At 70.5% G+C, this 57,410-nt stretch carries 50 protein-coding genes and 1 tRNA gene (2 of these 51 cut by a window edge); 12 read left to right on the top strand and 39 right to left on the bottom strand.

What is annotated here, in order from left to right; all coding sequences use genetic code 11:
* Nucleotides 1-549: the 3' portion of a cation-translocating P-type ATPase gene (locus tag EFK50_RS11630; protein WP_123227713.1), read on the top strand. The gene continues 591 nt to the left of window position 1, outside the view; only the last 549 of its 1,140 coding nucleotides appear in the window; its start codon lies beyond the left edge, outside the window; it ends in the stop codon at nt 547-549.
* Nucleotides 550-628: 79 nt separating this feature from the next.
* Here EFK50_RS11630 and EFK50_RS11625 read toward each other — a convergent pair whose 3' ends face one another.
* The 9 genes from EFK50_RS11625 to EFK50_RS11585 all read right to left on the bottom strand — a co-directional run bounded on the left by EFK50_RS11625 (nt 629) and on the right by EFK50_RS11585 (nt 8,068).
* Nucleotides 629-1,795, bottom strand: a complete 1,167-nt coding sequence (locus EFK50_RS11625; RefSeq protein WP_123227712.1) for a PrsW family intramembrane metalloprotease — start codon at nt 1,793-1,795, stop codon at nt 629-631.
* Complete coding sequence (locus tag EFK50_RS11620) at nt 1,792-2,442, bottom strand: hypothetical protein (protein WP_123227711.1); 651 nt, start codon at nt 2,440-2,442, stop codon at nt 1,792-1,794. Before EFK50_RS11620 ends, EFK50_RS11625 begins: the two co-directional genes overlap by 4 nt.
* A gap of 241 nt (nt 2,443-2,683) precedes the next feature.
* Nucleotides 2,684-2,759 (bottom strand) — tRNA-Ala (locus EFK50_RS11615).
* A 62-nt stretch (nt 2,760-2,821) separates the two neighbouring features.
* Nucleotides 2,822-3,631, bottom strand: a complete 810-nt coding sequence (sepX, locus tag EFK50_RS11610; RefSeq protein ID WP_148046131.1) for a divisome protein SepX/GlpR — start codon at nt 3,629-3,631, stop codon at nt 2,822-2,824.
* A gap of 60 nt (nt 3,632-3,691) precedes the next feature.
* Complete coding sequence (locus EFK50_RS11605) at nt 3,692-4,297, bottom strand: GNAT family N-acetyltransferase (protein WP_123227709.1); 606 nt, start codon at nt 4,295-4,297, stop codon at nt 3,692-3,694.
* Between the two features lie 22 nt (nt 4,298-4,319).
* Nucleotides 4,320-4,790: a MogA/MoaB family molybdenum cofactor biosynthesis protein gene (locus EFK50_RS11600; RefSeq protein WP_123227708.1), complete on the bottom strand. Its 471-nt coding sequence runs from the start codon at nt 4,788-4,790 to the stop codon at nt 4,320-4,322.
* A complete protein-coding gene (gene moaC, locus EFK50_RS11595; protein WP_123227707.1) occupies nt 4,787-5,272 on the bottom strand; it encodes a cyclic pyranopterin monophosphate synthase MoaC in 486 nt (161 codons plus the stop codon). Before moaC ends, EFK50_RS11600 begins: the two co-directional genes overlap by 4 nt.
* Complete coding sequence (glp, locus tag EFK50_RS11590) at nt 5,272-6,507, bottom strand: molybdotransferase-like divisome protein Glp (protein WP_123227706.1); 1,236 nt, start codon at nt 6,505-6,507, stop codon at nt 5,272-5,274. The genes moaC and glp overlap by 1 nt, the downstream gene beginning before the upstream one ends.
* Nucleotides 6,508-6,685: 178 nt before the next feature.
* On the bottom strand, nt 6,686-8,068 hold the full coding sequence (locus EFK50_RS11585; protein WP_123227705.1) for a UTP--glucose-1-phosphate uridylyltransferase: 1,383 nt from the start codon (nt 8,066-8,068) through the stop codon (nt 6,686-6,688).
* Between the two features lie 26 nt (nt 8,069-8,094).
* Between EFK50_RS11585 and EFK50_RS11580 the strand changes: the two genes are divergently transcribed.
* The 4 genes from EFK50_RS11580 to EFK50_RS11565 all read left to right on the top strand — a co-directional run bounded on the left by EFK50_RS11580 (nt 8,095) and on the right by EFK50_RS11565 (nt 10,168).
* Nucleotides 8,095-8,676, top strand: coding sequence for a 5-formyltetrahydrofolate cyclo-ligase (locus EFK50_RS11580; protein ID WP_123227704.1), 582 nt, complete (start codon nt 8,095-8,097; stop codon nt 8,674-8,676).
* 94 nt (nt 8,677-8,770) lie between these two features.
* Nucleotides 8,771-9,052 carry an FmdB family zinc ribbon protein gene (locus tag EFK50_RS11575; RefSeq protein WP_123227703.1) on the top strand — a complete coding sequence of 94 codons (282 nt, stop codon included), beginning with the start codon at nt 8,771-8,773 and terminating at the stop codon, nt 9,050-9,052.
* 76 nt (nt 9,053-9,128) lie between these two features.
* Nucleotides 9,129-9,773, top strand: a complete 645-nt coding sequence (gene cpaB, locus EFK50_RS11570; RefSeq protein WP_123227702.1) for a Flp pilus assembly protein CpaB — start codon at nt 9,129-9,131, stop codon at nt 9,771-9,773.
* 47 nt (nt 9,774-9,820) lie between these two features.
* Nucleotides 9,821-10,168, top strand: coding sequence for an MscL family protein (locus tag EFK50_RS11565; protein ID WP_123227701.1), 348 nt, complete (start codon nt 9,821-9,823; stop codon nt 10,166-10,168).
* A gap of 123 nt (nt 10,169-10,291) precedes the next feature.
* Here EFK50_RS11565 and EFK50_RS11560 read toward each other — a convergent pair whose 3' ends face one another.
* From EFK50_RS11560 to EFK50_RS11550, 3 genes are all read right to left on the bottom strand, one after another.
* The gene (locus EFK50_RS11560) at nt 10,292-10,471 is read right to left on the bottom strand and encodes a hypothetical protein (protein ID WP_123227700.1); all 180 of its coding nucleotides are present in this window, start codon (nt 10,469-10,471) and stop codon (nt 10,292-10,294) included.
* A complete protein-coding gene (locus tag EFK50_RS11555) occupies nt 10,468-11,382 on the bottom strand; it encodes an NAD-dependent epimerase/dehydratase family protein (protein ID WP_183407781.1) in 915 nt (304 codons plus the stop codon). The genes EFK50_RS11560 and EFK50_RS11555 overlap by 4 nt, the downstream gene beginning before the upstream one ends.
* 98 nt (nt 11,383-11,480) lie before the next feature.
* Nucleotides 11,481-12,647, bottom strand: a complete 1,167-nt coding sequence (locus EFK50_RS11550; RefSeq protein ID WP_183407780.1) for an LCP family protein — start codon at nt 12,645-12,647, stop codon at nt 11,481-11,483.
* Between the two features lie 468 nt (nt 12,648-13,115).
* Between EFK50_RS11550 and EFK50_RS11545 the strand changes: the two genes are divergently transcribed.
* The 3 genes from EFK50_RS11545 to EFK50_RS22200 all read left to right on the top strand — a co-directional run bounded on the left by EFK50_RS11545 (nt 13,116) and on the right by EFK50_RS22200 (nt 14,770).
* A complete protein-coding gene (locus EFK50_RS11545) occupies nt 13,116-13,667 on the top strand; it encodes an RNA polymerase sigma factor (protein WP_123227697.1) in 552 nt (183 codons plus the stop codon).
* A complete protein-coding gene (locus EFK50_RS11540; protein ID WP_123227696.1) occupies nt 13,664-14,431 on the top strand; it encodes a hypothetical protein in 768 nt (255 codons plus the stop codon). The genes EFK50_RS11545 and EFK50_RS11540 overlap by 4 nt, the downstream gene beginning before the upstream one ends.
* A 162-nt stretch (nt 14,432-14,593) precedes the next feature.
* A complete protein-coding gene (locus EFK50_RS22200; protein WP_183407779.1) occupies nt 14,594-14,770 on the top strand; it encodes a hypothetical protein in 177 nt (58 codons plus the stop codon).
* Between the two features lie 58 nt (nt 14,771-14,828).
* Here EFK50_RS22200 and EFK50_RS11535 read toward each other — a convergent pair whose 3' ends face one another.
* The 15 genes from EFK50_RS11535 to EFK50_RS11465 all read right to left on the bottom strand — a co-directional run bounded on the left by EFK50_RS11535 (nt 14,829) and on the right by EFK50_RS11465 (nt 35,780).
* Entirely contained in the window at nt 14,829-15,263 is a 435-nt protein-coding gene (locus EFK50_RS11535; RefSeq protein WP_148046130.1) for a hypothetical protein, read from the bottom strand.
* Nucleotides 15,264-15,340: 77 nt separating this feature from the next.
* Nucleotides 15,341-15,865: an imm11 family protein gene (locus tag EFK50_RS11530; RefSeq protein WP_342772424.1), complete on the bottom strand. Its 525-nt coding sequence runs from the start codon at nt 15,863-15,865 to the stop codon at nt 15,341-15,343.
* Nucleotides 15,866-16,234: 369 nt separating this feature from the next.
* Nucleotides 16,235-16,969 carry a prepilin peptidase gene (locus EFK50_RS11525; protein WP_281274040.1) on the bottom strand — a complete coding sequence of 245 codons (735 nt, stop codon included), beginning with the start codon at nt 16,967-16,969 and terminating at the stop codon, nt 16,235-16,237.
* 53 nt (nt 16,970-17,022) lie between these two features.
* Nucleotides 17,023-19,203: a hypothetical protein gene (locus EFK50_RS11520; protein WP_148046128.1), complete on the bottom strand. Its 2,181-nt coding sequence runs from the start codon at nt 19,201-19,203 to the stop codon at nt 17,023-17,025.
* 35 nt (nt 19,204-19,238) lie between these two features.
* The gene (locus EFK50_RS11515; protein ID WP_123227691.1) at nt 19,239-19,916 is read right to left on the bottom strand and encodes a PulJ/GspJ family protein; all 678 of its coding nucleotides are present in this window, start codon (nt 19,914-19,916) and stop codon (nt 19,239-19,241) included.
* Nucleotides 19,910-20,407: a prepilin-type N-terminal cleavage/methylation domain-containing protein gene (locus EFK50_RS11510; RefSeq protein WP_123227690.1), complete on the bottom strand. Its 498-nt coding sequence runs from the start codon at nt 20,405-20,407 to the stop codon at nt 19,910-19,912. Before EFK50_RS11510 ends, EFK50_RS11515 begins: the two co-directional genes overlap by 7 nt.
* Nucleotides 20,407-21,612, bottom strand: coding sequence for a type II secretion system F family protein (locus EFK50_RS11505; protein WP_123227689.1), 1,206 nt, complete (start codon nt 21,610-21,612; stop codon nt 20,407-20,409). Before EFK50_RS11505 ends, EFK50_RS11510 begins: the two co-directional genes overlap by 1 nt.
* 2 nt (nt 21,613-21,614) lie before the next feature.
* Nucleotides 21,615-23,357, bottom strand: a complete 1,743-nt coding sequence (locus EFK50_RS11500) for a GspE/PulE family protein (protein WP_123227688.1) — start codon at nt 23,355-23,357, stop codon at nt 21,615-21,617.
* A 19-nt stretch (nt 23,358-23,376) separates the two neighbouring features.
* Nucleotides 23,377-24,474 (bottom strand): type IV pilus twitching motility protein PilT, encoded by a 1,098-nt coding sequence (locus EFK50_RS11495; RefSeq protein WP_281274020.1) that lies wholly within the window; start codon nt 24,472-24,474, stop codon nt 23,377-23,379.
* A gap of 80 nt (nt 24,475-24,554) precedes the next feature.
* Nucleotides 24,555-24,911, bottom strand: a complete 357-nt coding sequence (locus EFK50_RS22815) for a type II secretion system protein (protein WP_123227687.1) — start codon at nt 24,909-24,911, stop codon at nt 24,555-24,557.
* A 233-nt stretch (nt 24,912-25,144) separates the two neighbouring features.
* Nucleotides 25,145-26,653: a class F sortase gene (locus EFK50_RS11485; protein WP_123227686.1), complete on the bottom strand. Its 1,509-nt coding sequence runs from the start codon at nt 26,651-26,653 to the stop codon at nt 25,145-25,147.
* Between the two features lie 112 nt (nt 26,654-26,765).
* The gene (locus EFK50_RS11480; RefSeq protein ID WP_123227685.1) at nt 26,766-27,818 is read right to left on the bottom strand and encodes a hypothetical protein; all 1,053 of its coding nucleotides are present in this window, start codon (nt 27,816-27,818) and stop codon (nt 26,766-26,768) included.
* Nucleotides 27,819-28,124: 306 nt separating this feature from the next.
* Nucleotides 28,125-34,472 carry a hypothetical protein gene (locus tag EFK50_RS11475; RefSeq protein ID WP_148046127.1) on the bottom strand — a complete coding sequence of 2,116 codons (6,348 nt, stop codon included), beginning with the start codon at nt 34,470-34,472 and terminating at the stop codon, nt 28,125-28,127.
* A gap of 34 nt (nt 34,473-34,506) precedes the next feature.
* Nucleotides 34,507-35,184: a hypothetical protein gene (locus EFK50_RS11470; protein ID WP_123227683.1), complete on the bottom strand. Its 678-nt coding sequence runs from the start codon at nt 35,182-35,184 to the stop codon at nt 34,507-34,509.
* Nucleotides 35,181-35,780, bottom strand: coding sequence for a GNAT family N-acetyltransferase (locus EFK50_RS11465; protein WP_123228636.1), 600 nt, complete (start codon nt 35,778-35,780; stop codon nt 35,181-35,183). Before EFK50_RS11465 ends, EFK50_RS11470 begins: the two co-directional genes overlap by 4 nt.
* 124 nt (nt 35,781-35,904) lie before the next feature.
* Between EFK50_RS11465 and EFK50_RS11460 the strand changes: the two genes are divergently transcribed.
* Entirely contained in the window at nt 35,905-38,265 is a 2,361-nt protein-coding gene (locus EFK50_RS11460) for an ATP-binding protein (protein ID WP_183407778.1), read from the top strand.
* Here EFK50_RS11460 and EFK50_RS11455 read toward each other — a convergent pair.
* Entirely contained in the window at nt 38,262-40,505 is a 2,244-nt protein-coding gene (locus tag EFK50_RS11455) for an MMPL family transporter (protein WP_123227681.1), read from the bottom strand. The two genes, EFK50_RS11460 and EFK50_RS11455, sit on opposite strands and share 4 nt — an antisense overlap.
* Before the next feature lie 28 nt (nt 40,506-40,533).
* A complete protein-coding gene (locus tag EFK50_RS11450) occupies nt 40,534-41,103 on the bottom strand; it encodes a TetR/AcrR family transcriptional regulator (RefSeq protein ID WP_183407777.1) in 570 nt (189 codons plus the stop codon).
* 328 nt (nt 41,104-41,431) lie between these two features.
* Between EFK50_RS11450 and EFK50_RS11445 the strand changes: the two genes are divergently transcribed.
* On the top strand, nt 41,432-43,645 hold the full coding sequence (locus EFK50_RS11445) for a beta strand repeat-containing protein (protein ID WP_148046126.1): 2,214 nt from the start codon (nt 41,432-41,434) through the stop codon (nt 43,643-43,645).
* A gap of 55 nt (nt 43,646-43,700) precedes the next feature.
* On the opposite strand, the gene EFK50_RS11440 is transcribed toward EFK50_RS11445, so the two are convergent.
* From EFK50_RS11440 to EFK50_RS11425, 4 genes are all read right to left on the bottom strand, one after another.
* A complete protein-coding gene (locus EFK50_RS11440; protein ID WP_123227678.1) occupies nt 43,701-45,140 on the bottom strand; it encodes an MFS transporter in 1,440 nt (479 codons plus the stop codon).
* A 101-nt stretch (nt 45,141-45,241) separates the two neighbouring features.
* On the bottom strand, nt 45,242-47,335 hold the full coding sequence (locus EFK50_RS11435) for a bifunctional polysaccharide deacetylase/glycosyltransferase family 2 protein (RefSeq protein ID WP_123227677.1): 2,094 nt from the start codon (nt 47,333-47,335) through the stop codon (nt 45,242-45,244).
* 7 nt (nt 47,336-47,342) lie between these two features.
* Nucleotides 47,343-47,873, bottom strand: a complete 531-nt coding sequence (locus tag EFK50_RS11430) for a hypothetical protein (RefSeq protein ID WP_123227676.1) — start codon at nt 47,871-47,873, stop codon at nt 47,343-47,345.
* A gap of 32 nt (nt 47,874-47,905) precedes the next feature.
* The gene (locus EFK50_RS11425) at nt 47,906-48,493 is read right to left on the bottom strand and encodes a TetR/AcrR family transcriptional regulator (RefSeq protein ID WP_123227675.1); all 588 of its coding nucleotides are present in this window, start codon (nt 48,491-48,493) and stop codon (nt 47,906-47,908) included.
* 70 nt (nt 48,494-48,563) lie between these two features.
* Here EFK50_RS11425 and EFK50_RS11420 point away from each other — a divergent pair, with 70 nt between their 5' ends.
* Nucleotides 48,564-48,992 (top strand): VOC family protein, encoded by a 429-nt coding sequence (locus tag EFK50_RS11420; RefSeq protein ID WP_123227674.1) that lies wholly within the window; start codon nt 48,564-48,566, stop codon nt 48,990-48,992.
* A gap of 12 nt (nt 48,993-49,004) precedes the next feature.
* Here EFK50_RS11420 and EFK50_RS11415 read toward each other — a convergent pair whose 3' ends face one another.
* From EFK50_RS11415 to EFK50_RS22195, 3 genes are all read right to left on the bottom strand, one after another.
* Nucleotides 49,005-49,850 (bottom strand): 3-hydroxybutyryl-CoA dehydrogenase, encoded by an 846-nt coding sequence (locus EFK50_RS11415; protein ID WP_123227673.1) that lies wholly within the window; start codon nt 49,848-49,850, stop codon nt 49,005-49,007.
* 110 nt (nt 49,851-49,960) lie between these two features.
* Complete coding sequence (locus tag EFK50_RS11410) at nt 49,961-52,771, bottom strand: ATP-binding protein (RefSeq protein ID WP_183407776.1); 2,811 nt, start codon at nt 52,769-52,771, stop codon at nt 49,961-49,963.
* Nucleotides 52,772-52,881: 110 nt separating this feature from the next.
* On the bottom strand, nt 52,882-53,499 hold the full coding sequence (locus EFK50_RS22195; RefSeq protein ID WP_183407775.1) for a TetR/AcrR family transcriptional regulator: 618 nt from the start codon (nt 53,497-53,499) through the stop codon (nt 52,882-52,884).
* 97 nt (nt 53,500-53,596) lie between these two features.
* On the opposite strand from EFK50_RS22195, the gene EFK50_RS11405 reads away from it, so the two are divergent.
* Complete coding sequence (locus EFK50_RS11405; RefSeq protein WP_123227671.1) at nt 53,597-54,607, top strand: hypothetical protein; 1,011 nt, start codon at nt 53,597-53,599, stop codon at nt 54,605-54,607.
* 39 nt (nt 54,608-54,646) lie between these two features.
* On the opposite strand, the gene EFK50_RS11400 is transcribed toward EFK50_RS11405, so the two are convergent.
* The 3 genes from EFK50_RS11400 to EFK50_RS11390 form a co-directional block, all read right to left on the bottom strand.
* The gene (locus EFK50_RS11400; protein ID WP_123227670.1) at nt 54,647-55,549 is read right to left on the bottom strand and encodes a hypothetical protein; all 903 of its coding nucleotides are present in this window, start codon (nt 55,547-55,549) and stop codon (nt 54,647-54,649) included.
* Nucleotides 55,550-55,579: 30 nt separating this feature from the next.
* On the bottom strand, nt 55,580-56,350 hold the full coding sequence (locus EFK50_RS11395; RefSeq protein WP_123227669.1) for an SDR family NAD(P)-dependent oxidoreductase: 771 nt from the start codon (nt 56,348-56,350) through the stop codon (nt 55,580-55,582).
* Nucleotides 56,351-56,423: 73 nt separating this feature from the next.
* On the bottom strand, nt 56,424-57,410 hold the 3' portion of the coding sequence (locus EFK50_RS11390; RefSeq protein ID WP_123227668.1) for an aldehyde dehydrogenase family protein. 498 nt of this gene lie beyond the right edge of the window; the window shows 987 of its 1,485 coding nt (coding positions 499-1,485); its start codon lies off the right edge, out of view — the gene reads right to left on this strand; it ends in the stop codon at nt 56,424-56,426.

Here is a 57,410-nt window from a genome sequence, read left to right as displayed (position 1 = left end):
ATCACGGTCGCCGACGAGGTCCGCACCGATGCCAGTCATCAGCTCGACCTGCTGCGTCGTACCGGCCTGACCCCGGTGCTGGCCGCGCTCCGGACCGAGGCGGAGCTGGAGCGGGTCGCCACCCTGTCGGCCAGTCCCGCCTGGCACGCCGAGACCGACCCGTTGCAGCTCGCCCGCGAACTCACGGTCGGCGGCGAGAGCGTCGGCCTGGTGCACAGCCGGCCGGGCGGTTCGGTCTCGCTGCTCGCCGTCGACAGCGCCGACTACTCCCCGGTTCCCGGCTCGGCCGACTCCGTGGGCATCGACGCACCCGACATCGACGTCGTCGTACGGGCCGTGACGCTGGCCGCCCGTGCCCACCGCGCCCAGCAACGGACCTTGCGGCTGGCCTGGGCGCTCTTCCTGCTACCCCTGCCGTTCGCCGCGCTCGGATTCCTGCCCCCGCTCGTCGCGGTGGCAGTCGCTGCCGTCACCTGGATCGTCGTCGGAAGCAGCTCAGCCGCCGAGTTCTTCAGCCTGCGGATGGGCCAGGGGTCGAACGAGAGCTGATCTACCGCCCCTGGAACGCCAGCGCCCAGGACTGGTGCCGGAACTTCAGCACCCCCAGGAGCGCCGCCGGCCGTCCTGATCAGGTCGCTGAGCTGGTCGCCTCGAACCTGGCCAGCTCCGCCCGAGCGAACGCCGTCCGCTCGGTCTCCTCGCCGCCCGCGCTCCCCAGCGCGTCAGCGAGATCGCGCGCCGCTTCGAGCCGGTGCGCCCGACGGCGCCGGTCGAGCACTCCTCCTGCCCGTCGGAAGGTACGGCGCTGCTTCCACGCTCCGGCCACCGCGGTCAGCTCCTCCTCGGTGATCGTGCCGTTCTCCGCCTCGGGTGCCATCAGGTCGCGCATCGCCGACCGTTCAGGCTCCACGACGACGTGGTAGACGATCACCACGATGATGCCGGCAAGGATGATCTCGCCGGCTAGCAGCACGAAGATGAAGGCGCTGCCGCCGGCGAGAGCGCCGTTGCTGTCCCAGACGCCGTGCAGCACCATAGCGATCGCGCAGAGGATGAGCCCGCGGCCGATCCGGCGACGCTGCGCCACCGTCCCGACCAGGTAGACCACGCCCGCGCCGAAGATCGCGGAGTAGAGGATGTGCGAGGTGAATCCGGTCCCGAGACGGAGCAGGGCGATGTGGATGCTGGAGCCCACCGGGTCCACGCCGAAGTTGGAGGGCGCTGCCTGGAGCGAGTACAGGATGTCCTCGATGATCTCGAAGCCGAGGCCGACGAACGCACCGATCACGAACCCGTCGAACGCGGTCCTGATCACCCGGCGGGCGATGAACAGGAGCAGCAGGACGCCGGAGCCCTTGCCGAGCTCCTCCATGAACGGTGCGGCCAGGCCCGCTCCCCAGTCGATCGCGAACTGCTGGCTGCCCAGCTTGCTGTAGAGGCCGAGGAGCGCGGTGTTGCCCTGGAGGGCGATCGCCCAGGTGGCGGCGAAGCCGCCCCAGACGAAGGCGGCCACGCGCAGGTCCACCGGCTGCCGCGAGTACCGGTCGATGCGGGTCGTGAACCACCAGAACAGGACGGCGTACACGGTGAAGATCAGTGCCGAGATGCTGAGCGCGGTGCCGTAGGCGGGGCCCTGGCTCCGCACCTGCGAGATCGTGTACCAGACGCCGTACGCGATCGTGGCGACGAAGACCCAGAGACAGGCGTTGCGCGGCTGGTTCCAGTTGACGCGTGCACCCCAGCCCACCGCGTCGGCCGATCGTGCCCGCCGGTCCAGCAAGTCCTGCCCGGTCATGACGTCGCCCCTTCCGTCACCGGTCGCACCGACCGGATCATGGTCGCGATCTGGGACTCGACCTGGTCGTCGTCGCCCTGGTCCGGTCCCATCACGACGATCTCGACTCCGGTGCCGTCGAAGACGTACGCCGCGATCAGGCCGCCGGTGCCGGCCGAGGTGAACCGGGCGATCGCGCCCCGGTCGCCCCGGAGGTTGGTGAGCGTGGAGGCTCGACCGGTGTCGATCACTACCGTCTGCTTCAGGCGGTCGTTGTTGTCCTGGAGCTGCGCCAGGAGCTGGCGCGGGGTTCCGTCAAAGCCGTCGCTGACGATCGTGACCGAGAAGGCGCCGCTGGAGACCTGGGCGATCTTCGTGAAGCTCCCAGAAACCGGGGGCTCGGAGGCGCGCAGGCCCTGGTCGATGTTCCAGCCGGCGGCGGGGTCGAACTCGACGCCTTCGAGCCGGATGACGTCGCCCGCGCGGACGGGGTCCTCGACCTCGATGCTCCGATTGATCCCCGGCAGCGCCCACATCGCGACGGCGACCAAGACGGCGACCAGCCCTGCCGGGACCAGGGTCGCCCGGTCCATCCCCCAGAAGCGCCGCTCGACCGGGACCCAGTCCGGTGGTGCGGGCGCTCGTTCCCCGGTGACGTCGATCTGCATCTCACTCCCCCTTGCTGCTCCCGGACAGTGGTCACAACCTAGGTACCGGCAGATTCGCCGGTCAACCCACTGGAAGTCACCGCCACCTTCGGCAACCGCAAGCTGGTGCTGTCACCACACGCGTAGCCACGTTCGATCGGGTCGGCGGATGGAGCGGCCCGAACTGAATCGGATGGAGCGGGGCAAAAACAGCAAACCGCGTGCAGTGAGCCACTGCACGCGGTTCTTGATACGAACAACCTGGTGGAGCTGAGGGGATTCGAACCCCTGACCTTCTCATTGCGAACGAGACGCGCTACCAACTGCGCCACAGCCCCTTGATGCAGAGGAAAAGTTACCACCCGTCGGCGAGGAGGCCGAATCGGGTCCCGGGGCGGGTTCAGGCCCCGGCGGCCTTGCGGTCTTCGGGAACCGGTTCCGCTGCTGCTTCCTTCTCCGCGGCCGCCGCCTCGGCAGCGAGCGCGGAGTCGGCGGCGTCGTGACCGGACGATGTGATGCCGGTGGAGGCGGCGGTGATATCGATCGTCCGGACCGTACGGCGGGCCCGCGGCTTGTTCACGTACGTCGGCAGCGTGACCGGCAGCGGGTCCCACAGACCGCCCTCGTCGAGGACCGGTTCGGCCACCGCGGCGGCGAGCTCGTCGCGGGAGAGACCCTGGGTGTCCTCGCCGGCGAGGTCGGGCTCGACCTCGGCCTTCGTCGCGGCCGGCGCGACCTCGTCGACCTCCGGAGCCGCGACGTCCGCGGCAGGTTGGACGGGCGCAACGCGGCGTACCTGTTGCGCCCGGACAGTGAGCCGGGCGACCACGAGGAACGCGAGCACCAGGGTGCCCGGGATCGCGGTCGAGTACCACGGCGTGTACCCGAGATAGCTGGTCACCGAGACGGCGACCAGAGTGGTGAGCAGCAGCGCGAGGACCCGGCGGCGACGACGCGCCGCGGAGCGCGCGGCCTCACGGGAGATCGGGGCCGGACGGGACGGCGTACGGGGAGCGGTCGTCTGGCCGCGTTCGACGTCGGGGACGACCGGTGCCGGAACGGCGCCTCGGCCGAGGACGCGGACCGAGTCGGAGAACTCCTCGACCGGACGGCTCTGGTCGAGGTCGTCGTGGCGCTTCAGAGCCTTGGGGAGCAGGTAGACGGCCCACCCGATGGCGAGCACCACGAAGATGATTCCTGACAGGTCCACAACAGGAGGGTAGAAGTGCCTGGGGCTGTGGTGACGCAAGCGCAACGGTGTGTCGCGAGATCACTCCTGTGACTGGTGGTTCAACCGATCCTCGACACCCTTCGGCGCCTCCTCGCGGGTGATCGCGAACAGCCGGTGGTCGCGCCAGTCACCGTCGATGTGCAGGTACCGCGGAGCGAACCCGACCTCAGGGATCCCGAGCTTCTCGACCACCCGCAGCGAGGCCGCGTTCTCCGGCCGGATGGCGATCTCGATGCGGTGCAGCTTGAGCACGAAGAAGCAGTGGTCGATCGCCATCGACACCGCGCGCGTCATCAGCCCGCGACCGGCGTGGCCCTGGTCGATCCAGTACCCGATCGAGGCGAGCTGCGCCGACCCGCGACTGATGTTGCTGACCGTCAGCTGGCCGATGAACCGGCCGTCGTGCTCGACGACGAACGGGAGCTGCCGCCCGACCCTGGCCTCGGCGAGCATCGCCCGCACCATCGCCGCGAACGACCGCGGTCGGGCCTGGGACCCCGGCGGCGTGGTGGCGTCCCAGCGCGAGAGCCAGGCGAGGTTCTCCTGGCGCACCCGCCGCCAGGCGCGCTTGTCCCGGATCGTGATCGGGCGCAGCCGTAGCCGGCCGTGCTCGAGGACCACCGGCCAGCCCGGGTGCGCGCTCACGGAGTGCTCCCCGCTACGACGCTCAATGGTCGCTCCCGCGGACCTGCTCCACCGCGTGCCGCAGCAACGGCATCACCACCGCGAGCCCGTCCCGCACGCCCCCGCGCGACCCCGGCAGGTTCACCACCAGCGCCTCGCCGACGACCCCGGCCAGCCCGCGCGACAGCGCCGCCGTCGGCACGCCCTGGCTGACGCCGTACGCGCGGATCGCCTCGGCGATGCCGGGCACCTCGCGATCGAGCAGCGGTCGGGTCGCCTCAGGGGTCAGGTCGGTCGGCGTCAATCCGGTGCCGCCGGTGGTCAGGACGGCGCGCGCCCCGGCCTCCACGGCCTCGCGGATCGCCGTACCGACAGCCTCTCCGTCCGGTACGACGACAGCAGCGCCCACCGCCCAGCCGTCGGCTCGCAGCGCCTCGACGATCAGCGGGCCGGTCTCGTCGGCATACACCCCCGCCGCAGCGCGGTTCGACGCAACGACCACAGCCGCCTTCACCGGACCCAGTCCCCGTTCTTGCCGCCGGACTTCGACTCGACCCGGATGCCGGTGATCTCAGCGCGCTTGTCGACGGCCTTGACCATGTCGACGACGGTCAGCGCCGCCACCGAGACCGCGGTCAGCGCCTCCATCTCCACCCCGGTCCGGTCCGCGGTGCGCACGGTGGCGGTGATCGCGACCGCGTCGTCGAGTACCTCCAACTCCACCTCCACCCCGGAGATCGCCAGCGGGTGGCAGAGCGGGATCAGGTCCGGGGTCCGCTTGGTCGCCATGATCCCGGCGACCCGGGCCACCCCGAGCGCATCGCCCTTCGGGACGCCGTCCCCGCGCAGCAACGCGACGACGGCCGGCGAGACCAGCACCCGCCCCGAGGCGACCGCGACCCGCGCGGTGACCTGCTTCGCGGAGACGTCGACCATCCGGGCCGCCCCGGACTCGTCGACGTGGGTCAGCCGGGCATCTCCCTGGGGCTCGTCCATCAGTAGTCCCGGTCCAGCAGCATCACCGGGACGTCGGTCCCGGCCTGCGCCGAGGTGACGTCCTCGCCGAGGATGATCAGCGCGTTGGCCTGGGAGAGCCCGCCGAGCAGGTGCGAGCCGGCGCCGCCCGCAGGGGTGACCGTCGAGCCGCCGACCTTCGGTTCGAAGACGCCGCGCAGGTACTGCCGACGCCCCTTCATCGAGGTCACCGGCGTGGTCAGCTGGGCGCGCACCAGGGTGCGGTTCAGCGGCGTCCGCCCCATCATCTTGCGCAGTGCCGGGACCACGAACAGCTCGAACGAGACGTACGCCGAGACCGGGTTGCCCGGGAGCGTGAAGATCGGCGTCGAGTCCTCGCCGATGACACCGAACCCCTGCGGCTTGCCCGGCTGCATCGCGACCTCGTGGAACGAGACGGTGCCGAGCTTCGCCAGCGCCTCCTTCACCACGTCGTGGGTGCCCTTGCTGACGCCGCCGCTGGTGACCACCAGGTCGGCCCGGACGAGCTGGTCACTGAGGGCCTCGGTGAAGGTGGCCGGATCGTCCGGCGCGGCGCTGACCCGGTAGGCGATCGCACCGGCGTGCTTGGCGGTCGCCGCCAGCAGGTAGGAGTTCGAGTCGTAGATGCTGTCGCGTCCGAGCGTGTCCCCGGGCTCGACCAGCTCCGAGCCGGTCGACATGATCACGACTCGCGGGCGCGGCCGGGTCGCCACCCGACCCAGGCCCACCGAGGCCAGCAGGCCGACCTTGCGGGCGTCGATCCGGTCGCCGGCCTTGAGGATCACGTCGCCGGCGCGGACGTCCTCGCCGGCCCGGCGGATGTGCTGCCCCTCGGTCGGCGCCTGACTGATCAGCACCTTCGCGACGCCGTTGTCGGTGTGCTCCACCGGCACCACCGCATCGCAGCCGGCCGGGATCGGAGCCCCGGTCATGATCCGGACGGCGGTCCCCGGGGAGATCGCGAAGATCTTGGTCTGGCCGGCGGCGATCTCGCCGACCACCGGCAGGTGCACCGGGTTCGCCGGCGTGGCCGCGGCGACGTCGCGGAAGACCACCGCGTAGCCGTCCATCGCGGAGTTGTCGAAGTTCGGCAGGGACAGCGGGGAGATGATGTCGGCGACCACGGGCAGGCCCAGAGTCTCCAGCAACGGCTGGTCGTACGCCGGCAGCTCGTGGATCCGGTCGAGGATCAGCGCCAGGTGTTCGTCAACGCTCAAGGGCTCGGGATCAGGCATGTCCCAACCCTATGCGGTAGGAGACGTCCGCGGTCCGTCACCGCATCTCGACAAGCTCGATGACCGGGGCGGTGCGTTCGGGCGTCGAGCTTGTCGAGACGCGGTGAGCTCGGGCGTCGAGCCTGTCGAGACGCGGTGAGCTCGGACGTCGAGCCTGCCGAGACGCCCCGCGGGGCCCTCAGTCCGTCAGCACGGTCCCGGACTCCACCCGGCCGTGCTCGCCGGAGAGCTTGACCGAGCCGACCACGGTGACGTTCTCACCGAAGGTCCAGTCGCCGTCGACGACGAACGACTCGGCCGCGCGCAACGACGGCGCCCCGGACTTGAAGCGCTTGTCGAACTCGGCGACCAGCTTGTAGGTGCCGTCCAGGTCGACGAACGGGACGACGGCTGCCGCCTGGTCGAGGACGAAGTCGGCACCGATGTCGTAGACGTCCGAGCGCAGCACCAGCAGGTCGTTGGTCGACTTCACCGGCACGTAGCGGTCGTGGCCGACCTCGATGGTCCGGGCGCCGGCGAAGATCTCGATCGCGGCCCCCATCGCGGACTCGATCTGGATCACCTTCGGGCTGGTCGGGTCGCCCGGGTCGACGGTCTTCAGGTTGCGGATCAGCGGCAGCCCGAGGATCCCGTCCCGGCTCGCCAGCGCGTCGCGGAGCGCCACCAGGTTGATCCAGATGTTGTTGGTGCTCATGAACTTGTGCCGGCTCAGGTCGCCGAGAGCCGCCATGTCGGTCTCGAGGGTCTGCGCGGTCTCGCGCAGCACGATCCGGCCGTCGCTCCTCCGGATCGCGAAGTGGCCGCCCTTGCGGTGCGACGGCGTCCGCCGTACGGCCTCGATCGCGAATGGCGAGCCGGACTCGGCGAACCAGCCGGCGAGCTTCGGGTCGGGGACCGCGCCCAGGTTGTCGGAGTTCGAGATGAACACCTGGCTGTAGCCGGCGGCGAGCAGCTGGTCGATCAGGCCGGTCGCGGTCATCGCGGTGTAGATGTCGCCGTGTCCCGGCGGGCACCACTCCAGCGACGGGTCCTTGGTCCAGGTGACCGGCGTCAGGTCCTTCTCGTTGAGCTTGGGCTCCTTGTTCTGCAGGAATTCCAGCGGCAGGCCCTCGACGGCCAGGTCGGCGTACCGGGCGAGGGCGGCCAGGGTGTCGGCACTGGTCCGGAAGCTGTTCATGAAGATCAGCGGCAGCGGCGCGTCGTGCTCCTGGCGCAGGTGCAGGACCTGGCGGGCGATGATGTCGAGGAAGGAGAGGCCGCGGCGGACGCAGAGCAGCGACTTGGCTCGCTCCATCCCCATCGAGGTGCCGAGACCGCCGTTGAGCTTGATCACCGCGGTGCCGCGCAGCGCCGCGGCGCCGGTCTCGGGCGCCACCTCGACGTCGTCGATGGACGGCATGTCGAGCGGGTCGATGGTCTCCTCCGGGATCATCCCGGTCTCGCCGCGCTCCAGCTGGCGGTAGAAGTGCGCGAACACGTCGATGGCCAGCGGGTCGACTTCAGCGGCGGCCATCTTCTCGCGGGCAAGCCTCAGCCCGGGTCCGCTTCCAGCATCGTTCATACCTCGATCGTAGGGTTGATCTCGCCATGGAACACATCGAGGCTGCCAAGTTGGCCCTGCGCGACCAATTGCTGACCGCTCGCGGGCAGCTGCCGGTGGCTGAGCTGGCGGCCCGGAGCCGGGTGATCGCGGACCTGCTGCTCGCCACCGACGAGGTACGCCGGGCGGCGACCGTCGCGGCGTACGTCTCCGTCGGGCGCGAACCCGGGACGGGGATCCTGCTCGACGCCCTCCTCGCCGCCGGCAAGCGGGTGATCCTGCCGCTGCTCCAGCCCGACAACGACCTGGACTGGGCCCCGTACGCCGGGCCGGAGTCGCTGACCAGGGCCGGGCGCGGCCTGCTTGAGCCGGCAGGCGAGCCGCTCGGGCCGGACGCGATCGGCACCGCCGACGTCGTGATCGTGCCCGGTCTCGCGGTCGGCTCGACCGGGGTCCGGATGGGGCGCGGGGGTGGTTCCTACGACCGTGCCCTCGGCCGGGTCCCGGTCGGCACCTTCGTCTGCGTGGTGCTCAACGAGAGCGAGGTGCTGGCCGACGTACCGGCCGCGCCGCACGACCGCCCGGTGACCGCGGCGGTGACCGAGGAACGGCTGGTCCGCTTCGGGTGAGCGGACTCACCTGGGATCTGGGCGTCAGTGCCGTACGATTGGCAGTCGGCGCCATCGAGTGCCAACCCCCTGTCGATCGCAGCAAGGACCAACCGTGCCCACCTACCAGTACTCCTGCACCGACTGCGGCCACTTCTTCGAGGCCGTCCAGAGCTTCAGCGACGACTCGCTGACCGTCTGCCCGGAGTGCGACGGCAAGCTCCGCAAGGTGTTCAACGCGGTCGGCGTCGTCTTCAAGGGTTCCGGCTTCTACCGCAACGACAGCCGCGGCACGACCACCTCGACCTCGCCGGCGGCGAGCCCCTCGGAGTCGACACCCGCACCGACCAAGACCGAGTCCGCGGCTCCCGCCTCGACGGCGGCCGCGTCCTCCTGATCCGATCCGGCCGGTCCTTTCGACCGGCTGTGGACGACGCCGGCCGGTCCCGGCGGTCGCTCCCTAGCGTGGCGCGATGCTCACGCCCGCCGCAGTCGTCGCCCGCATCCACCGATCCCTCCTGATCCACCGCCGGGGTCTGGCCGCGCTCTGCCTGGGACTGAGCTGCTGGCTGGTGCTCGGCGAGGTCCGTGCCGGACCGGCCCGGACCGTCGAGGTCTGGACGGCCGCGCACGACCTTCCCGGCGGAGCCGCGCTCACCGCCGACGACCTGCGCCGAACGAAGTTCCTGGCCGAGACCGCACCGCCGGCCGCGGCGCTGCGTGCTGAGCAGCTGGTCGGCCGGACCCTGGCCGCGCCCCTGGCGCGCGGCGACGTGCTCACCCGCGCCGACCTGGTCGGCTCCCGGCGCTTGGACGGCTACCCGGGACGCTCGGCCGTCGGACTCCGGATCCCGGACGCCGACGCTGCCGCGCTGCTCCGGCCCGACGACCACGTCGACCTGGTCGCCAGCGACCCGCAGCAGCGAGGTGCCGGTTCTCGGGACCCGGAGACCCTGGTCCGGGACGCGATCGTGCTCGCCGTACCGCGTGCGGCGAGCGGGCCGGGAGCCGGCGACCACCCCGGCCGGCTCGTGGTGTTCGCGGTCCCGAGCGACGACGCGGCGCATGTCGCGGCGACCGGGGCCACCCTCTTCCTCACCCCGATATGGAACCGCTAGCGTGAGGGACCGTACCGATATCCGGGATCTGGAGAAGGAGCGGCACCATGAGTGGGTTCAAGAATTTCATTCTTCGCGGCAATCTGGTCGACCTCGCGGTCGCGTTCATCATCGGCGTCGCGTTCGCGACCGTGGTGACCACCTTCACCAACTGGCTGACCGGTCTGATGCCGGACAGCGCGTCGAAGATCTTCAGCAACGACGCCAACAGCTTCGGTGCCTTCCTCAACGCGGTCGTCGCGTTCGTGCTGCTGGCCGCGATCGTCTACTTCTTCGTGGTCGTGCCGTACACCGCCGCGAAGGAGAAGCTCTTCCCCACGCCCGAGGACGGCAAGCCGGCCGATATCGCCCTCCTCGAGGAGATCCGCGACCTGCTCGCGTCGAAGCAGTCCTGAGCCGTTGAGTAGGCCCTAGTTGCCCTTTGAATGGGCCCTTCTTGTTCGTACGACGGACGGGAAGGGCCCATTCGCATGGAGAACGGGCCTGTTCGGCGGGCATTTCGGGCCCACTCGACGGGCTCAGCCGTGGTGGGGCGGGACCTGTCGCTTGAGCCAGTCCTCGGCAGCGGCGACGTCTCCCTCGGGGGACAGGTCGTCGCTGGTCTGATCGGGCAGCACGTCGCCGAACACCTCGGCCAGGCGCTTGCGACGGGCCGCGCGCTCGGCGGGGGTGAGCTCGGGCCCCGGCTCGGTGCTCATCGGACCGGCTGCGCCTCGAGCGCGGCATCGAACCAGGCCGGGTCGAAGGCCGGGCGGCTCGGCTGCCAGCCGGTCTGCGCCGAGAAGTGGTCGGAAGAGATCCGCAGCGAGCGGGTCATCGGCTCGATCCGGCCGCCGGCCAGGCGCCGCAGCACCGGGCCGAGGTAGCCGCCCTCGTCGGAACCGACCGCCTTCGCGAACCCCTCGACCAGCTCGGTACGACGCACCGGAGCCGCGCCGACGTTGTACACCCCGCTCGGGGCGTGCAGCGCGGCCAGCACGGCGGTGCCGAGGTCGTCGGTGTGCACCAGGTGGGTCCACGCGTCCGGCGAACCGATGCCGACCGGGCGTCCGGTCGCGGCGGCGCGGAGCCAGAACTTGGTCAGCGGGTCGTCACCGAGGATGCAGCCGAAGCGGAGCAGCACCCCGGCACGGAAGCCGCCGGCGTACTCCTGCACGTGCGACTCCCCCACGGCGACCGGCTCGGTGGCCGGGGTGATCTCGATCGGGTCGCGCTCGCTGATCCACGCGTCGCCGGCGTCGGCGTACACGAAGCTGGCGCTCTCCTGGATGATCCGCCGGACGCCGGAGGCCCGGGCCGCAGCGACGACGTTGGACACGGCCCGGGTGCGGAGCTGGTCGTTGTGCCGCCACGCGGTCGGCCAGGCGGCGGCGTAGCCGACGGGCACCTCGGTGGCCAGGTTGATGGCGACGTCGGCACCGGAGTAGATCCGGGCGAGGCTCTCGCGGTCGAAGAGGTCGGCGGAGACCGGGTCCGCGCCGAGGCGCCGGATCACCTCGGTGTTGGCGGCCGATCGGGCTAGGACGTCGACGTCGTGCCCGGCGTCGACGAGCGCCCGCACAGCGGCTCGTCCGATGACGCCGGTCCCTCCCGAAACGACTACCTTCACCCGGCCCATCTTGCATAACGAACCGGTAACGCACAACTCATCGTGCACAGGCAAGCGATTTATCCGGCCAGCCACGCTACCGACGAGTAGCGAACCGGTCAGGTGCAGAGCCCCGCAGCCTCGGCTTCGGCGTCCTTCTCGGCCTGGGACTTCGTCGGCTTGCTCGACGGGGTGTTGCTGGCGTTGCCCGACGGCGTCCCGGAGGCGTTCCCGCTCGGCGTCGACGACGCGTTGGCGGACGGCGTGGTCCCCGACCCGGGGCTGACCGCACCGTCGTTGAAGCGGGCGCCGATGTTCTTGTCGCGCTTGATCAGCGACCAGAGCGCGGTCGCGTCCGAGGACCACTCCACCCGGTTCGGGTCGGGGGCGTACTCCTGGAACGGCACGGTGATGAACTGGACGTTGTCCAGGCCGATGTTCTTGAGGGAGTTGCCCAGGGACGCGAGCTGCTTGAGGTTCGCGAACTCCGGGTCGGTGGTGAGCGACTCGGTGGCGGCCTCGAGGAAGTTGAGGGTCCGGATCGGGTTGGTCAGGGTGCCCGCGGAGATGACCTTCTTGATCATCGCGGCGATGAACGACTGCTGCCGCTTCATCCGGCCGATGTCACCGGTCGGCGCCCCGATGTCGTGCCGGACCCGGACGTAGTCGAGCGCCTGCTGGCCGGTGACCGTGTAGGTGCCGGCCGGGAGGTTGATGTTGCCGACGGTGTCGTTGACCTCGGTCGGCACGCAGATCTTGACGCCGTGGATCGCGTTGACCATCGCCTTGAACCCGACGAAGTCGACGACCACGAAGTGGTCCATCCGGATGCCGGTCAACCGCTCGACGGTCTTGACGGTGTACGCGGGTCCGCCGACGGCGTACGCGGTGTTGAACATGGTGAGGCCGCCGGGGTCCTTGCCGTTGCCGTCCTTGCGCCGGCAGCTGGGCCGCATCACCATCGCGTCGCGGGGCAGGCTGACGCCGTACGCGAACTTCCGGTTCGCCGAGAGGTGCAGGATCATCGTGGTGTCGGAGAGGCCCGGGGTGTCGCCGCCGATCCCCTTGCCGTTCGCGCCGTCACGGGTGTCCGATCCCATCACCAGGATGTTGATCGCCTTCGGCGCCACCGCGGCCGGCCGCGGGTCGGGGTCGAACTCGACGGTGTCGATGTTGCCCTGGAGCTTCTTGTACTCGTAGACCGCGAACAGCGTGAGCGCCATCAGGAAGACGGCGAAGCCGATGCCGACCCGTTTGAGGATGATGCGGGATCGAGGGGATCGCACGCGATGACGCGGTGCAGCCTCCGACACGTTGGGACCCTCGCTGACTCCACGGGTCGTGCCCGCGATCGGTTTCGTAGCCTCCCATTGTGGAGCGTGGAACGGCATCTCCCAAATTCGGAGGCACCGACGGGCGACCGGCACCGCGGCATTTCGGACCCTTCAGACAGCGCTCGTCCAAGGTCAGCGCATTTTCGAACGCCAGTGTCACAGGCCCGTTTCGGAGGCCTAGACATTCGAGACTGATCTCCGCCGGCGGCGTGCATCCGGGCCGTTTCCGGTGTTTAGTTGGTCCTGGTTCGGACCCGAGACCGAACCGCGAACGCCCCGTCAGCTTCCAGAAGCTGATGGGGCGTTCTTCATGTGATTCGCGCCGAGACATCGCGGTTCTGCGGCGCACCGGACGCTCGATGGCGTAGAAACGGCCCTGTGGCCCGCGCCGAAGACCCGCATGATGACGTCGTGCAACGCATGTTGCGCGGCGACGACGAGGCGTTCCGGATCATGTACCGCAGCATCCAGCCACGCCTGGTGCGCTACCTGAGCGCCCTGGTCGGCCAGAACGACGCCGAGGACGTCTCCTCGGACACCTGGGCGCACGTCTGCCGTGACCTGGCGAAGTTCTCCGGCGACGCCGACGGGTTCCGCGGCTGGGTCACCACGATCGGCCGGCACCGCGCGCTGGACCACCTGCGCACCAAGGGCCGGCGACCGGTCACGGCCGGACCGATCGAGGACTTCCCGGACCGCCCGACGCTCGAGGACGTCGAGTCGGCCGTGGCCGAGATCCTCTCCACCGCGGACGCGATCGAGCTGATCGGCTCGCTGCCGCCCGAGCAGGCCGAGGCCGTGCTCCTGCGGGCCGTGATGGGGCTCGACGCGAAGGCAGCGGGCAAGATCCTCGGCCGCAGCCCGGGCGCCGTCCGTACGGCGGCGTACCGGGGCCTGCGCACGCTCGCCAAGCGGGCCGCGCGCCCGCCCGGTGACAAATCCGGTCCCTCAACCGCTGAGGAGTTGAGATGACTACCCGACGTGAGAAGCGCCTGAGCCGCCGTGCGGCAGAGCGCGCCCTGGACCGAACCGGCGCGTCCGGTACGGCGTCCGTCGACAAGATCCTGGACGCGGCCACCGCGCCGCCGACCAACTTCGAGCTCAACCGCGAGGCCGACACGGTCGCGATGTTCCGCACCGTGCAGCTCAGCCCGGTCGCAGCCCCGGTACGACGCAGCCTGCTCCAGGCCACCCTGGCCCGGCTCGCGGCCGCGAAGGTGGCGGTCGCCGCCGGCACCGCGGTCCTGCTCGCTGGCGGCGGGGTCGCCTTCGCGGCCAGTACCGGCCACCTGCCCGGCCAGAAGAACGACGACCCGAAGCCGAAGCCGCCCGCGCACGCGACCCACACGCCGGGCAAGAAGGCGCCGGGACGCCCGAGCGACAAGCCGGCGCCGGGCAAGCCGACCAAGACCTCCTCGCCGTCCGGCCCGAAGGCGACCACGGCCCCGTCACCGTCCCTCAAGGGCCTCTGCAACGCCTATCAGGCGGGCGTCGCGGACAACCCGGGCAAGGCGCTCGACAACCCGGCGTTCAGCGCTCTGGCGGCCGCTGCGGGCGGCAAGGAGCAGATCGGCGCGTACTGCGACGGGCTGATCGGCCCGGACACGGACCCGTCGGAGTCCGCGGGCGCGGAGCCGACGAAGAAGCCGCACCCGACGCAGCCCACCAAGAAGGTCAAGCAGACCAAGAAGCCGCACCCGCACGCCACCCAGACGACGACCACGCCTGCCGGCTGACGGTTTGGGCCACGGGCCCCAAGGCGGCGGCAGGCAACGGGGGTCGCCGCCTTTGCCCTTTTCGGTCGAACTTCGTATCCCTTTTGTCCGTTTTATGGCATCCTGAAGTGGCTCGTCACTGGACGACGAGGCACCAGGAGATTGCCAGCGGGAGGGAACCCCATGAGCGCAGTAGCCAGCTACACCGGGCCCGAGGACCTCGAGGCCCCGATTGCCCTGACCGCGATCGCCGCCGCGGAGCGCGAGCTCGCCGACCTGTTCGGGCACTGCGACCGCCTGCACCGCGCGAACATCCAGCACAACCCGCACTCCTGCCTGCTCTGCTTCGAGCAGCGCTAAGGACTCCCGGAGCTCGGACGCCGAGACGCCCGCACCGCCCCGATGGGCGCTTCGAAGATCAGTACGACACGTTGCGGTGTACCAGTTTCAAACTGGTTGGGTACTCAGACGCACGACTGGTTCCGAGAACAAGCTCTACAAGTCCCGGTCGAACGGTCAACGCGAGCCACATGCTCTGGACATCTACCGGCCGATTCGGCGGGCACGGAACGTAATGAACCAGGGCCTCAGGCCCTCCGACCAGGAGGATCCCCTTCCGAGTCGGCACTACTCCTAGCGACTTCCAATTGGTGGTCTCATCGTCGTCAAGTGCGATCTCCAACTCAGTCACCTCGACGCTGGTTCCCATGGCTCGCCAGGCGAAGACGTCCGCGCCACCAACGCTGATCAACGCGCCTTGCGTCGTGAACAACCCGCCGGTCGGCAGGAGATCAGTGCCGTCCCATCCCCGTCGTGACTCCTCTAGAAACCCATCGAGGTCGTGCGCGTCCACGACTGCGATGATGCCCGAGTCGCTACCCAGACCGTCGCCTGCGGTGGATTCGTAGATTCTGTTGTCGCCAGACACTGTCAGATCACTTCACCCGGGAACCAGAACCTCATGCCGCCACATCCCGAGGCCTCGTAGGCCTCCTTGACCTCGGCAGTCGCGAAGAACTTGTGCCTGAACTCATGCATTGGAATGCGGAAGAGCGCTGGACTCTCGATCCGATTGCCGATCCAAACTGGCTTCTCGAATTCATGGATCGCTCCATCGCTGCGGAAGAACTCCGTGCGCTCCAGATCCAATGCGTCTACAACGAGATTGACCTTGATCACCCAGAACGTGTCGTCGTTGATCGTGACCGGAAGGAACTGTGCAGCGTGCCCCACCAAAGGTTCGAGCACGGAACGCAACCTTGTCGAAACTACCGGCTCAGAACCGGGCCAAACCGTATCCAAGGGACCGTTGGTCTTCACGAAGAACTTCCACGGTTCAGGGTTCGACGGGTCTCCGTCACGGGCATATCGAGTGAATGCCCTCCAATCGACTCCCTCGTTCAGGGGGTGTCCAACGGCTAGCCCAGGATTCTGCTGATCCGACTGCGGCGACATTCGGAAGACAGCAGTTGGCCTCGTCATGGAGTCTCCGGAGGTCTAGGCAGGGTGATAGCGATTCCAAACCTAGCGAAGTGGTCCCTCACGAAGCCCGGACAATCGGCCCACGCCGGTCTTTGACCACCCCCGCGGCGTTGATCTGAACACAACCCTTCTTCAGCCATTCCCGAAGATTCGCGAGTGCCAGCAACGATCAACGCTCGCCGAACTTCGCGCCTCCCAGCAGAGATGCGCAGACGCAGTCGACTTCTGGCGACCCCAAGGCTTTCCTAGGGCTGGGCACAGGCGCAGCGAATGCGGATGGCAATGCCGCGTCACATCGGAGTATCAATCTCGTCGAGCAACATGAGCAACGTTGCTCGACCATCAAGCCCCGAGAGATCGCAAGTACGCTTCCCCGAGTCCACTGGCCCCGAGGATCGCGACCCACGCCCCGACCAGCATGAACGGCCCGAACGGCACCGCCGTCTTCCGGCCCGCCTTCCCGACCGCCAGTAGCAGCACGCCGACCAGCGCACCCAGGACGAAGCCCAGGAAGGCCCCGGTCAGCAGCGCACCCCAGGACAGGTAGCCGAGCACGCCGCCGATCACGCCGGAGAGCTTCACGTCCCCGAAGCCCATGCTCCCGGGTGAGGCCATCGCGATCAGGAAGTAGAACGCGAACAGCGCTGCGCCGGCGTAGAGGGCTCGCAGGAGGGCGTGCCCGTCCGCGTCGATCGCGAGCAGCGCCAACAGCACCGGGTACGACGGCAGCACGATCACGTCCGGCAGCCGGCGCACATCCAGGTCGATCAACGCCAGCGCGATCCCGATCGCGGTGAAGGCCAGGTACGCCGGCAGCAGCCGCGGCTCGTCGGCGAACCGGACCGCGACCGCCGCGAACGCCAGCCCGGTGCCGAGCTCGACCAGCGGGTAGCGCGGGCTGATCGGCTCGTGGCAGTCGAAGCATCTCCCGCGCAGCAGCAGCCAGCCGAGCGCCGGGACGTTGTGCCGGTTCCGGATCGGGGTCCCGCAGCGCGGGCACGCCGACGGCGGGCTGACGATCGACTCGCCTCGCGGGACGCGGTAGGCGACCACGTTGAGGAACGAGCCGATGGCCAGGCCGAGCAGGCCGGAGAGGACGGCGTAGACGACGACCTCCGCGTGGTCGGCGGTCAGCGCTGCTCACTCCAGGACATGATGTCGACCTTGCGGGCACCCGACAGTGTCGGAGGGTTGAACGGATCTGTGATCGGCGGATCTGTGATCCGAACCCGCACGGTCAGCGCCAGTGTCCCGCCCGTACTGCAGGTAGCGCTCGAGGGGCAGACCGAGACCTTGAGGTCGACGATCGACACGTTCGACCCGAAACCGGGCCCGGAGTCCGGGATCGAGACCACAGGATCCGCGAAGGTGTAGTTCGGCCATCCCGACGAGTTCAAGCTCCGTGCGACCAGGCCGTACTTGAGCGCGATCAGTCCGTCGCTCGATGCGTTGTTCGCCAGGTTGAGGTAGAACGACGCCTTCGGCGCGTAGGTCAGGCCCTGGATCACGAAGGTGGCCTTCGGATTGCCGTTCGTCTTGGTCGAGACGAACTCGCAGGAATCAGCACCCGGCACGGACGACGAGGACGGCGTGGCGACGCAGTTGGTCTTGCCAGCGACGACCGCGTCATCGATCTGGCCGCGCAGCGTGGGCGTGATGTAGGAGATGTCCAGGCTGACCTTGTCGATCTCCAGCTTCACGTTCTTCAACTTCGTCTTCGCGATCGTCACGGTCGGGTCGGACCCGAGCGTGCCGTCGTGCACGGCCTTGCTCAGCGTGCTCGTCACATCGAAGGTGTTCGGGGCATAACTTGCGTTCTTCGGGATCGTCCCGGTGGTGTCCGGCGCTCCGTCGGAGGCCACCGTCAGGTCGTAGGTGGCGGTCCCGAGACCCGTGGTTCTGTTGACGATCTTGAGCGTCGCGCTCTGGAGGATCGAACCGTCAGGAATGGCCGCTGCATCGAAACCCGTCAGCTTCAGCTTGACGTCGCTGTTCGAGTTCCCGGCCTCCCAGGTCGCCGCATTGCTGTCGCTCGCAGTGGCGATGCTGGACAGAAGGGACGCCGAGTTCGGGTTCCCTGTGAAGGTCGGGTTGGACCCCGTGGTCGCGGCAGCGGTCATCGGCAGGTTCAACTGCTCATCGGGCGCGTTGGTGTCTCCGCTCGTCAGGCCGTAGATCACCACGGGCGGCGCACCACCGTTGTAGGAGCCACAGAGCTCGACCGACCCGTTCATCGGAACGTACATGCGACTGGTCCCGCCGAAGACGAACTGCACTCCGGACGCACTAGGACTGACGAGCGGGCTGACGCACCTGCCCGGAACGACCGAGTCACTGGAAAGCGTCCCGCCGATCACGGTCCTGCTGATCGTCCACACGCTTCCTCCGGAGGTCGAGGGTGATGCGTCATTCATCACGAACTCGTTGGCCATCTTGTCGGTGGAGTCGTTGTGGAAATCGAAGTAGTACAGACCCGGTGTGAAGACGGAGGTCGCGCAGTCGTCCGTGGCGCTCGTCAGTGCGTCTGCGTCGTCGTAGTAGCCCGGCTGGAACTTGCACGAGTCCCCCGTGTCGTGCTGCACGGTGCCGTTCTTCGTGCGGAGCGTCGTGGGCAAGGAGGAGATCGGGTTGGTGATACCGCTCGGCTCGGTGACGGCCCCGGTGTAGTTGCAGTCCACTGCCGGGGTACTTTGTACGTTTGCCGCAGTTCCTGAAGAGCACGACCTGGCTTGCACGGAGCTGTTGGTGAAGAGCCCGTTCGTGGTCATCTTCGCGGCGGACTGAATGCCACCCCTGACCAAGAAGTCTCCGGACTTCGCGGAGACGTTGAGCTCGTCGCTCGAGGCGGTACCGACAATGGTCAGCGCGCGTCCGTTCCCGGAATCCACCCCGGCGCCCGGTCCCGTGCCGAAGATGCCCGACCCGTCGACCAAGGTGCAGTCGACGCGAGCGGATGCCGCCGCTGTCTGGCTCCCGGTCTTGGGGTAGAGATTGCTCATGACGAACGAGTTACGAGCTGTATGAGGTGCGCTCGCCTCGTTCCAACCGAAGCATCCGGTTCCGTCGAGGTAGCCGTTGTAGACCCAAGCAGGGCTCTGGCTCGGGAAGAACTTGTTGGGCATCGTCTTGTTCGTCGAAGCCGCACCCAGTTCGAGATTGGTGATGGCTACCTGAGCTGCGGCATCTGCCGCATAGGCACTGGCCGCCACCGACCGCAATGCGACGGTCGTCTTGAAGTTCCCCTGCCCCCTCGTCAGTAGAGCCATGGTGACCACCGCAACGGTCGTGATCACCAGCAGCGCGAGGATCAAGACGGCCCCGTCGTCGGAGCGCCTTCTGTTCGCGATCATCCTTGCCTCCGTTGAGCGATCAGCGTGCTGGTGTAGCCCGTCGAGTCGGCGTTGGTGAGGTCTTTGACACTCATGGCCAGCTTCACCACGGCAGGCAGCGGCGACGTCGAAGAGCACTGGACCACGACGTTGGCAGAGTTGAGGCACGTCGCGGTGGGTCGTTCCGTGAGCCGGTGCGCGATCACGTTCGACTTCGCCGCCGCCGTGCTGCTGCACCGCACCCTGGTGAGCTCCCACTGGGCACCGACTTGCTGAGCCGTGTAGACGACACCGTTGACCGTGGCATCGAATGCGGTTGCTGAGGGGTTCCCGATCGGATAGTCGTTCCAGACGAATCCCACCACCACCGTGCCCGTCAGCCCGTTCACGCAGCCCGCAGGAACCCCTGAGGGCGCAGAGCCGGTCCAGGCCGATTGCCTGACCGGGAACTGGTCGCCGGCGTTCGCCGGCGTGTAGCCGCGGAGGCCCAAGCTGCTGACGTCCTGCTGCCAGTAGGCGGAGACGAACTGCTGGTCCGTCGTCTCGCTCAACCGCGACTGCGTGTTCGTGCTGACCCTGAAGTACTGGATCAGGATGCCGGCGAGGGCGCCGATGATGGTGCCCACGATGACGGTCGTGATCAGGAGCTCGACCAGGGTGAACCCGTCCTCGTTACGTCGTCGGTCGTTCAGCATGGCGTCGGCACGCTTCCTGAGCACGGCTTGCGCAGGATCACGTACAACGACTCGACCGAGTCAGGTCGGCCATCGGTTCCGGCCTTCAGCAGCTGGAATCGCACGCGCTGCACCCCGTAGTCCGACGCGGCACTAGCGCACGTCGACCACGTCGAGGTGGTCCCGTCCCAGGTATCCACCTTGGCTGGCTGGGTGAGCGTGTAGCCCGGGGGCAGGTCCACCAGTGCGGGATTGTTGTTGAGGTAGGTCGCATAGACGCCTGCAGCCCCGCAGGTCTGGTATCCACCAGCGGCCACGTAGTTCTGCACGGTTTCGACCACTCCGCGGACATAGGATCCGGCGGTCGCCTGCTTTCGGTTCAGGTCCGACGCACGAGCAGAGAGGGCAACGGCTCCCATGATCGCCGTACCGGCGAGGCCGAGAATCACCACGGTGACGAGGACCTCTACCAAGGTCTCCCCACGCTGATCTCGCCTCAGGGTCGCAAGCATCAGACGTCGACCTGATTGAAGATCCCGTACATCGCGGACACGAGAGCAACCGCGACAAAGCCCACGATCAGGCCCATGACGACGATGACCATCGGCTCGAAGATCGCCGTGAGCTTCTTGATCTTGTAGTCGAGCTCGACTTCGTAGTACGCCGCGGTGACCTCGAGCTGCGAGTCCAGCGAGCCGGTTTCCTCACCAACCCGGAGCATCTGGGTGGCGGCGCCCGGGAAGAGCTGGGTCCGCGCCAGCGGCGTAGCGATGCCCTGGCCCTCGAGCATGGCCTCGCCGACCTCACCCAGTCTCTTCGCGTAGACCCGGTTCTGGAGGGACTCGATCGTCACGACGAGAGCCTCGGGAAGGTTCACCCCGGCACCGACCATCGAGCCGAGGACGCGGCAGAACCGCTCGACCAGCGAGTACTGGATGGTCTCGCCGAGCACCGGGACCTTCAGCAGGAAGGCGTCGCGGGCATAGCGCCCCCGCTCGAACCGCAAGACCGTCCATCCGGCCAGCACCAGTAGCGCGGCACCGCCAGCCAGTGCCCACCAGTAGTCACCGAGGAAATCGGTGAATCCGAGCAGCATCCGGGTAGGCAACGGCAGGTCGGCGTTGAGATCGCTGAAGAATGCCTTGAACTTCGGCAGCACGTAGACAGCGAGGACGACGACAGTGACGCACGACATCGCGGCGATGACGATCGGATAGGTCAGCGCCGACTTGATCTTGCGGCGGGCCTCAAGATCGCGCTCCAGGTAGAGCGCGAGCCTGGCCAGCACCGTGTCGAGCTCACCGGTCAGCTCGGCCGATCGGACGATCCCGCGGTAGTAGCTCGGGAACACCTTCTGGTGGCGCTCCAGGCAGTCGGAGAACCGCTCGCCGGTGCGGAGGCCGTCCTCGATGTCGTTCATCATCCGCCGGACCGACGAGTTCTCGGACTCGGCACCGATCGAGTGCACGGCGTCCAGAATCGGCAACCCGGCCCGGAGGAACGCGGCCATCTGCCGGGACATGTGCATCACCTCGGCCTTGGTGATCCGCGGCCCGGTGATCTCCATCTGCAGGAAGCTGGTCTTCTCGGTGACCTTCAGGTCACGGAGCTCGCGCTCGTAGAGCGCGAGCTCGGCGTCGGCTCGACTACTGGCTTTCTCAGTGCCCTTGACGGGTGCCCCATCCAGGGTGGTCCCGCTGTAGGCGTACTTGGGCATCGTCAGACTCCTGCGACGTAGATGGAGCGCATGACTTCGGAGGCGGTGGTGGTGCCGTCCATGACCAACCGGACAGCCTGTTCCTGCAGCGTGCTCATGCCCTGGCTGATCGCGAGCTTGCGCATCTCGTCGTGCGGCACCCGGTCGACGATCATCTCGCGCACGTCGTCGGTGACCGCCAGCAACTCGTAGACGCCGATCCGCTCCAGGTAGCCGGTGTGCGCGCAGAAGTTGCAGCCGACACCGTGCTTGAACCCGCCAACCGGTTCACGCCCGCCGAAGGTGTGCAGGAAGTCCAGCTCGTCCGGAGACGGCTTGTAGGTCTCCAGGCACGAGGTGCAGCTGCGCCGAACCAGTCGCTGCGAGACCACCGCTGTCACCGAGGAGGCGATCAGGAACGGCTCGATCCCCATGTCGAGCAACCGGTACAGCGCCGACACGGCCTCGGTGGCGTGCAGCGACGAGAGCACGAAGTGGCCGGTCAGGGCGGACTGCACCGCGATCCGCGCGGTGTCGACGTCACGCACCTCGCCAACCAGGATCACGTCCGGATCCTGCCGCAGGATCGCCTTCAGACCGTCGGCGAAGGTGACCCCGGCCTGCTCGTTGATCTGGATCTGGTTGATCGAGTCGAAGGTGTACTCGACCGGGTCCTCGATCGTCATGATGTTGCGGTCCGCGCTGTTCAGCTCACCCAGGGACGCGTACAGCGTGGTGGTCTTGCCACCCCCGGTCGGTCCGGCACAGATCACCATCCCGTACGGCGACCGGATCAGCGCGCTGTACCGCTCGGCCGTGTCGGCGGGCATGCCGAGCTGCTCAAGCTTGAAGAGCGGGCGGCTCTTGTCGAGCAGCCGCAGCACCACCTTCTCGCCGCCCACGACCGCCGTCGTGGCGACCCGGATGTCCACGTCACGGCCCTCGACCGCCATGCTGATCTGACCGTCCTGGGAGCGCCGGCGCTCGACGATGTTCAGCTCGGCCAGGATCTTCACCCGGCTCACGATCGCCGGACCGATCGAGCCGGGCAGGTCCAGCACCTCGTTGAGGGCGCCATCGATCCGGTACCGGACCCGAACCCGATCCCCGAAAGGTTCGATGTGGATGTCCGAGGCGCGGTCCCGCAGGCCCTGGGTGATGATCATCTGCACCACCCGGACCACCGGCGCCTCGTCACTGGCACTGGCGTTCTCCAGCCGGGAGGCCTCCAGGCGCAGCGCGTCCCGGGCCTCGAACTCCTTGACCTGACCGCCGACGTCCTTGGTGGCGCTGTAGGCGGTGCCAAGGGCCCTCTGCAGATCCCGTCGGGTGGCGACCACACCGATCACCGGTCGGCCGACAGCACGGGCGATCGTCTCCAGGTGCTCGGGAGAGGCGTCCCGAACCGCCACGGCCAGGGCGTCGGTCTCGGGGTTCACCGAGATCGGCAGGGCTTCGAGCTCGGCCGCACGCTCAGGCGTCAGGGTCGCGACTGCCTCCGGTTCCGGAGTGAGGTCCCGGAAGTCGAGCACCGGGACCTCGTAGTGGCCTGCCACGGCCGCGGCCAGCTCCATGTCGCTGATCGCGCCGCGACTGATCAGCAGGTCGGCCAGACCACCGGAGCTCGGGGCCACCAGCGCCTGGTCGAGCTCCGCCTGGCCGACCTTGCCCGCCGCCACGAGGACTCCAGCCAACCGCTGGTCCCGCTCTGCGCGGGTCGGCTCGACGGGGCCTTCCTCGATCCGGTTGCGTCGCTTCAGTCTCATCGGCTGCCGTCCTGATCCACTAGCCGAGGCCCGCTGCGAGGCGCGGCCTGGATTCGATGTCCTTCGGGTAGAGGCTGCGCGCAGTCGCATCCTCCTCGGTCACGATCCCGGCCTGGACCAGCGTCGACAGGGACTGCTCGAGCGTCACCATGCCTTCCCGCGACCCGGTCACCAGCGAGTTGCGCAGCTGGTGCGTCTTGCCTTCCTTGATCAGGTTGCGCACCGCCGGGGTCGCCACCAGGATCTCGTACGCCGCGGTCATCCCGCCGCCGATCTTCGGAATCAATCGCTGGTACACCACGCAGCTCAGTGCCGAGGCGAGCTGGACCCGGATCTGGGCCTGCTGCTCGGCCGGGAAGACGTCGATCATCCGGCCCAGCGATTGGGCGGTGTCGTTGGTGTGCAGGGTCGCGAAGACCAGGTGGCCGGTCTCGGCGACAGTGAGAGCGAAGGCGATCGACTCCAGGTCGCGCATCTCACCGACGAGCAGCACGTCCGGGTCTTCACGGAGAACGGATCGGAGCGCCTTGTGGAAGGAGCCCGTGTCGGTGCCGACCTCGCGCTGGTTGACGGCGGACCTCTTGTGGTCGTGGACGTACTCGATCGGGTCCTCGACCGTGATGATGTGGCAAGCGCGGTTGGTGTTGATCAGGTCGACGAGCGAGGCGAGAGTGGTGGACTTGCCGGAGCCGGTCGGGCCGGTCATCAGGATCAGGCCCTGGTGGGTCATCGACAGCTCGCGGAGCACAGCAGGGAGGCCGAGCTCATCAGGGCTCGGGATCTGACGCGGAATCATCCGCAGAGCCACGGCAGTCATCCCGCGCTGGGTGAAGGCGTTGCCGCGGATTCGGGCATGCTCGCGCCACGAGAAGGAGAAGTCGTACTCGTGCTGGGTGCTCCAGGCGTCGCTCTGCTCCTGGGTCAACACCTCAGCGAGTAACCCGTCGGTCTCCGCGGGGGTGAGCACGGCCTCGCCCTCGATGGGCCGCAACTCCCCGTCGACTCGCGTCATCGGAGGGAGGCCAACTGTCAGCATCAAGTCGGTCCCGCGGGTGTTCCAGAGTGCTTCCAGCAGCCGGTCTACCCGGTCTCCGATGCGGTGCAGGTGATGGAACACGAAGCCCCCAAGGCCTGGTCTCGATTGATACTGAAGGGAGGGCCGCCGCAGAGACGGCGGCCCTCCGGTCGTTCAGCGGATCAGCAGACGATCGCGTCGGCGGCGGCGACAGTCGTCAGGGTCACTGTCGTGCCCGCGCCGTTCTTCACGGTCGTCGGCGCGGTGCCACCGTGGAAGAACGCGCCCAGGGTCGACACGTTGACCGCAGTGCTCGTCGCAGTGCCCTGCGCGTAAGCCGCCTCGTACGCGGTGTCGATGCTCGCGATCGTGGACTTGCACGCCGCCTTGTCACCCTTGTCCGTGATTCCGGCGACCGAGAACACGACGATGCCGGCCAGGATGCCCAGGATCACGATGACGATCAGCAACTCGATGAGGGTGAAGCCGGCCTCGTCCCGACGGCCCGCGCGGGCCCGGTTCACAGCACTTCTGAGCATGGTTGTCTCCAGACTGTTTGGTGCAGCTCAAGTGCTGCGGGAGTAAGAGGAAAACGCTAACGACACCCGTGGTTCGCAGTCACTCGAATCGGACATGTCGGAAATCCGGTCTAGGCCGCGCACCCCGGGGTGTGACACTTCTGGACCCGGGTGCGCTGAACTCATTCCGACGCCGTCGAATACGCGCCAGAATATTCGAGAAAGCGACAATTGGGACACAGAATCGATACTCGCTATTGCCTTATCTCCTGGTAATCCCTAAGGGACTCGACGGGCTTGTTCGGCTCGTCCTTCACCGGGGTCGCGTAGACGACCGAATTCGACAGGTACACCTCGCCGTTGAAGTCGCTGCAGGTGATCAGCACCAGCCGGCCGTCGCCCGACTGCCGGAAGATCTCCTCGGCGGTCCGAGCCAGCTTGTCGACCGACACGTCCCGGGACTGCTGGACGACGTACCGGATCGATCCGGCCTCGGTCCGCACCCGGATCTTGTCGCCGGGGACCAGCTCGCCGAGGTGGTCGAAGGCTCCCCCGCCTCCGTTCACGGTGTGGCCGGTGATGACGACCGATCCGTGCCCGGCGCCGGCGTACCGGCCCTCCTGCCACCAGCCGAGGATCTGCGGGTCGTCCGGGGGAAGCAACTCGCCGGACTGGCCGCTGATCGGGACCACCTCGGAGCGGACCTTCAGCCGCGGAACCCAGAGCTCGAGGGGCTTGCCCGCCGACTTCAGCCGGGTCCCGAGCAGGGTCGGGTTGCCGGTCACCGTCGCGGTCGGCGAGCTCGGCGGGTCGATCTTCGGGTCGGTCGGGTGCGGTGAGCTGGTCGGCTCCGGGACCGCCTTGGCGAACAGGTCCGGGATCTGCGGGACCGCCCAGGGCAGGGTCGCGCACACCCCGACCACGAAGACGACCGCCGCGATCTTGACCGTACGACGGCGCCGTGAGGCCGGAGCGTCGGGCTCCGCCACCGGCTCGGGCTCGAGGGACTCCCAGTCGGGGACCACCACGTTCTTCCGACCACGGCGGCGTTTGCCCACGACCTCCGGGGTCGGTTCGGGAGCGGGTTCGGCCTTGGACTTCCGCTTCCGCTTGGGCTCGGCAACAGGCTCCGCGACCGGCTCGGGCGCAGGCTCCGCCTTCGCCTTCCGCTTCCGCTTGGGCTCGGCAACAGGCTCCGCCGCCGGCTCGGGCTCCGGCTTGCGCTTCCGCTTCGACCTGGGTGTCGGAGCGATCTCCGGCTCGGCGGTCGGAGCGACCTCGCGCTCCAGCACGACCTCGGGAGCTGGCGCCAGCACGACCTCGGGCGCCGGCGCCGCCTTGCTCCACCACCGGCGCTTCGGCTCGGGCTCCGGAGCCGGCTCGGCTACGAGCGCAGGCGCGGGCGCGGGATCCGCCTCCCACTTCCACGCCGAGATGGTCTCGGGAACGAGCGCCGGATCCTGCTCGGGCGCGGCCTTCGCCCTGCGCTTGGAGACGCGCTTGGGCGTCGGCTCAGGCTCGACGGCGGGAGGCGCCGCCTCCTCCTGCGGGGCTACCGGTGGCTTGTCCGGGACCCAGGCCCAGATCGCGGCCGCGGAGCGCACGACCGCCGGACCGGGAGCAGCCGGCTCCGCCCCTGGGGCGGACTCGGTCGACTCGGGGTCCCAGTCCCAGGGCTCCTCCGGCTCGTCCTCCTGCCGGACCCGATCGAGCGCGCTGAGGGGACGGTTCCAGTCGCCCAGCGGCAGCGGCTCCTTCTCCATGTCCTCAGGATCCTCCCGCCGCCGCGTCAAATGCCGGGTAACGCCAACGACGACAAGGCCGAAGGCGGCGTTGCGGAGTCTCCTCCGAACGCCGCCTTCGTCCTTGCTCAGATCAGCGGCTGGCCTTGGCACCCGGTCGGATCAGACCGAGAGCACCAGCGGCCACCATCAGGACCATTCCGGCGATCAGGAGCGCGAGGCCCTGCTCACCGCGCAGGTCGGCCGGCGCGTCGATCAGACCGGCGTGGACCAGCGTCGGCGTGGTGACCGTGCCCGTCGGCGTGATCGTCGGCGGCTCGACCGAGACGCACGGCTCGGCTTCGAGATCGACAGCGGCACCGTAGGTGTGCGTGAACACCTTCGTCGTCGCGCCCCCGGCGAACTCGTTGTTCGCGTCGGCGGTCGCGGTGACCTCGATGTCGGCACCCGGAGCGTTGCTGCCGTTGGTGATCGCGAAGGTCACGTTGTCACCGTCGGACGCGAACGACGCGTCGTTCAGGTTCGCGCAGCTCGGGTCGACGAAGTCGACCGAGGCCAGCGCGACACCCGGCGGAGCCACGATCACGCACGGAGGACCGTTCGGGTCGACGGCAGGACCGAAGTGGTGCGGGAAGTCCTGCGTCGTCCCGCCACCGTCGAACGTGGTGTTCGGGTCAGCGGTCGCCCGGACCACGATGTCGGTGTCCGGAGCGACCGAGCCGCTCAGGATGCTGAAGGTCACGTGGTCGCCGGTGGTGTCGTACGACGGCACGCCCAGGTTCGCGCAGCTCGGGTCGTCGAAGTCGACGTCCGCGACGGCCTCGATGACCGGGACGGCAGGCTCGCAGGCGGCCGCGTTCGGGACACCGATGATGTCCGGCTTCGGGTCACCGGCCGCGTGCGGGACGCCGTTGAAGCTGCCGGCGGTCTTCCACGTCTTGTTCGGGTTGGTCTGGTGCTGCAGGTGACCCTTGTACTTCACCGAGTCGTCATCGACGTTCACGTACACGTACGGGTTGCTGTCGGAGTTGGTGGCGTGACAGATGCCCACCTTCGTGGCAGCCGTGGCCGGACCGGCCGTGACCATCAGTGCCGCACCACTGGACATGACGAGCATGCCGAGCGCGGCCAGGAACGGAGCGAGGCGTCGTACGCCCTGCTTCTTCGTTGCGTTGATGCGGATCATGAGGTTCCCCCAAGGGTTTCTCGAAATGTTGATGGCGAACGCGTGATGTGACTTGCGGAACCTTCGGCCCCCGTCGAGGGAACCGCAGAACGCCTCATCGGCCGCGTCGATGTGTTGTCGGCAATCAAGACATCAAACGCCCGCAGCCCGGAATGGCGCCAAACCTCCCTATGTACGGTCTAGGCCGATAACAGGCAATTTCGATAAATCTCGGAATCGCAGTGACAAAAATGAGTGCCGCGACGGTACGGGTGTCACCCGTTCTGGTGACACCCGTACGGTCCCGGGGGCGAGCCCCCGGCGCGGTCACCTGACCGTCACCGTGCGGGGCTCGCTCGCGGACTTGCAGCCGAACGGTCGCGCGTAGACGCTCGTCGTCGCCGACGGTCGCAGCGTGAACGACGCGGTGCCGCCGAACCAGGTGAAGCCGTAGCCCACCAGCCGGTACGACATCGCCGGCGCGGTCCGCGCGTAGAACCCGACCAGGGCCAGCTTTCGGGTGCTCACCCGCGCCGTCACCGGCTGCCCCTTCCGGACCTGCGTCGCCGAGAGCGTCAGCGTCGTCGCCGAGCACCAGCCCGGCTCCGCCGGCGGCGGCGTTCCCGGCACCGTCAGCTCGCGCACCGCGTCCGCGCCCAGGTCGACCCGGCCGTGGTCGAGGGTGCCCGACGCCACGGTGAGCCGGAGTCGCTGCCCGGGGGTGAACGCCTTGGTCGGCACGAACCGGAAGGTCTTCGCCAGGGCGACGCCCCGGGGCGAGGTCTCCGCGGCCACCGGCTGCACCGTGCCGGCCACCCGGGTGCCCCCGGACTCGACCCGGAGCCCAGCGCTTACCGAGTCCACCGACATCCAGGTGTCGAACGCGACCTCGGCGGCGCCGTTCGCGAGGCTCGCCGATGCCAGCGCCGGTCGTGCCGTCCGGTGCAGGTCGATGTTGACGTCGTACCGCTCCGGGAGCACCTCCATCGCCTCGGACTCGGTGGTGCGGTAGCCGTCCTTCTCGTAGCGGACCTTCCACCAGCCGGGGGTGACGTCCCAGCCGTAGCGGCCGTCGGCAGTCGTGCGCTGCGGGTTCGACTGCCCGAAGGCGGCCGCGTCCCACTCCGTCCACGGCCCCTGCTCCGAGGCTCCGGCGAGCACGGTGGCCTTGACGCCCTCGATCCGGTTCGCGCCGAGGGCCTCGTAGACGTAGCCGCTCGGGTCGAAGATCCAGGTCGGCGTCGCCTTCGGGAACTTGAACTCCGGCGGGATCCACTTGATCCGCTTGTCGCAGCGCGGCTTGTTGTAGACGCGCTTCTTCGTGGAGTCGACCTCGTCGGAGATCATGTTGCCGATCCCCATGTCCATCAGCTCACCGATCAGCGTCTCCACCAGCGTCTTGACCAGACCCTCGGCCATCGTCGTCCAGGATCCGCCGAGGAGTCCGAGCGCGTTCAGGGCGTCGCTGGTCAGCCGGTAGTAGATCACCGTCGCCCGGGAGAAGCGCACGTCGTTGTAGAGCTCCCGCGCGATGTCCGGCGAGCACGGTTCGATCTGAGTCCGGATGTAGTCCTCCATCCGGACGAACTCCTCCTCCTCGTCGCCCGCGTCGAAGAGGTGCTTCAGCTGGTCGACGCCGATCTGGGCGCCGGCCTTGAGCTTGAAGGCGAGCTCGATCAGGTCCACCTGCTTCTTGGAGAGCCCCAGCGTGCGGGCACCGGCACCGCCGGCGATGAAGTCCCGGGGCACGGCTGCCTTGAGCCGGAGCTCGATGCCGTCCGCGGTCTGCTCACCCGTGATCCCCATCCCGTACGCCGGCACCCCCGTGCGCGCCAGCATCCGCTCGTCGGCAGGCGTCGTCGTGTACTCGACGTCGGCGGCCCCGCCGACCGTCGCGGTGACGTCCACCCCGGTGGCACCGAGGGCGAACCTGAGCTGGTTGGACGCGGCCGGCTCGAGCGGGCGCGGGTCGTTGAACGGCTCCCGGGTGTTGTGCCGGAGCTCCTCCTCCGAGGGCGCTGTCACCTCCTCGATCGAGGCCCGCGGCAGCGCGTCCGAGTCGTAGTCGACCCAGATGTCCCCCACGTCCGCGGACGTCGCCGGTCGCACCTCCGCGGTGCAGCTGGTCGCGTCGCAGGTCCCTGCGGCCTGCGTCGAGCCGACGTGCGCGACGAAGTCGTGGATCCTCGAGGCGTCCGCGAACTCGGCCCGCACCCGGATCGGGTGGCTCGGGATGTAGACCATCGTGAACGCGGCCACGCCCTCGCTCGGGTCGAACGCGATGCTGCGCGAACCGGCCGCCGTCACCCCGATGTTGTCGATGACCACCCGGTCGGGCTGCACGAAGGTCGGGTCGAACCGCACCGGGAACGGCGTCGAGACCAGGCGCTGGCCGGCGTGCTCGACCGAGGCGAGCACCTCGTGCCGGGAGCCGCGCTGGGAGTGCGCCAGCGGCACGCTCACCGTCCAGCGGCCGCCCGGTCCGGCGGTCGCGGAACGCACCTCGGCACCACCGTCGACCGCCAGCGAGACGGTGGCTCCGGGCGGAGCGGTCCCGTTGAGCCGGACCTCGGGCTCGGTCACGATCCGCGGCCCGGAGACGGTCACCCCGGCGACGGTGCCGGCGACGCTGCCAAGCTCGGACGTGGTCGCACCGTTGTCGTGCACCAGGCGGACGATCGAGGACAGCCGTCCCGCCGGTACGTCGGCCGCGACGTCCACGGAGTAGCGGATCACGGTCGCCCCCGAGCCGGAGACCGGGATCGTCAGCTCGTTGCCCGACCGGGTCGCCCCGACCGGCTTGCCGTCGACCACGACGCCGTCGTTGCTGGGCGTCGTACCGGACGGGACGGTGACCTTGAGCGCGGTCCGGTTCGGCCACGCCGTCCCGGGGATGCTGACGCGGTAGGTCAGCCGGCCGCCGGGCAGCACCGGGTCGGGCAGCGCGTCGAAGGTGGCGCCCCTGCCGGTCGGGCTGCCGCCGGCCAGCCGCACGGTGCCGAGGTCGACGACCGAGCCGCCGGAGACCGAGAACTGCATCGGCGAGCTGGTGCCGGCGCCGGCCGCGAAGACCACCTGGTACACCCCGGGGAGGGCGATGCCGACCAGCGGGTTCGCGGAGTAGGAGTAGACGGTCGCGAGGTGCCGCATCCCGGTGCTCTCCACCTTGTAGACCGTCGCGGTCGACCCGGTGACGGCGGCACCGGCGGTGTCGACCAGGCGTCCGGTCGCGAGACCGGCCTGGGTGAGGTCGATCCGCAGCGGCACCTCGCTCTCGGTCCCGAGCTTGACCGAGGCACAGGTCGCGGAGAGCCCGCGCTCGAAGCCGTCGGCGCAGAGCTTCACGGTCTCGCCCTCGTTGCCGGCGTAGGCGACCGCGGGGGCGGCCTTGAGCGGACGGCCGTTCGCGGTCAGGTCGACGTGCAGGTGGTAGTTGGTCGACCAGTCCATCGGCTGGGGCGTCGGCTGCCCGCCGGCGTTCGTGGTGAACACCTGCGGCCGGATCAGGTACGTCGGCGCCGGCACCAGGTCGAGCTCGACGTCCGCGGTCTCCCCGGCCACGAGCCGGACCTCGGCACCGCTCGCCAGGAAGCGCTCCGCGGTGGCTCGGACGTTCGCGTCCCCGGACAGGGCGTCGACGGTGACCCGCCCGGTGGCGTCGGTGCGCCCGGTGAAGCGCCAGTCGCGGCCGTCCACCTTCTGGGTCACGGCCACCGCGGCGTCGGCGAGCGGGCCCCCGGAGCCGGTGACCAGCGCCCGCACCCGGGACGTCGGCAGCGCCTCGGAGGTCAGGGTCAGCTCCTGCCGGCCGACGCCGAGCCGGACGGTCTCCGTCGGCTGGCTGACCTGCTGCGCCTGGTCGTCGAGGCGGGCCTGCACGGTGACCTCGGTCCGGCGCGGCAGCCCCGGGATGGTCACGGTTCCGGTGCCCGGGTTGACCGGACGGGTCGCGAGAACGGTTCCGGCGGCGTTCCGGACGACCACCTTGCGCAGCAGCAGCGGCGATCCGGTGACCGTCACCGCGAGCTCGGCGTGCCGCTCCGGCGTCACGGTCAGGTCCTGCGGCGTCGCGGCAGCGACGTCGATGCCCAGGCGGGTCGCCAGCACGTCTCCGTCGGCGGCCGCCAGGCTGAGGTCCCACCGCCCCGGCGAGAGCGGGACCGACGGGCTCGAACCCGCCGTCGCCGGCTGCCGCTGGGTGCCCTTCGGTCCGCGCAGGACCAGCTCCACCGGCGGCAGCTCCTCGGCGCTCTCGGCGATGTCCAGGTCGAGCCGGCCGCTGATCGGACCGACCGTTCCCGACCGGCTGAACCGGCGCTCGCCCTCGAACAGGACGACCTCGGCCTTGCCGACAGCCTTCAGCGCGGTGCCGTCCAGGACGTAGCCGGCGGACCGGTACCGCCCCGCGGCGACCTCGGCCAGCGGCAGGGTGACCGCGGGGGCCTCGCCCTCGGCCGGCTTGCTCTGCTCCCAGAGCCGGACCTCGGCGCCCATCCCGGGCTCACCGGCGGCGGTCGCGACCAGCTCGGTGCCGAGCACCAGGGCCGCTCCGTCGGCGGTCCGCTCCGCCTCGATGTCCCAGTCGGTCAGGCCCTCCCCAGCGGTGGAGCCCAGCGCGTGCTCGGTCCAGTCCCGGGTCGGCCAGCCCAGGTCGAGCACGGCGCGGACCCGCCACAGGTAGGTCGACCGGGGCTTCAGGTCCGCGTCGACCAGGACGGCGCTCTGATCCGGCGTACGGGTCCCGACCTCGGTCCAGTCGTACTCGCGGTCCGGCGACTGCTGCTGCCGCTCGACCACGAAGTGCTGCAGCGGCATCGTGCTCGGCGCCGGCGCCCAGGTCAGCCGGGCCGAACCCGAGCGGACCTCGTCGATCGTGAGCGGCCCGGGTCCGGGCAGCTCGGTGTGCTCGCTGGCCACCGCGGTCCACGGCGCGGTGGAGCCGTCCGCCAGCACCAGGTCGACCCGGTAGTCGTACCAGCGCAGCAGCCGCAGGCCCTCGTCGACCAGGTGCGCCTCGTCCTTCGTCGTCCGGGCGATCTCGGTCAGGTCGGCCGGGTCTCCGACGGAGCCGTCGACCCGGCCGCCGCCGTCGGCGCGCAGCACCCGGTAGCCGGTCACGTCGGCCCGGTCGGAGCCGGCCCAGTCGAGCCGCAGCGCGTCGACCCCGTCGCGGTCGACGGTGAGCACGGCCGCACCGCGAGCGGTGGTCTCCAGCGCGGCGCTGAGGTTGCCGGCGGCGTCGGCCGCGCGGACGGCGTACTGCACCGGGGTGGGGTCGTTCCGGCGTACCGGCACGTCGTACGACGTCCGCGCCGGACCCAGGTTGACCAGCGGCCGGCCGTCGGCGGTCAGCTCGTAGCCGCGGAGCAGGACGTCGTCGCTCGCCTCGGGCCAGCGCAGCCGGACGGCATCGTCGGTGTGCGGCTCCGCGGTCAGCTTCGCGCCGGCGGGCCAGGTCGGTGCCGTGGTGTCCGCCTCACCGGAGGTCCGTACGGCGGCCTGCACGCCCTGGTCGAGCCAGAGCGCGATCGTGGACCCGTCGGCACTGACCGCGGGCCAGACCGCCCGGTGGCCGAGGGGCGACTCGGTCGGCTCCTCCCCCTCGGCCGGTTCGCTGCCGGCCACCAGGGTGGGGACACCGTCCGGGAGCCGGGTCGACCAGACCGCGGCGGCGTCGTTGCCCTCGTCGTACGCCGCGTCGTCGTAGACCGCGGTGGAACCGTCGCTGCTCAGCCGCGCGTTCCGCACCGTAGTGCCGTCCGGGGTGGGAACCTCGACGCTCGCACCGGCACCGGTCGCGATCACCAGCCGGCCGTCGCCGTCCCGGTAGAGGACGTGCTCGCCGGTCCGGTCGAGCGACGGCTGCCCGTTGCCCCAGTCGTCGCGGGCGTGGGCGGGGGCCAGGGTGGTCGCCGGGGCGAGCAGCAGCCGCGGGGTGCCGTCGGCGTCGTCCTCGATCCAGGCGACGGTCGAACCGTCCTCGCTGATCTCGGCCCCGAAGGCGGAAGTGGGGATCCGGCGGGTCGCGAGGGTCGCGCCGGTACGCAGGTTCTGGGTGACCAGCCGCATCGACTGGTCCTCCTCGGACCAGTCCGGGCCGATCAGCAGCACCAGCCGGTCCCCGTCGCCGGAGACGTCGACGGCCTGGACGTGACCTCCGGTGGCGGTCGGCCGGGCGATCCGCGTGGTGGTGCCGGTCGCCCGGGTCCAGAGGTACGCCTCGCCCCAGGTCGACCCGTCGTCACCGAGCAGGTCGTCCGCCTCGGAGGCGAAGACCACGACGCTGCCGTCGGCGGCGAGTGCCGCGTCATCGGCGCGCCACGAGGCCACCGCGTCCGGGTCGCCGACCTTGTGGTCGACCAGCCTGGTGGTGCCGGCGGCCCGGTCGCGAACCAGTAGCCCGGGCCGGCCGAATCCCAGGTCGGCCTTGTAGAGGACGACCTCGCCGGAGGCGCTGATCTCGGTCAGCTCGACGAAGGACTCGCCCTCGGCCGGGTGATGACCACTCACCGGTTGCAACCCGTACGCCGGCCCGGCTGCGGCAGCGCGCACCGCAGCCGCGGAGGGTGCCGAGCCGAGCACCGGCGTCATCGCCGACGCGAGCGCGACCAGGACGGCGGCGACCAGGGCCCGGCGAGGGCCGGACCGGTGGGAGACGGGGTGGTGAGTGGTCATCACGGGGTTCCTTGCGATTGCTGGGAGGGGTGGATCAGGCGCGCTTGAGCAGGCCCAGGGCGGCGGCGGTCAGCCAGATCGGACCGGTCATCCCGGCCATGTACTGCAGCGGGCTGACCCCGAAGAGGGTGGTGAGGCCGCCGAGCACGAGGCTCGTCCAGACCAGCCAGCCGGGCACCGCGCCGTGCCTGCGGCCCGCGATCCCGAGGGCGAGCGCGGCGACGCCGGCACCGACCCAGAGCCACGGCACGGTGCCGATCCAGTGCCCGAAGAAGACCGCCGTCTCGGGGACGACCTGGTCGGTGTCGGCGAGGCCGAAGGCGAACTCGGTGGTCAGCGCGGTCCCCATCAGCTGGGCGACGACGACCAGCAGCAGACCGCCGGCGGCGACGTCCGGCAGCAGGCTGCTGACCGGGACGCGTGCCTGGAGGTAGCGGCGCAGCCCCGGGGCGAAGACCAGCAGCAGCACTGCCGAGAACATCGCGCCGGTGTGCATCAGCAGGATCGACGCGGTCTGCTCGGAGAGCTTCTCGGTGATGCCGACGGCGTCGCCGGCCACGCTCTTGTCGTAGGCGGCACCGGACATGGCGCTGCCGACGATGCTGACGATGCTCGCCAGGCCTGCCGTCGTACCGGCGATCGCCCAGCCCTTGCCGAGGCTCGCCGGGGTCGCGATCGACGCGGTGTCGTCGCGCGGGGTGGTGATGGTCATCTGATTTCTCCTTGATCGTGCCGTTCGTGGGTGAGGGGGTGTTCCGAGACCGAGACCGAATCCGGGGCCGGCGTCAGGTCCGGCAGGGCGAGCCAGGCGGCCCAGGTCAGGTCGCGCCCGATGTAGCGCGGGGCGGTGAACGGCCAGCTCGACCGGATCCAGGCCGGCACGAATGCGTCCAGCGCCGCCTCGACCGGACCGCCGACCAGCCAGTCGACGACCCACCAGGAGATCTCCGCATCGGCGCCGGTCTTGGCGGGCGGGTCGAGGTAGACGCAGCCGAGCAGCTCGGTCTCGCCTGCGTCGAAGAGTGCGTAGTTGTAGGACTGGGCGCGAGTCATCTCGTCCTCGTGGTGGGCGAGGTCGGCGCGGTCCTGCTCCACGGTCATCGTGGCCGGCGGCCAGCCCCAGGCCTCGCCGTAGATCGACCAGAGCCGCTCCTGGGAACCCATCACCGCGTGCATGTCCAGGTCGACGTCGGTCGCCCTGATCGGACGGAGGTGGTGCCCGGCCGCGATCACGACGCGCTGCGGGTGCACCCAGCCCTCGGGCAGCCACCGGCCCTGGCGGGGCGTCTGGTCCTGGTTCTCGCTCATGCGACGAGCCTTCAGCCTGGGCCGTTCACGCACCACGGTCAGGACCCGCACACTCCTCGTACAGTTGCGACGGCGCCGAAATGCAGGCGGACAGCGGGTCCGTCGCGGTCCTATGCTGCTGCGCATGCCCGGAGCCGGTCAGCAGTCCCAGGAGTCGTTCGCGACCCGGTTGCGCGACCTCCGGGAGCGGGTCGGCCTGACCCAGCAGGAGCTGGCCGAGAAGGCCGGGCTCACCCCGCACGGGATCAGTGCGTTGGAGCGCGGCACCCGGACCCGGCCGTACCCGCACACGATCCGATCGATCGCCGACGCGCTCGAGGTCGACGAGGCCGACCGGTCCGCGCTGATCGCCGCGGCCGGCCGCCGGGCAGCCCGCCCGGCACCGGCCGATCCAGCGACGCCCGACCGCCCGGCCCCCACGCTCGACGTCCCGCCGACGGTGCTGCACGGACGCGCGTCCGACATCGCGGCGCTGGGCCGGCTGATCCTGGACGAGGACGCCCGGGTGGTCACGCTGACCGGTCCGGGCGGGGTCGGGAAGACCCGGCTCGCGGCGGCGGTGGCCGACGCCGTGGCGGACCGGTTCGCCGACGGCGTGGTCGCGGTGAGCCTGGTGTCGGTGACCGACGCGGGCGCGGTGCTGCCGTCGCTGGCCCGCGCGCTGGGCCTGGCCGGCAGCGACGGGCCGGACGTGCTGGAGACGCTGGTGGACCACCTGCGGCCGCTGCAGCTGCTGCTGGTGGTCGACAACCTGGAGCACCTGCTCAGCGCCGCGCCGCCGCTCAGCCAGCTGACCTCCGCATGCCCGCGGCTGACCCTGCTGGCGACCAGCCGGTCACCGCTGCGGATCCGGGCCGAGCTGGAGTACGCCGTCGAGCCGCTCGGCCTGCCGGGCGACCAGGCGAGCAGCCGGCAGGACCTGGAAGCGGCTCCGTCCGGGGCGTTCCTGCTGGAGCGGGCGCTCGCGGTGGCACCGCAGTCGACCCTGGACGAGGACGACCTGCGCGCCTGCATCGAGCTCTGCCACCGGCTGGCCGGGCTGCCGCTGGCCATCGAGCTCGCCACCGCGCACCTGCGGGTGCTGACGCCGCGGGTCCTGGTCGACCGGCTGGAGGAGGCGACCGCGACCTCGGCGGCCCGCGACCTGCCCGCCCGGCAACGCACGATGCGCGCCACCCTCGACTGGAGCCTGGGCCTGCTCTCCGAGGACGCCCGCTGGTTGTTCCAGGTGCTCGGTGCGTTCCGCGGCGGCGCCACCCTGGACGCGGTCGAGTCGGTGGTCGGTGCGGCCGAGGGCCGGGCGGCGACCGGTGCGCTGGCGCTGCTCAACGACCTGGTCGAGCACTCCCTGGTGGTGGTGCGTCCGGACGCCGACGGGACCAGCCGGTTCACGATGCTCGAACCGGTGGCGCAGTACGCCCGCAGCCTGCTCGCCGGCGAGGAGGCGTCGCGGGTGCTGGCGGCGCACGCGGCGTACGGGCTCGAGCTGGCCCGCCGCGGAGCGATCGAGTTCGAGCGCGACGACCAGATCGCCTGGCTGGCGCGGATCGAGGCCGCCGAACCGAACCTGCTGATCGCCGTCGAGCGGAGCCTGGACAGCGGCGACGACGACACCGCGAGCCTGATCACCTGGTACCTGTGGCTGTTCTGGTGGATGCGGGGTCAGGTCTCCCGGGGCCGCCGGCTCGCGGAGCTCTGCCTGGCCGCGGACCCGTCGCCGGAGGTGCGCTGCCGGGTCGCCCTGACCGCCGCGACGATGTCGTACGCCGGCGGCGACGTCGAGGCCGCGCACGGCTACTGGAGCGAGTCCGGCACGATCGCCGGCTCCCTGGGCGATGCCGAGGTGATGGCGAAGGCGCGGGCCGGGGTCGGCCTGGCCGCCCTGGCCACCGGCGACCTGGCCACCGCCGAGCCGCTCTTCACCGAGAGCCTCGAGCTCTGCGAGAAGGCAGGACCGGCCGGCGGCGACTGGCTCGCGTCCCTGGTCCACGTCTGGCTCGGAACGCTTCTGCTGCAGACCGGGAAGAAGGTCCAGGCGACGAGCTCGATCGAGCGCGGCCTCGTGCTGGCACGTAGTCGCGGCGACCGGCTGGCGACCTTCGTGGCGCTGTACAACCTCTCCCAGGCGGCGATCGGCACCGAAGAGTACGACCTCGCCCGCGCCCACCTCGAGGAGGGCATCACCCTCTCCGAGGAGGTCCGCGACCTGGCGAACCTGGCCTACTTCACCGAGGCCCTCGCCGACGTCGAGGCGCACGCGTCCGAGCACTCCCGGGTGGCGACGCTGCTCGGCGCCGCCACCGCCCTGCGGGAGGCCGTGGGCGCGGACGTCTACACCTACTACCTCCCCGACGCCGAGCTCCGGGCGCGGACCGAGGCCGCCGCCCGGGAGGCGCTCGGCGACGCCGGTTACGAGGACGCGTTCCGGGCGGGCACCGAGCTCGAGGTCGAGGAGCTGATCGACCTCGCGCTCAGCGAGGTTTAGGCCTCGACCCGCTCCTTCTCGCCGAGCGAGGCGTCCGCACTCAGCGACAGCGACTCGCCCTCGATGTCCAGGTTCGGCAGCAGCTTGTCGAGCCAGCGCGGCAGCCACCACATCCGGTCGCCCATCAGCGCCATGAACGCCGGCACCAGGGTCATCCGTACCAGGAACGCGTCGGCAAGGACGCCGACCGCGAGACCGAAGCCGATCGACTTGATCACCGGGTCCCCGGCGAGCGCGAACCCGACGAAGACGCCGATCATGATCACCGCGGCGGCAGTCACGACCCGGGCACCGTGCTGGAAGCCGAGGACGACGGAGCGCACCGCGGCCTTGCCGTGGACGTACTCCTCCCGCATCCGCGAGACCAGGAAGACCTCGTAGTCCATCGCCAGGCCGAACAGGATGCCGGTCAGCAGCAGCGGCAGCATGAACAGCACCGGCCCGGACTTGTCGACGCCGATCAGCTCGGAGAGCCAGCCCCACTGGAAGACCGCGACGGTCGCGCCGAGCGAGACCCCGACCGAGAGCAGGAACCCGACGATCGCCTTGAGCGGAACCCAGATCGACCGGAACACGATCATCAGCAGCAGGAACGCGAACCCGACGACCACCAGCAGGTAGCGCGGGAAGGCCTTCGCGAGGCTCTCGGAGATGTCCACGCCCAGGGCGGTCTGACCGGTCACCAGCACCTGCGCGCCGGTCTTGGCCTCGGTGTCCTTGACGGCGTCGCGGATGTCGTCCACCAGCGTCTGCGTCCTCGCCTCGGACGGACCGCTCTCCGGGATCACCGTCACCAGCGCGTACTGCGCGGTGTCGAGCTGCTCGTCGAACGCCTTGGTCGCCTCGGCGTCACCGGCGTCCGGGACCGGCGAGATCACCGCGGCGACGTCGGACTTGATGCTCTCGACCTTCTCCACGACCTGCTCGATCGCGGAGACCGGGTGTCCGGAGTTCTTCGTGTCGACGACGACCATCAGCGGGCCGTTGGTGCCGGCGCCGAAGTTCTCCGCGATCAGGTCGTAGGCCTCCCGCGGGCCGCTCCCGGCCGCGGCGGTGCCGTCGTCGGGGAGCGCGAGCTGCATCGACGCGACCGGGATCGCGATCACGCCGGCCACGGCGAGGCCCGCCACGAAGGTCACCGTCCGGTGCTTGGTGACGAAGTCCGCCCAACGACGGCCGCGGGTCGGCTTGGCGGTGACCGCCTCCGGGTCGCGGGCCTTGAGGAACGGCAGCTTGCCGGAGGTGATCCGCTTACCGGCGAAGCCGAACAGCGCCGGCAGCAGGGTCAGCGCGATCAGCACCGCGACCGCGACGGTGCCGGCCGCGGCCAGGCCCATCTCGGTCAGGAAGGAGATGTTCACGATCGCCAGGCCCGCCAGGGCGATGATCACGGTGAGGCCGGCGAAGACCACGGCGGAGCCCGCCGTACCGACCGCGCGGCCGGCGGCCTCCTCCCGCTCGACCCCGGTCTCCACCTCGTGGCGGTAGCGGGACACGATGAACAGCGCGTAGTCGATCCCGACCGCGAGGCCGAGCATCATCGCGAGGATCGGCGTCGTCGAGCCGAGCTCCATGAAGCCGGTCAGGGTGGTGATCCCGGTGACGCCGATGCCGACGCCGATCAGCGCGGTCAGCAGCGGCATCCCGGCGACCAGCATCGATCCGAAGGTGAGGACCAGCACCAGGATCGCGACCACGATGCCGAGCAGCTCGCTGGTCCCGGTCTCCGGCGCCTCCTGCATCGCGTCGCCGCCGATCTCGACCCGGAGGCCGGCGTCGCGCGCCTCGTCCGGGGAGGTCTCGAGGGCGGTCCGGTCGGCGTCGGTGAGCTCGATCGACTGCTTGGAGTAGGACACCGTCGCGTACGCCGTCCGGCCGTCCTCGGAGACGGTGCCGGCGGCGTACGGATCCGAGGTGGCGATCACGTGGTCGGTCCGGGTCGCCTCCAGCGACTCCAGGACGAGCGCCTTGTTGGCGGCCGACTCGAGGGTCTCGCCCTTCGGCGCCTGGTAGACGATCCGGGCGGTGGCGCCGTCCGGCGCGGCGTCCGGGGTGCGCTCCTTGATCAGGTCGAACGCCTGGGTGGACTCGATGCCGGGGACGCCGAACTCGTCGGAGGTCTTCCCCGAGAGCGTGCTCGAGGCGACGCCCATCGCGAGCAGCAGCCCGACCCAGAGGGCGAGGACTGCGCGGCGGTGCCGGAACGACCAGCGCCCGAGTCGGTAGAGGTGCCAAGCCATGGTGTGTGTTCTCCCGTTGAGTGGTGGATCAGTGGATGCCGAGCGCCGGCAGCACCAGCGCGTCGATGTAGTTCAGGACGTAGTCGTTCTCCTGCGGGTCGCAGCCGTCGACCGCGTCGAGCAGCACGAACGGCGCCATCAGCACGAGGTGCACGTACTCGATCGCCGGGCAGTCGGCAGCGACCTCGCCGCGCTCGACGGCGCGCGCGATCAGCAGGGCGATCCGCTCGTGGAGCGGGTCCATGATCTTGGTGCGGACAGCAGTGGCGACCTCGTCGTTCTGCTTCATCGCCTGGAGGACCGCCCCGACCAGCTCGGGCGGGTGCTCGATCTCCTTGGGGTGCGCGCCGAACATCTCCCGCAGGTCGCCGCGGAGCGAGCCGGTGTCCGGCGCGACGTCCGGGACCGGACCGCCTGCCGTCAGCGAGTCCGCGAACAGGGCCGCCTTGCTCCCCCACTGGCGGTAGAGCGTCGCCTTGCTGGACTTCGTCGCCTCGGCGATCTGGTCCATCGTCACGTTGTCGAATCCGCGCTCGGCGATCAGCTTGAGGGTGCCGGTGTAGAGCTCGTGCAGACGCTCGTCGGTCAAGCGGGTCATCGTTGCCTCCATCGAAACGAAACAGTTTCGTTTCGTACCCTACGTGGCGATCGACCAGGACCCAAATCCCAGCACGGTGGCCTCCGTCACACACTTCGGCCGCCGCCGGGGAGGTCTAGTCCATTGACGGCGGGATCGCGCGAAATCGGGGCAGATCTCCAGCGACAAAAGCCGCGAAGCAGCACCAAGGGGACGCGGAACGCCGCGGTTCCTGATATCTCGCTGAGCAGCCCGGAGAACCGTTCCCGCGTACGCCGAGGAGCACGTAACCTGCCAGCGGCGCACGTGGGGTGCGTTGCTGTGCAACAAACGGAATTAGGTGGCCCCGGTGGCAACTCTTCGGAACAAGTACGTGACCCTGGTCGCGATGCTGGCGGGGCTCCTCGTAGCCACCACCGGTCTCGCGACGACCGCGGACGCGGCAACCGCTCGCAAGGTCACCATGGTGGCCAGCCCGACCGCGGCCGTGACCGGTTCCTCGGTCACCCTGTCGGGCGTCGTGACCAACACGCCCGTCAACAGCGTGATCAACATCCAGCGCAAGTCCGGCCTGAGCTGGGTCAAGGTCACCACCACCAAGACCACCAACGCGGGTGGCGACTTCTCGGTCGCGATCACCCTGCCGGCCACCGCCGCGGCGTACTCCTACCGCGCGGCGGTCCCGCTGACGACCACCCGCGGCCCGGCCCAGTCGCCGGCCGTCGCGGTCACCGCGCTGCGCCCGATCACCACCACCATCAAGGCCACCCCACCCACGGTCAGCGCCGGCGGCACCAGCACCATCTCCGGCACCGTCACCCCGTTCGCGGCCGGCACCGCCGTCTCCATCGAGAGCCGCTCCGGCAGCACCTGGTCGGAGGTCGGCACCACCACGCTCTCCGCGACCGGCGCCTTCAGCAAGGACGTCACCTCGGACGCCACCACCGACTACCGGGCCACCATCGCGCGGGCCGGCCTGATCAGCGGCGGCTCCACGGCGACCGCGACGGTGATCGTCGGCGAGGCCCCGGTGGTCACCACCACCGAGCTCGCCGACGGCGACCAGGGTCTCCCCTACTCCGACACCCTGACGACCTCCAGCGAGGACGACGGCACCTGGTCGATCTCGGCCGGCGCACTGCCCGGCGGCATCACCCTCGACCCCGACACCGGCGAGCTCTCCGGAACCCCCACGGCCTCCGGCACGTTCGACCTGACCGCGACCTACACGGCCGAGTCGACGCTCTCCGGCAGCAAGGCGCTGTCCATCACGATCAGCCCGCTTCCGGAGATCACCACGGCATCGCTGCCGGACGCGACCCGGGCCGAGGCGTACACGACAACCCTCACCAAGACCGGGTTCGACGGCACCTGGGCGGTCACCGGCCTCCCGTCCGCGCTGACCATCGACGCCGACACGGGAGTCCTCTCCGGCATCCCGCCGCAGCTCGGTGACCTCAACGCGGTCGTCACCTTCACCGAGACCGAGACCGGCCGGGTCGCCACCAAGACGCTGACGCTGCACGTCGGCGGCACCGGTGTCGCGGTCACCACCGCCTCGCTCCCGGACGCCACCTACGGTCGCGCGTACTCCGCCACGCTGAGCAAGACCGGCGGCGCCGGCACCTGGTCGGCCACCGGCCTCCCGTCCGGCCTGACCGTCGACGCGAGCACCGGCGTCATCTCCGGCACCACCCAGACGCTCGGCACCTTCACGGTCGCGGCGACCTTCACCGAGACCCTGACCGGCACCTCCGGGTCGAAGTCGCTCAGCCTCAAGGTCGGGACCACGGCTCTCGCGGTCACGACCAGCGCGCTGCCGGACGGCACCCAGGGAACGCCGTACTCGGTGACCCTGACCCACAACGGCGGACCGGGCACCTGGTCGTCGTACCCGCTGCCGGACGGCCTGACCCTGAACGCCGCCACCGGCGTCATCTCGGGTACGCCGACCGTCACCGGCACCTTCAGCGTGTACGTCGGCATCACCGAGACGGCCACCGGCAAGGTCGCGGTCAAGGGCTTCGCCCTGGTGCTGGCGCCGAGCGCGGTCATCACGACCACCTCGGTCCCGGACGGCGTCACCGGCACGGCCTACAGCCAGCAGCTCGCCAAGACCGGCGCCGCCGGTACCTGGGCCGTCACCAAGGGCAACCTGGCTCCGGGCGTGTCGCTGTCGGCCTCGGGCCTGCTCTCCGGCACCCCGACGGCGCAGGGCGACTTCGGCTTCACGGTCACCTTCACCGAGACCGGCACCGGATACTCCGACACCCAGGTGCTGCTGCTGCACGTCTCGGCGCCGAACTCGCCGGTGATCAACACGACCTCGCTGCCCGACGGCAAGGTCGGGGTCGCGTACTCCGCGACGCTCTCCGGGGTCGGCACCGGCAACTGGACGCTGACCTACGGGTCGCTGCCGGCCGGGCTCTCGCTGAACTCCGGCACCGGCGCGATCACCGGAACGCCCACCACCCCGGGTGACTCGCTGATCGTGGTCAAGTTCACCGTCGGCGCGAACTACAACACCAAGGCACTGCTGATCCACATCAACCCGGCAGGCTAGATCGAGCACCAGAAGGGCGGCTCCGGCGATGCCGGGGCCGCCCTTCTGCTTGTCCTCACGCCGACGCGTGCGCCGGATCGTCCTCCTCGACGACCGCCGGACTCCTCAGCAGTACGGCGGCCAGCACCGCCCCGACCAGCGCCACCACCGCGGCACCGACGAAGGCCGCCGAGTAGCCGTCGGTGAGTGCGACCTTGTCGCCGAGCTCGTCGGCGCCGTGGGCCGCGGCGATCGCCGTCATCACCGCCAGGCCGAGCGCCGAGCCCACCTGGTAGCTGGTGTTGACGATGCCGCTGGCGAGTCCGCCCTCCTCCGGCCGGGCCGCCGCGATCGCCGTACCCAGGGTCGGGATGAAGGCCAGGGACATGCCCAGGGCCGCGACCAGCGAGGCCGGCAGCACGTCGACCGCGAACGAGCCGGCCGGGTCGATCAGCGCGAGCCAGCCCATCCCGACGGCCAGCAGGAGCAGGCCGGCGACGGTCGATCGCACCAGCCCGAGGACCGCCATCACCCGCGGCGCCAGCACCACCATGCCGAGCATGATCAGCGCGGTCATCGGGAGCAGCGCCGCGCCCGAGGGGAACGCCGAGTAGCCGAGCACCTGCTGCAGGTAGAGGTTGAGGAAGAACCACATCGGGATCCAGGCGGCGCCCAGCAGCAGCTGGGCGAGGTTGGCCGCCGCCAGGTTCGGCGCCGAGAAGATGCCGAGCCGCAGCAACGGGTCCCGACCGCGCGCCTGGGTCACCACGAACGCGGCCAGCAGGACGACGGCGAGTCCCAGCACGCCCCAGGTCTGCGCCGAGCCCCAGCCGACCTCGGGCGCCTTCACGACGGCGTACACGGCGGCACCGAGTCCGCCGGTCACCGTGACCGCGCCGAGCAGGTCCACCCGACGTCCCTGCGCCGGTGGCGCACTCGGGAACAGCCGCGGTGCGGCGACCAGGATCACGATCGCGATCGGGACGTTGATGTAGAAGACCCACGGCCAGGAGAGGTACTCGGTGATCACGCCGCCGAGGAACACCCCGGCAGTGCCGCCGGCGGGCGCGGCCGCTCCGTAGACGGCGAGCGCCTTGGTGAGCTCCCCAGGCTTGGCGCCGAAGAGCATGAACAGCAGCGTCAGCGCGGACGGCGCGATCAGTGCGGACCCGGCGCCCTGGACGGCCCGGCCGATCAGCTCGACCGCCGGGTTCGTGGCGACCGCAGCCAGCACGGAGCCGACCAGCAGCACCACCCAGCCGGCGCTGAAGACCCGGCGAGCACCGAGCACGTCGGAGAGCTTCCCGCCGAGCAGGAGCAGCCCGCCGAGCGCCACCACGTAGGCGTTGAAGACCCAGGAGAGGTTCTGCGGGGTGAAGCCGAGGTCGGCCTGCATCTCCGGCAGCGCGACTCCGATGATCGAGGTGTCCATGATGACCATGAACTGGGCAGCGGCGATGACCGCCAGCCCGAGCCATCGGCGGTCTGGTGCCGCCGACTCCGAATTCGACGCCATGGCGTCCTCCTTAGATTGATACCCTAGGGGGGTATATGTATCAGGAGTGGCCAGGGTCGCGCAAGTACCCCCTAGGGGTACCTGCGCCGTGAGGACGGAGCTCAGACCGGAGCCGACTCCAGGTCGCCGGTACGACGCAGCTTCTGCCAGCGCAGCCGGATCCCGTAGAGCGCGCTGGCGGCGGACTGGATCACCACCAGGTACATCAGCTGCCGGTAGACGAACTGCTGGAGCACCAGGCTCCACAGCGGGCCGAGCCGCTCGCGGTCGAGGACGAACGCGTAGCCGGCGGCGACGTACTGCAGCGCCAGGAACCCGAGCCAGACGTAGGCGATCGTGGGCGACGGCAGGAAGACGATCGCGTAGAGCGCGGCGACGTCGATGACCGGCGCCAGCAGCGGCAGCAGCACCTGGAACGCCAGCAGGTAGGGCAGTCCGCGACGTCCGAGCTTGCCGGAGGCGCCCCGCTCGACGACCGCGCGCCGGTGCTTCCACATCGCCTGCATGGTCCCGTAGCACCAGCGGTAGCGCTGCCGCCAGAGCTGGCCCAGGCTCGCCGGCGCCTCGGTCCAGGCCCGGGCCTCGGGCGCGTAGACCACCCGCCACCCGCCGCGGCAGATCGCCATCGTCAGGTCGGTGTCCTCGGCCAGGGTGTCGTCGCTGACCCCGCCGACCTGGTCCAGGACCTCGCGCCGGAAGGCGCCGATGGCACCCGGGACGGTCGGCATGCACTGGAGCACGTCGAACATCCGGCGGTCCAGGTTGAACCCGATCACGTACTCGATGTGCTGCCAGCGGCCGAGCAGACCCCGGCGGTTCCCGACCTTGGTGTTCCCGGAGACGGCGCCGACGCGGGGATCGGCGAGCGGTGCCACCAGCGCCCGCATCGCGTCCGGCTCGAAGACGGTGTCCCCGTCGACCAGGACCAGCACGTCGTGGCGCGCCGCCGCCACCCCGGTGTTCAAGGCGGACGGCTTGCCGCCGTTCTCCTGGCGGATCAGCCGGACGCCGGGCAGGTTCAGCGCCTCGACGACCGCCGCGGTCCCGTCCGTGGAGCCGTCGTCGACGACCAGCACCTCGAGCTCGGGGTAGTCGCTCGCGACCAGCGACTTCACCGCGGCGGCGATCCCGAGCTCCTCGTTGTACGCCGGTACGACGACCGAGACCGGCGGCAGGTACTCCTCCCCCGCGGCGCTCGTCGGCTGCCGTGCGTGACGGCGCGCCAGCAGCAGGAGCAGGAGGGTCCGCAGCGCCGCCAGCACCGCCAACCCGAGGAACGCCACCCGCAGCAGGTCGACCACCGCGTTGGACATCCGGACCACGCCGATCGTCAGAATCCCGCGGATCTCCTCGGCCCGGCTCGCCCGGTGCCAGGCGGACGGCACCTGGACGGCTTCGCTGACCGTGTCGAAGACGTACCCGCGGGCTTGGAGGGTGACAATCAGGCGCTCCAGCGCCGCGACCGTCTCGGAGCGGTTGCCGCCGCCGTCGTGCAGCATCACCACGGCGCCGTCGTTCCCTGCCGGCGTACCGTCTCGCACGATGTCGCCGACACCGGGCTTCCGCCAGTCCTCGGTGTCGAGGTCGGTGTAGACGACCCGGTAGCCGGTCATCCGCTGCAGCGACCGCCAGTCCGACCCGGTCACCGCCTCCGCCCTCGACGAGAACGGCGGCCGGACCAGGTCGGTGGTGTGCCCGCTGGCCGCGGCGATCGCCAGCTGGGTCTGGTCGAGCTCGAGCCGCAGCCGCCACGGCGCGATGTTGGCCAGGTTCACGTGCGTGAAGGAGTGCACCCCGACCTCGTGCCCCTCGTCCCGCATCCGGCGCACCAGCTCCGGGCGCTCGGCCACCATCGACCCGATGACGAAGAAGGTCGCCTTGACGTCGTACCGGTCGAGGACGTCGAGGATCTGCGCCGTCCACGTCGTGGGGCCGTCGTCGAAGGTCAGCGCGACGTGGCCGGCGGGGACCCGCAGACCGGCCTCCACCCGACTGGGGTCGACGATCGGGCCGCCGTCGAGGATGGCGTCCGGCACCCGCACCGAGCTCGGCTCGGACTCCGGCGCGTGCTGGCTCTCACCGAGCTGGCCGCCGGTGAAGCCGGCGACCACGAGCAGCACCAGCACCAGGACCAGCAGCAGGCCGAACAGGACCCAGTGCGCCCGCGGCTCGCGGCGTTCCACCCGAGAACCCATCGACGGGCTACTTGAGCTTGCCGGGCGGTGTCTTCTCCGGACCGTTCGGCGTCTTGGTCGGGTTGTTGCGGGGCGCGTCGCTGGACGCGGCACCGTGGTTGGCCTTGGACCCGGGGGTGGCCGAGGGGGTCGCCGCCGGCGGAGTCGTCACGGGAGCCTTCGTCGGCCCGCTCGACGGTTTCGCAGCGGTCGTCACGGCGGGACCACGGGTGCCGGCCGGTCGTCCGCTGGACGACGTGGGGCCGGAGGTCGGCGTCGGCACGCTCGGCCCGCTGGTGACGTCGGGCTCCGCGCTCGGGTCGTCCTTCTCCGGAGCGTCAGCGGCCTGGCGCGGCGACGACGTGTCGGCCCCGGGGAGCGCGAACGGCCCGGGCAGCTCGGGGAGCGGCACGTGGGTGACCAGGCTGAAGACGACCGCCGCGCCGGTCAGCGCGATCGCTCCGATCAGACCGCGAACGGTCCACGTGAGCAGACGCCGGCGGGCACCGGAGTCATCGGTGAAGACCGACGTCGAGTCGGAAGGTCGAAGAGATCTCATCTCTACGTGCAGCGACAAACGCGGTCATAGTGTCACTCATCCGGATTTGCGCCCTTCAGGGTCCGCTCCAGGAGCCACGCCATCGCCGCCCGGGTCTCCGCCGCGTCGGCACCGGCATCGATCGCCAGCGCGGCCCGGTCGAAGGCGGCCGCGAGCAGCGGAGCCAGGGCATCGAGGGCGACCTCGCCCCGGCCCGCCCCCGCCTGCTCGAGTCCCTGGCGCAGCGTTCTCGCCGAGGTCGCGTCGTCGAGCGCCTGCAGCTCCGCCGTACCGAGGACGGCGGGGCCGTCGATCAGCAGCAGCCGGGTGCGGCCGGGCACCATCATCGCGTCCAGGTAGGCCCGGCTGCCCTCGAGCAGCGCCTCCCGCGGGCTGAGCCGGTCGGGCGTCACCGCCTCGATGTCGGCCGCCACGGCCTCGCCCTCGCGCTGCAGCACCTGCCGGAACAGGTCCCGCTTGTCGACGAAGTGGTGGTACAGCGCACCCCGGGTCACCCCGGCGGCCGTCGCGATCTCCGGGGTCGAGGTGTCGCCGTACCCCTGGCCGACGAAGAGCGCCCGCGCGGCCTCGATCAGGGCCAGCCGGGTGGTCTCGGTGCGCTCGCGATTGGTCCTCGCCATTTACATACAGCCTGTCTGTAAGTTACGGTCAGCGTACATACAGTCTGTATGTTACTAGAGAGGATCGATCGTGAAGGTGACGAGCTACTACCCCGTCGTGATGACCACCGACGTGGCCGGGACGGCGGACTTCTACCAGGAGCACTTCGGCTTCCGGGCACTGTTCACCGCCGACTGGTACGTGCACCTGCAGCTGCCCGACGACCCGCGGGTGAACCTGGCCGTCCTCGACGGCGCCAACCAGACCATCCCCGCCGTCGCCCGCGGACAGGTTGCCGGCGGGCTGCTGCTGAACTTCGAGGTCGAGGACCCGGACAGCGCCTACGAGCGCCTGCGCGCGGCCGGCCTGCCGATCCTGCTGGAGCTGCGCGACGAGCCCTTCGGCCAGCGCCACTTCATCACCAGCGACCCCAACGGCGTGCTGATCGACATCATCAAGCCGATCCCGCCGAGCGGCGAGTACGTCGAGCAGTACGCCGAGGGTGCGCTGCCGGTCTGATCCGCCGGCGGATCACTCGTAGGTGAAGAAGCCTCGGCCGGACTTGCGGCCGAGGAGACCCGCGTCGACCATCCGGCCGAGCAGCGGCGGGGATGCGTACAGCGGCTCCTTGAACTCCTCGTACAGCGACCCGGCGATCGCCTGGGTCGTGTCCAGGCCGATCAGGTCGGCGAGGGCGAGCGGTCCCTGCGGGTGCGCGGCACCGAGCACGAGCCCGCGGTCGATGTCCTCGGCCGTCGCGAATCCCGACTCGAGCATCCGGATCGCGGAGAGCACGAACGGGATCAGCAGCGCGTTCACGACGAAGCCGGCCCGGTCCTGGCAGTCGATCGCGGTCTTGCTCAAGCCCTTCTCGACGAACTCCCGCGCACGCTCGGTCGTCTCCTTGGCGGTCAGCAGGCTGGGCACCAGCTCGACCAGCGACAGCACCGGGACCGGGTTGAAGAAGTGGATGCCGAGCACGTTCTCGGGCCGGCCGGTGGCGACGCCGAGCTTCATGATCGGGATCGAGGAGGTGTTGGAGGCGAGGATCGCATCCGGCGAGGTCACGATCGCGTCGAGACGCTGGAAGAGGTCGACCTTCTCCGTCTCGCTCTCGACGATCGCCTCGACGACCAGGTCGCGGTCGTGCAGCGCGTCCAGGTCGGAGGTCACCGCGATCCGCGCGAACACCGCGTCGGCGCTGGCGATCTTGCCGCGTGCCGCGGCCCGGTCGAGCGACGTGCGCAGCCGCTTGGTGCCGGCGGCGACACCGGCGTCGCTCGTCTCGACCACGATCACGTCGCGCTCCGCCCGGGCGCACACCTCGGCGATCCCGGCTCCCATCAGGCCGCAGCCGACGACACCTACCTTGTTCACGTCACACGCCTCCCTGCACGAACGAAATACTAGGACGCCCTACTATCTCACCTCGGCCTCCACCACCTGTCCGCGCCCTCCGGACGGGCGGTCGTTGCGGCGTCCTCGGATCAGCGGGGTTCGAGGTGACCGGCGGTGAGCTCGTCGCGGCTGCGGATCCCGAGCTTCCGGTACGCCGCCGACAGGTGCGTCTCGACGGTCTTCCGGGTGACGTGCAACCGGGCCGCGATCTCGCGGTTGCCGGACCCGGCGAGGGCGAGCTCGACGACACGGCGCTCGCTGGGCGTCAGTGTCCGCGGATCCGAGCGGGAGAGCCGGACCCCGGTAGCAGCCAGCTCGGCACGGGCGTAGTCGGCCAGCGGTACGGCGCCGGCGCCGTCCAGCAGGTCGGCCGCGGTCCGCAGGTGCTCCCGCGCCGCCGCCTTGGCGCCGTCCCGGCGGAGCAGCGCGCCGAGGGTGAGCTCGCCCGCACCGGCACGCAGCCCGCTGCCGCTCTCCGCGAGCACCTCGACACCGCGGCGCGCCAGCGCGATGCCCTCGGCCGGGTCCGCCGTCACGCTGCCGAGCAGGCAGAACGCCTCGCCGACCAGGTGCCGGACACCGCTGGCCTCGCAGGCCGCCAGGTGCTCCTCCGCGAGCGTCCGCGCCTCCGGAAGGCGGTCGAGCGAACGCAACGCGTCGATCGCGACCGGTCGCCACGGCACCCACGTCGGGGAGTCGGCACCCAGCGCGCCGAGCAGCGCGTGCAGCCGCTCCGCCGCCGCCAGCGCCCCGGCGTCGTCACCCTCGGCCCGGCATACCTGGGACCGGGCGTCCCAGACCAGGGCGGCGCCGGTGACCGGCGTGGCCGGATCCAGCTCGGCGGGGAACCGGTCCAGGATCGCGCGGGCCTCGGCGACCCGCCCCTGCCGGGCCAGCGTCTGCGCCAGGCCGCTGTGCCCGAGCATCTGGATCAGCAGCCCGCCGTCGTGGTGCGCGAGCATCGCCTGGAAGTGCTGCTCCGCCTCGGGCAGCCGGCCGGCGTCGGCCTCGGCGAGCGCCCGCACGAAGTGCGCCGCGATCATCCCGGCCACCGACCCGTTGGCCTCGGCGAGGGCCAGGCCCGTGTCGGTCTGCCGGCGGACCTCGTCGTACTCGCCGATCCGGCCGAGGAACAGGCGCGGCCACACCCAGGCGCCGCTCTCCATCGACTGCTCCGACGCGGTGCCGTCCCCGATCACCCGGCCGATCAGGTCGCCGATCTTCGCCGCCGGCTCGTTGGCGCTGGCGGCGACGAACACCTGCTGGATCAGGACCAGTCGCTCCGCCGGTGTCGCACCCGGCAGGTCGGCGACCTCGGCCAGCCGTTCCCGGGCCCCCGCGACGCGGTCCGGGACCAGCAGCGCGACGGCGGCCCAGGTGGCGACCAGGGTCAGCTCGAGCTCACGGTCGCCCCCGCGGACTTCGTCGAGGGTGCTGCCGAGGAGGTCCGCCGCGTCGACGTGCCGTCCCCCGAACCCGTACGCCGCAGCCAGCGGCAGTGCCCGCAGCGCCCGCAGCACGGGGTCCGGGGTGAGCGCGTGCGCCCGGGCCAGCGTCTGCGCGCAGCCGGGATCGAACGCCCGCAGCTGGGCCAGGCCGAGCTCGTGCAGCACCTCGGCCAGGTCGTCCTCGGGAGGAGGTTCGGCCACGGCCCGCTGCAGCAGCGCCATCGCCGACTGCGGTGCCCCGACCCCGATCGCGGCGGCGGCCGCCTGGCGCAGCACGCCCACCGCCCAGGGGTCGCCGACACCCGACGAGGCGAGCAGGTGCGCCGCCGCGGCGGAGAGGTCCGGCCCCGGCTGGGCGGCCAGGATCCGGGCCGCTCGCCGGTGCAGCTCGTCGCGGACGTCAGGGCCGATCACGGCGTACACCGCCGAGCGGAGCAGTGCGTGCCGGAACCGGAGGCCGCCGTCCTCGGCGAGCAGTCCCGCGCGACGCAGACGATCGGCTGTCTCGGCGTCCACGTCGTCGTCCGCCAGCGCGGCGGCGACCGGCAGGGCGGTGTCGTCGAGGACGGCGATCGCCCGTGCCAGTGCCTGCTCCGCCGCTGAGAGACCGGTCAGCCGAGCGACCATCAGGTCGACCACCGAGGCCGGGACGGCAGCGCGGACCTGGTCGGCACCGACGACCGGAGCGTCCGCGAGTGCGCCGGCGAGGGCGTGCACCAGGAACGGGTTCCCGCCGGTGACGTCGAGCACCGCGGCAGCCGCGCCGTCGGGCACCGATCCCCAGGCCTGGACGAGCACCGCGTCGACGCCGGCGGCCGACAACGGGCCGAGGCGCAGCACCACGGCGTCGCGGTCGGCGACGAGCGCGGACATCGCCGGCGTCCGGTCGACGGACTCGTCGCGAGCGGAGACCACCAGCGCGACCGGGAGCCCGGGCAGCCGATCGCGCAACGAGCCCAGGAAGAGCAGCGACTCCTCGTCGGCCCACTGCGCGTCGTCGACGCCGAGCAGGACCGGACCCGAGGCCACCAGGTCGGTGAGCAGCCAGCCGAGGCTGTGCACCATGTCGCCCTGGGCCGGAGGCTCGGCGCGTGCGCCCCCGCCTCCCCAGAGCTCGTGCAGGGCCAGCCGGGCCGGGCCGGCGGCGAGTGCCTGCCGGTGCTCGGGCGTGACCGCACGGACCGGTTCGTCGAGGAGCCGGCGCACCACCCCGAAGGGCACCCGCGCCTCCAGCTGCCCGGCCGAGGTGAGCCAGGACCGGGCACCGGCGTCCCGGGCGTGCTCACCGAGGGCGCGGACCAGCGAGGTCTTGCCGACGCCCGCCGGACCGAGGACCCGGGCCGAGCCGCCGCGGCCGCCGACGGCGGCGGTCAGGATGCCGTCGAGCAGCCCGAGTTCGAGGTCGCGCTCGACCAGGGTCCGAGAGGCCGAGGCCGAGAGTGGGGGCCGCACCCGACCTACGGTAGACGCGCGGCGGTTCCCCGCTGACGGTATCCACAGAGAATTCGCCGGCTGATTTCGCCGCCGGCGCTGCGCCTCACGGCCCGGCGCCACCAGGTCGCTCAGCCGCCGTGCAGCTCGCGCAGCCGCGGCAGGTAGTGGCCCTCCCAGGAGCGCACCACCTCGTCGACCACCTCGGCCTCCTGCATCGGCCACCCGGAGACGAACCAACCGAAGCAGATCCGCTCGAGCTGGAAGAACATCAGCGCCAGGACCAGGTTCGCGCGCCGGGCCACCGCCGCCGAGGGCCAGGTCGTGTCGCCGAGCAGGCCGCCGACGAAGAGTGAGCGGGTCGCGTCGATCGCCTCCTCGAGCCCCGGCTCCATCGCCGAGGCCTCGTGCCAGAGCTTGAAGGCGTCGATCTCCTCCCGGTAGTAGCCGATCATCCGGCGCGCGGTGACGACCAGCTCGTCGCGGCCGAGCTCGTGCAGCGCCTGCGGCGGCAGCAGGCCCGCGGAGCGCTGCCGGAGGTCGTCGATCACGGCGCGGGCGAGCTCGGACTTGCCCGAGAAGTGCAGGTAGAAGGTCGCTCGGCTGACCCCGGCACCGGCCACCACCTGCTCCACCGTCATCGCGCCGTACCCGTGCTCCGCGGCGCACCGGGTCGCCTCGTCGAGCAGCAGCTGCCGGGTCGCGGCCTTCTGCTGCTGGCGCAGCGTTCCGCGGGAGGTGGTGGACACGGCGGCGAGTGTAGTACAGAGTGTCCATTCACAAGACATAGTGTCTAGTGACTAGCCAGTACGACCAGCCCGTGCTCACCCCAGGAGGAGCAACGCAATGACCACCGAAATCGGCGACTTCCAGCACCGCGCCCTGACCGCGCCGTACGACTCGACGATCGCCGTCCACCACCCGACCCGGACCCCGTTCGGCCTCACCGAGCAGGTCCTCTACCTGTACGGCGGCTGGCGCGAGGCCGACGGCACCCTGCACGTCTTCGAGCGCAAGTTCATCGGCCCGATGACCGCCGGCCTCTGGCTGATGAAGTGCGACCAGACCGCTGTCCAGATCAACCCCGAGTCCGCCCGCACCGTCCGCGGCGAGGTGAAGCGCGAGTACACCGACGAGTCGGTCCTGCTGCACGGCGCCATGATGGAGAAGGTCGGCGCGTCCGGGGGCGCCTTCAGGTTCCACGTCACTCCGGGCAGGTTCGAGTGGGAGGAGAACGACGGTCTCCTCAAGCTCACCGGCACCCTGGTCGGCCCCGGCGTCCAGATCTTCGCCCCCGACAACGACGAGCCGATCCTCTACGTGAGCGAGCTCTACAAGGTCGTGGGCAACGTCGACGGCCAGGACGTCGAGGGGTTCGTCTTCTACGACCACTCGTACTGGCCGGCCGGGATGGACTGGAAGGAGTTCAAGGTCTTCAAGGACCTGCAGCTCGGCTGGCAGGCGTTCGCCAACGAGTACGAGGACGGGTCGATCGAGTGGGGCCACCTCTGCATCGGCCGCGAGGGCTTCAACTTCACCGGCGTCTGCAGCGCCGACGGCCCGGTCTCGATGACCTCGGGCAGCGTCGGCGGCATCGACCTCGGCGAGAACGACTGGGCCCAGCGCGCCACCTGGAAGGCGCCGGACGGCAACCAGTGGACCTTCGAGCTCGAGGACGGCGGCACCCTGGCCGGCTTCACCGAGGCCCGCTGGGGCGGCTACCGGGCCCAGGCCGGCCACACCCGCCGGCTGGACGACGACCGCAAGGTCAAGGTCGGCTTCAGCTGGCTGGAGACCTTCGGCGACCGGATCCGCGAGTCCGCGATCCCGGGTGTCGACGAGGTGCTCGGAGACTGACGCGTCGGGCTCGGGTCGTTCCCGCGACCCGGGCCCGGCTCAGCGCGGGGCGACCACGGGCACCCGGCCCACCAGGGGACGCAGCACCGGCTCCACCACGCGGGCCAGGAGCCCGAGGTCGACGAGCATCATCACCGCACCGGCGAGCCGCTGGTCCGCGACCACACCCAGACCGCTTCCCGGCACCATCGGGACCAGCCGGTCGCCGGCGAGGAGCAGCACCAGGCCGATCACCGCTCCGGTCTCCAGCACGGCGACCAGGAGCAGTGCCCGCCAGCCCGGCGGCAACCGGAACCGGACCACGCTGCTCCAGAACGCCAGCCCCGAGGCCAGCAGCACCGGCGCTGACCACCACGTCAGCCCGTCGCCGGCCAGGTACCAGTGATGGGTCGCCGGCAGGTGCAGCGTGACCAGCAGGAAGCCCGCGACGGCAGCCGCGGCGAGCGCCAGGAACCCACGCACCACCACCCAGAGGTCCTCGGCCGGCGCCGCGTTCACCCGGGCGCCGACGATCGCCACCGGCCCGACGACCAGGGCCAGCTCGACGACGACCATCATCAGTGCGTGCGAGGCAGCGGCCGCACCGCTCACCGCGACCAGGGCGGCCACGACGGCGACGCCGACACCGACGAGCCCGACCGGATGCCGGGCACGACCGGACCAGCGGAGCCCCAGGACCGCCACCAGGGCGGTGAGGGTGACGGCGCAGACCGTCCCCAGGGTGATCGCTCCGGCCGCGGGGTCCGCGGCCAGGTGGTGCAGGTGACCCGCGGGCGCCGAGCCGTCCGCCCGGCGTACGAGCACGACCGCGACCGCCGCCTCGACCAACCCGAGCAGCGCGATCGGCACCACCGGCAGCCGGGGCGCCCGGGCCGGGTCGCCGATACCCAGCCGACTGGAGACCGGCGCGAGCAGGCGGAGCAGCAGGAGGCAGCAGGCCACCGGACCACCTCGCTCTCTCGCCCCTGGCAGCTAGGAGCGCTTCTCCATCGCCTCGGTCAGCGCCCAGGTCAGGCGCGGTGAGGTTCGCCGCAGCGCCGCGACCGCGGTCCCGTTCGGGCGGACCAGCTTCTTCCGCCGGCGCATCGCGCGCTCGATCGCGGCCACGGTCCGCTCCGGATCGCCGATCAGGATCTTCGCCAGCCGCGGGCTCATCGCCGTGATCGCCTTCGGACCGTCGGACGCCTGCTGCAGGAGCGGCGTCCGGATGGCCCCCGGGGTCACCAGCAGCACCGAGACCCCTTGCGGGGCGGCCTCGTGGGCGAGCACCTCGGCGTAGTAGTTGATCGCCGCCTTCGACGCGCCGTACGCCGCGAACTTGCGGCTCGGCACGATCCCCGCCGTGGAGCCGAAGAGCACGATCTGCCCGGAGCCGCGGGCGAGCATCGCCGGCAGCACGGCGTCGACCGCGTTGACGGTGCCGCCGTAGTTGATCTCCATGAGCCGGTTGATCCGCTCGGCGCCCATGTCGGCGACGTCGCCGCCGGGCATGATCCCGGCCGCGTGGAAGAGCAGGTCGACCGGCTGCCGGGTCTCGGCCGCCGCCAGGACCGATCGGCACCATGCCAGGTCGGTGACGTCCCCGACCTCGCAGACCACGCCCGGATCACCGGCGTAGGCGCCCTTGAGCTCGGGGCTCAGGTCGAGCGCCGTCACGGCCACCCCGCGCGCCCGCAGGTTCCTGACCTCCACCGCACCCATGCCGCTCGCGGCTCCGGTGACGACGGCGTGCTTGAACTCCATGACTGCTCCTCGTTCGACTACCCTCGAGAATGCCACAATCCGTTAACTGAATAAACCCTTATTGGCGGAGATCTCAGCCGGCGTGGAACTGGATCGCCTTGGTCTCGGTGAAGTCGGCGATCACGTCAGGGCCGAGCTCGCGGCCGACGCCCGAGCGCTTGTACCCGCCGAACGGCGCCCACGGGTTGAGGCCGCCGACGCCGCCGTTGATCGTCACCGTGCCGGTCCGGATCCGCCGGGCCAGCTCGAACGCGGTGCCGGTGTCCCGGGTCCAGATCGACCCGCCGAGCCCGTACGCCGAGTCGTTGGCGATCCGCACGGCCTCGTCGTCGTCGTCGAACGGGATCACGACCCCGACCGGACCGAAGATCTCCTGCTGCGCGACCTCCGCGTCACTGGCGACGTCGGTCAGCAGGGTCGGCTCGTAGTAGTAGCCGGCGCCCTCGGGACGCTTGCCGCCGCAGACCAGGGTGGCCCCGGCGTCGACCGCACGGTCGACGAACCCGGCGACCCGGTCGCGGTGCTGGTCCCGGATCAGCGGCCCGACCATTGTCGCCGGGTCGACGGTCGCGCCGATCGGCAACCGGGCCATCGCCGCACTGGTGCGGGCGACGTACTCGTCGTGGATCGAGCGGTGCACCAGGTGCCGGGTCCACAGCGCGCAGCCCTGACCGGTGAAGAGGGTCAGCTCGCCTGCTCCGCGCGGCGCCACCACGTCCAGGTCCGCGTCGGCGCGCACGACCATCGCGGACTTTCCGCCGAGCTCCAGGACGACGTGCTTGAGCGTGCCGGCGGCCTGGGCCATCACCTTCGCGCCGACGACGTCCGACCCGGTGAAGGTGACCATGTCGACCCGCGGGTCGGTGGTGAGCAGCTCGCCGACCTCCAGCCCGCCGGTGACGACGTTGAGGACCCCCGGGGGCAGCTCGGCCTCCTCGACGGCGGCCGCGAGCAGCAGCGCCTCGACGGGAGTGAAGTCGGACGGCTTCAGCACCACGGTGCAGCCGGCCCCGAGCGCCGGCGCCACCTTCATCACGTTGAGGAAGAACGGCGCGTTGTA

Source organism: Nocardioides marmoriginsengisoli (genome assembly GCF_003725695.1).
GTDB lineage: Bacteria > Actinomycetota > Actinomycetes > Propionibacteriales > Nocardioidaceae > Marmoricola > Marmoricola marmoriginsengisoli.
This window is presented reverse-complemented; position numbering and strand designations above follow the sequence as displayed.

Bases quoted from the DNA above. Each gene is read 5' to 3' on its own strand.
- EFK50_RS11565 (WP_123227701.1), top strand. From the start codon at position 9,821: ATGAGTGGGTTCAAGAATTTCATTCTTCGCGGCAATCTGGTCGACCTC.
- EFK50_RS11440 (WP_123227678.1), bottom strand. From the start codon at position 45,140: ATGGCGTCGAATTCGGAGTCGGCGGCACCAGACCGCCGATGGCTCGGG.
- EFK50_RS11425 (WP_123227675.1), bottom strand. From the start codon at position 48,493: ATGGCGAGGACCAATCGCGAGCGCACCGAGACCACCCGGCTGGCCCTG.
- EFK50_RS11515 (WP_123227691.1), bottom strand. From the start codon at position 19,916: ATGCTGAACGACCGACGACGTAACGAGGACGGGTTCACCCTGGTCGAG.
- EFK50_RS11530 (WP_342772424.1), bottom strand. From the start codon at position 15,865: ATGTCGCCGCAGTCGGATCAGCAGAATCCTGGGCTAGCCGTTGGACAC.
- EFK50_RS11580 (WP_123227704.1), top strand. From the start codon at position 8,095: ATGGAACACATCGAGGCTGCCAAGTTGGCCCTGCGCGACCAATTGCTG.
- EFK50_RS11540 (WP_123227696.1), top strand. From the start codon at position 13,664: ATGACTACCCGACGTGAGAAGCGCCTGAGCCGCCGTGCGGCAGAGCGC.
- EFK50_RS11545 (WP_123227697.1), top strand. From the start codon at position 13,116: ATGTTGCGCGGCGACGACGAGGCGTTCCGGATCATGTACCGCAGCATC.
- EFK50_RS11470 (WP_123227683.1), bottom strand. From the start codon at position 35,184: ATGACCATCACCACCCCGCGCGACGACACCGCGTCGATCGCGACCCCG.
- EFK50_RS11485 (WP_123227686.1), bottom strand. From the start codon at position 26,653: ATGGAGAAGGAGCCGCTGCCGCTGGGCGACTGGAACCGTCCCCTCAGC.
- glp (WP_123227706.1), bottom strand. From the start codon at position 6,507: ATGCCTGATCCCGAGCCCTTGAGCGTTGACGAACACCTGGCGCTGATC.
- EFK50_RS11430 (WP_123227676.1), bottom strand. From the start codon at position 47,873: ATGAGATCTCTTCGACCTTCCGACTCGACGTCGGTCTTCACCGATGAC.
- EFK50_RS11435 (WP_123227677.1), bottom strand. From the start codon at position 47,335: ATGGGTTCTCGGGTGGAACGCCGCGAGCCGCGGGCGCACTGGGTCCTG.
- EFK50_RS11500 (WP_123227688.1), bottom strand. From the start codon at position 23,357: ATGAGACTGAAGCGACGCAACCGGATCGAGGAAGGCCCCGTCGAGCCG.
- EFK50_RS11510 (WP_123227690.1), bottom strand. From the start codon at position 20,407: ATGCTTGCGACCCTGAGGCGAGATCAGCGTGGGGAGACCTTGGTAGAG.
- cpaB (WP_123227702.1), top strand. From the start codon at position 9,129: ATGCTCACGCCCGCCGCAGTCGTCGCCCGCATCCACCGATCCCTCCTG.
- EFK50_RS11405 (WP_123227671.1), top strand. From the start codon at position 53,597: ATGACCACCGAAATCGGCGACTTCCAGCACCGCGCCCTGACCGCGCCG.
- EFK50_RS11450 (WP_183407777.1), bottom strand. From the start codon at position 41,103: ATGACCCGCTTGACCGACGAGCGTCTGCACGAGCTCTACACCGGCACC.
- EFK50_RS11455 (WP_123227681.1), bottom strand. From the start codon at position 40,505: ATGGCTTGGCACCTCTACCGACTCGGGCGCTGGTCGTTCCGGCACCGC.
- EFK50_RS22815 (WP_123227687.1), bottom strand. From the start codon at position 24,911: ATGCTCAGAAGTGCTGTGAACCGGGCCCGCGCGGGCCGTCGGGACGAG.
- EFK50_RS11475 (WP_148046127.1), bottom strand. From the start codon at position 34,472: ATGACCACTCACCACCCCGTCTCCCACCGGTCCGGCCCTCGCCGGGCC.
- EFK50_RS11625 (WP_123227712.1), bottom strand. From the start codon at position 1,795: ATGACCGGGCAGGACTTGCTGGACCGGCGGGCACGATCGGCCGACGCG.
- EFK50_RS11460 (WP_183407778.1), top strand. From the start codon at position 35,905: ATGCCCGGAGCCGGTCAGCAGTCCCAGGAGTCGTTCGCGACCCGGTTG.
- EFK50_RS22200 (WP_183407779.1), top strand. From the start codon at position 14,594: ATGAGCGCAGTAGCCAGCTACACCGGGCCCGAGGACCTCGAGGCCCCG.
- EFK50_RS11585 (WP_123227705.1), bottom strand. From the start codon at position 8,068: ATGAACGATGCTGGAAGCGGACCCGGGCTGAGGCTTGCCCGCGAGAAG.
- EFK50_RS11620 (WP_123227711.1), bottom strand. From the start codon at position 2,442: ATGCAGATCGACGTCACCGGGGAACGAGCGCCCGCACCACCGGACTGG.
- EFK50_RS11560 (WP_123227700.1), bottom strand. From the start codon at position 10,471: ATGAGCACCGAGCCGGGGCCCGAGCTCACCCCCGCCGAGCGCGCGGCC.
- EFK50_RS11465 (WP_123228636.1), bottom strand. From the start codon at position 35,780: ATGAGCGAGAACCAGGACCAGACGCCCCGCCAGGGCCGGTGGCTGCCC.
- EFK50_RS11505 (WP_123227689.1), bottom strand. From the start codon at position 21,612: ATGCCCAAGTACGCCTACAGCGGGACCACCCTGGATGGGGCACCCGTC.
- EFK50_RS11395 (WP_123227669.1), bottom strand. From the start codon at position 56,350: ATGGAGTTCAAGCACGCCGTCGTCACCGGAGCCGCGAGCGGCATGGGT.
- moaC (WP_123227707.1), bottom strand. From the start codon at position 5,272: ATGGACGAGCCCCAGGGAGATGCCCGGCTGACCCACGTCGACGAGTCC.
- EFK50_RS11480 (WP_123227685.1), bottom strand. From the start codon at position 27,818: ATGATCCGCATCAACGCAACGAAGAAGCAGGGCGTACGACGCCTCGCT.